General features: G+C 69.8%; 47 protein-coding genes (1 of these 47 only partly in view). 20 read left to right on the plus strand and 27 right to left on the minus strand.

Annotated elements, in window-relative coordinates; all coding sequences use genetic code 11:
* A protein-coding gene (gene ggh / locus OED52_RS20505) for a glucosylglycerate hydrolase (protein WP_264152651.1) crosses the window boundary here: on the minus strand, nucleotides 1-184 show its 5' portion. 1,154 nt of this gene lie to the left of the window's left edge; 184 of the gene's 1,338 nt are visible here — the first part of the coding sequence; it begins with the start codon at nucleotides 182-184; its stop codon lies beyond the left edge, outside the window.
* Nucleotides 185-282: 98 nt separating this feature from the next.
* Nucleotides 283-1,452, minus strand: a complete 1,170-nt coding sequence (locus OED52_RS20510; protein WP_264152652.1) for an LLM class flavin-dependent oxidoreductase — start codon at nucleotides 1,450-1,452, stop codon at nucleotides 283-285.
* A 164-nt stretch (nucleotides 1,453-1,616) separates the two neighbouring features.
* Between OED52_RS20510 and OED52_RS20515 the strand changes: the two genes are divergently transcribed.
* The 3 genes from OED52_RS20515 to OED52_RS20525 are packed head-to-tail and all read left to right on the plus strand — an operon-like array spanning nucleotide 1,617 to nucleotide 4,938.
* On the plus strand, nucleotides 1,617-2,942 hold the full coding sequence (locus tag OED52_RS20515) for an MFS transporter (protein WP_264152653.1): 1,326 nt from the start codon (nucleotides 1,617-1,619) through the stop codon (nucleotides 2,940-2,942).
* 35 nt (nucleotides 2,943-2,977) lie between these two features.
* The gene (locus tag OED52_RS20520; RefSeq protein ID WP_264152654.1) at nucleotides 2,978-3,904 is read left to right on the plus strand and encodes a spermidine synthase; all 927 of its coding nucleotides are present in this window, start codon (nucleotides 2,978-2,980) and stop codon (nucleotides 3,902-3,904) included.
* 11 nt (nucleotides 3,905-3,915) lie between these two features.
* Complete coding sequence (locus OED52_RS20525; protein ID WP_264152655.1) at nucleotides 3,916-4,938, plus strand: pirin family protein; 1,023 nt, start codon at nucleotides 3,916-3,918, stop codon at nucleotides 4,936-4,938.
* Between the two features lie 51 nt (nucleotides 4,939-4,989).
* Here the strand turns inward: OED52_RS20525 and OED52_RS20530 are convergent, their stop codons facing one another.
* From OED52_RS20530 to OED52_RS20540, 3 genes are all read right to left on the minus strand, one after another.
* Nucleotides 4,990-5,286 carry a putative quinol monooxygenase gene (locus tag OED52_RS20530; protein WP_264152656.1) on the minus strand — a complete coding sequence of 99 codons (297 nt, stop codon included), beginning with the start codon at nucleotides 5,284-5,286 and terminating at the stop codon, nucleotides 4,990-4,992.
* A 100-nt stretch (nucleotides 5,287-5,386) separates the two neighbouring features.
* Nucleotides 5,387-6,829, minus strand: coding sequence for a flavin-containing monooxygenase (locus OED52_RS20535; RefSeq protein ID WP_318841930.1), 1,443 nt, complete (start codon nucleotides 6,827-6,829; stop codon nucleotides 5,387-5,389).
* 3 nt (nucleotides 6,830-6,832) lie between these two features.
* Nucleotides 6,833-7,843, minus strand: coding sequence for a PHP domain-containing protein (locus OED52_RS20540; protein WP_413247692.1), 1,011 nt, complete (start codon nucleotides 7,841-7,843; stop codon nucleotides 6,833-6,835).
* Nucleotides 7,844-7,884: 41 nt separating this feature from the next.
* Here OED52_RS20540 and OED52_RS20545 point away from each other — a divergent pair, with 41 nt between their 5' ends.
* Nucleotides 7,885-8,565 carry a SanA/YdcF family protein gene (locus OED52_RS20545; protein WP_264152659.1) on the plus strand — a complete coding sequence of 227 codons (681 nt, stop codon included), beginning with the start codon at nucleotides 7,885-7,887 and terminating at the stop codon, nucleotides 8,563-8,565.
* Between the two features lie 10 nt (nucleotides 8,566-8,575).
* A complete protein-coding gene (locus tag OED52_RS20550) occupies nucleotides 8,576-9,247 on the plus strand; it encodes an SDR family oxidoreductase (protein WP_264152660.1) in 672 nt (223 codons plus the stop codon).
* A gap of 24 nt (nucleotides 9,248-9,271) precedes the next feature.
* Here OED52_RS20550 and OED52_RS20555 read toward each other — a convergent pair whose 3' ends face one another.
* The 3 genes from OED52_RS20555 to OED52_RS20565 are packed head-to-tail and all read right to left on the minus strand — an operon-like array spanning nucleotide 9,272 to nucleotide 11,700.
* Complete coding sequence (locus OED52_RS20555) at nucleotides 9,272-10,300, minus strand: DUF6777 domain-containing protein (RefSeq protein ID WP_264152661.1); 1,029 nt, start codon at nucleotides 10,298-10,300, stop codon at nucleotides 9,272-9,274.
* A gap of 30 nt (nucleotides 10,301-10,330) precedes the next feature.
* Entirely contained in the window at nucleotides 10,331-11,317 is a 987-nt protein-coding gene (locus OED52_RS20560) for an alpha/beta fold hydrolase (protein ID WP_264152662.1), read from the minus strand.
* On the minus strand, nucleotides 11,314-11,700 hold the full coding sequence (locus OED52_RS20565) for a nuclear transport factor 2 family protein (protein ID WP_264152663.1): 387 nt from the start codon (nucleotides 11,698-11,700) through the stop codon (nucleotides 11,314-11,316). Before OED52_RS20565 ends, OED52_RS20560 begins: the two co-directional genes overlap by 4 nt.
* 150 nt (nucleotides 11,701-11,850) lie before the next feature.
* On the opposite strand from OED52_RS20565, the gene OED52_RS20570 reads away from it, so the two are divergent.
* A complete protein-coding gene (locus OED52_RS20570; RefSeq protein ID WP_264152664.1) occupies nucleotides 11,851-12,792 on the plus strand; it encodes an alpha/beta hydrolase in 942 nt (313 codons plus the stop codon).
* A gap of 56 nt (nucleotides 12,793-12,848) precedes the next feature.
* On the plus strand, nucleotides 12,849-13,376 hold the full coding sequence (locus OED52_RS20575; protein ID WP_264152665.1) for an IF2 family translation initiation factor: 528 nt from the start codon (nucleotides 12,849-12,851) through the stop codon (nucleotides 13,374-13,376).
* Between the two features lie 71 nt (nucleotides 13,377-13,447).
* On the opposite strand, the gene leuS is transcribed toward OED52_RS20575, so the two are convergent.
* The gene (gene leuS, locus OED52_RS20580) at nucleotides 13,448-16,309 is read right to left on the minus strand and encodes a leucine--tRNA ligase (protein WP_413247693.1); all 2,862 of its coding nucleotides are present in this window, start codon (nucleotides 16,307-16,309) and stop codon (nucleotides 13,448-13,450) included.
* A 105-nt stretch (nucleotides 16,310-16,414) separates the two neighbouring features.
* Between leuS and OED52_RS20585 the strand changes: the two genes are divergently transcribed.
* Together OED52_RS20585 and OED52_RS20590 are read left to right on the plus strand one after the other, a co-directional pair.
* Nucleotides 16,415-16,825 carry an SdpI family protein gene (locus OED52_RS20585; RefSeq protein ID WP_264152667.1) on the plus strand — a complete coding sequence of 137 codons (411 nt, stop codon included), beginning with the start codon at nucleotides 16,415-16,417 and terminating at the stop codon, nucleotides 16,823-16,825.
* A 65-nt stretch (nucleotides 16,826-16,890) separates the two neighbouring features.
* Nucleotides 16,891-17,850 (plus strand): DUF1648 domain-containing protein, encoded by a 960-nt coding sequence (locus tag OED52_RS20590; protein ID WP_264152668.1) that lies wholly within the window; start codon nucleotides 16,891-16,893, stop codon nucleotides 17,848-17,850.
* Nucleotides 17,851-17,857: 7 nt separating this feature from the next.
* Here the strand turns inward: OED52_RS20590 and OED52_RS20595 are convergent, their stop codons facing one another.
* Together OED52_RS20595 and OED52_RS20600 are read right to left on the minus strand one after the other, a co-directional pair.
* A complete protein-coding gene (locus tag OED52_RS20595) occupies nucleotides 17,858-18,475 on the minus strand; it encodes a YqgE/AlgH family protein (RefSeq protein WP_264152669.1) in 618 nt (205 codons plus the stop codon).
* A gap of 4 nt (nucleotides 18,476-18,479) precedes the next feature.
* Complete coding sequence (locus tag OED52_RS20600; protein ID WP_264154786.1) at nucleotides 18,480-19,160, minus strand: TetR/AcrR family transcriptional regulator; 681 nt, start codon at nucleotides 19,158-19,160, stop codon at nucleotides 18,480-18,482.
* Between the two features lie 167 nt (nucleotides 19,161-19,327).
* Here OED52_RS20600 and OED52_RS20605 point away from each other — a divergent pair, with 167 nt between their 5' ends.
* On the plus strand, nucleotides 19,328-20,275 hold the full coding sequence (locus tag OED52_RS20605; protein WP_264152670.1) for an NAD-dependent epimerase/dehydratase family protein: 948 nt from the start codon (nucleotides 19,328-19,330) through the stop codon (nucleotides 20,273-20,275).
* A gap of 40 nt (nucleotides 20,276-20,315) precedes the next feature.
* Entirely contained in the window at nucleotides 20,316-21,596 is a 1,281-nt protein-coding gene (locus OED52_RS20610; protein WP_264152671.1) for an MFS transporter, read from the plus strand.
* Here the strand turns inward: OED52_RS20610 and OED52_RS20615 are convergent.
* From OED52_RS20615 to OED52_RS20640, 6 genes are all read right to left on the minus strand, one after another.
* Entirely contained in the window at nucleotides 21,513-22,652 is a 1,140-nt protein-coding gene (locus tag OED52_RS20615) for a sulfate/molybdate ABC transporter ATP-binding protein (protein WP_264152672.1), read from the minus strand. The genes OED52_RS20610 and OED52_RS20615 overlap by 84 nt on opposite strands.
* Nucleotides 22,649-23,434 carry an ABC transporter permease gene (locus OED52_RS20620; protein ID WP_264154787.1) on the minus strand — a complete coding sequence of 262 codons (786 nt, stop codon included), beginning with the start codon at nucleotides 23,432-23,434 and terminating at the stop codon, nucleotides 22,649-22,651. Before OED52_RS20620 ends, OED52_RS20615 begins: the two co-directional genes overlap by 4 nt.
* Nucleotides 23,435-23,454: 20 nt before the next feature.
* A complete protein-coding gene (gene modA, locus OED52_RS20625) occupies nucleotides 23,455-24,204 on the minus strand; it encodes a molybdate ABC transporter substrate-binding protein (RefSeq protein WP_413247777.1) in 750 nt (249 codons plus the stop codon).
* A gap of 2 nt (nucleotides 24,205-24,206) precedes the next feature.
* Nucleotides 24,207-24,611, minus strand: coding sequence for a TOBE domain-containing protein (locus OED52_RS20630; RefSeq protein ID WP_264152673.1), 405 nt, complete (start codon nucleotides 24,609-24,611; stop codon nucleotides 24,207-24,209).
* A 91-nt stretch (nucleotides 24,612-24,702) separates the two neighbouring features.
* Nucleotides 24,703-28,773 (minus strand): bifunctional nitrate reductase/sulfite reductase flavoprotein subunit alpha, encoded by a 4,071-nt coding sequence (locus OED52_RS20635; protein ID WP_264152674.1) that lies wholly within the window; start codon nucleotides 28,771-28,773, stop codon nucleotides 24,703-24,705.
* Between the two features lie 166 nt (nucleotides 28,774-28,939).
* The gene (locus OED52_RS20640; protein WP_264152675.1) at nucleotides 28,940-30,394 is read right to left on the minus strand and encodes a CCA tRNA nucleotidyltransferase; all 1,455 of its coding nucleotides are present in this window, start codon (nucleotides 30,392-30,394) and stop codon (nucleotides 28,940-28,942) included.
* 75 nt (nucleotides 30,395-30,469) lie between these two features.
* Between OED52_RS20640 and OED52_RS20645 the strand changes: the two genes are divergently transcribed.
* The 5 genes from OED52_RS20645 to OED52_RS20665 all read left to right on the plus strand — a co-directional run bounded on the left by OED52_RS20645 (nucleotide 30,470) and on the right by OED52_RS20665 (nucleotide 38,912).
* On the plus strand, nucleotides 30,470-31,084 hold the full coding sequence (locus OED52_RS20645; protein WP_264152676.1) for an NUDIX hydrolase: 615 nt from the start codon (nucleotides 30,470-30,472) through the stop codon (nucleotides 31,082-31,084).
* Nucleotides 31,081-33,552 (plus strand): DUF6049 family protein, encoded by a 2,472-nt coding sequence (locus tag OED52_RS20650; protein WP_264152677.1) that lies wholly within the window; start codon nucleotides 31,081-31,083, stop codon nucleotides 33,550-33,552. The genes OED52_RS20645 and OED52_RS20650 overlap by 4 nt, the downstream gene beginning before the upstream one ends.
* Entirely contained in the window at nucleotides 33,549-37,436 is a 3,888-nt protein-coding gene (murJ, locus tag OED52_RS20655; RefSeq protein WP_264152678.1) for a murein biosynthesis integral membrane protein MurJ, read from the plus strand. Before OED52_RS20650 ends, murJ begins: the two co-directional genes overlap by 4 nt.
* Before the next feature lie 79 nt (nucleotides 37,437-37,515).
* Nucleotides 37,516-38,097, plus strand: coding sequence for an RNA polymerase sigma factor SigM (sigM, locus tag OED52_RS20660; RefSeq protein WP_264152679.1), 582 nt, complete (start codon nucleotides 37,516-37,518; stop codon nucleotides 38,095-38,097).
* 53 nt (nucleotides 38,098-38,150) lie between these two features.
* Nucleotides 38,151-38,912: a hypothetical protein gene (locus OED52_RS20665; protein ID WP_264152680.1), complete on the plus strand. Its 762-nt coding sequence runs from the start codon at nucleotides 38,151-38,153 to the stop codon at nucleotides 38,910-38,912.
* On the opposite strand, the gene OED52_RS20670 is transcribed toward OED52_RS20665, so the two are convergent.
* On the minus strand, nucleotides 38,909-39,469 hold the full coding sequence (locus tag OED52_RS20670; protein ID WP_264152681.1) for a TetR family transcriptional regulator: 561 nt from the start codon (nucleotides 39,467-39,469) through the stop codon (nucleotides 38,909-38,911). The two genes, OED52_RS20665 and OED52_RS20670, sit on opposite strands and share 4 nt — an antisense overlap.
* A gap of 108 nt (nucleotides 39,470-39,577) precedes the next feature.
* On the opposite strand from OED52_RS20670, the gene OED52_RS20675 reads away from it, so the two are divergent.
* The 4 genes from OED52_RS20675 to OED52_RS20690 all read left to right on the plus strand — a co-directional run bounded on the left by OED52_RS20675 (nucleotide 39,578) and on the right by OED52_RS20690 (nucleotide 43,597).
* Nucleotides 39,578-40,777, plus strand: coding sequence for an NADH:flavin oxidoreductase (locus tag OED52_RS20675; protein WP_264152682.1), 1,200 nt, complete (start codon nucleotides 39,578-39,580; stop codon nucleotides 40,775-40,777).
* 176 nt (nucleotides 40,778-40,953) lie between these two features.
* Entirely contained in the window at nucleotides 40,954-41,922 is a 969-nt protein-coding gene (gene trxB / locus OED52_RS20680; protein ID WP_264152683.1) for a thioredoxin-disulfide reductase, read from the plus strand.
* Between the two features lie 40 nt (nucleotides 41,923-41,962).
* Nucleotides 41,963-42,286, plus strand: coding sequence for a thioredoxin (gene trxA / locus OED52_RS20685; RefSeq protein WP_264152684.1), 324 nt, complete (start codon nucleotides 41,963-41,965; stop codon nucleotides 42,284-42,286).
* Between the two features lie 132 nt (nucleotides 42,287-42,418).
* Entirely contained in the window at nucleotides 42,419-43,597 is a 1,179-nt protein-coding gene (locus tag OED52_RS20690; protein WP_264152685.1) for an N-acetylmuramoyl-L-alanine amidase, read from the plus strand.
* Nucleotides 43,598-43,659: 62 nt separating this feature from the next.
* Here OED52_RS20690 and OED52_RS20695 read toward each other — a convergent pair whose 3' ends face one another.
* From OED52_RS20695 to rpmH, 9 genes are all read right to left on the minus strand, one after another.
* Entirely contained in the window at nucleotides 43,660-44,355 is a 696-nt protein-coding gene (locus tag OED52_RS20695) for a GNAT family N-acetyltransferase (RefSeq protein WP_264152686.1), read from the minus strand.
* Nucleotides 44,356-44,413: 58 nt separating this feature from the next.
* Nucleotides 44,414-45,610, minus strand: coding sequence for a ParB/RepB/Spo0J family partition protein (locus OED52_RS20700; RefSeq protein ID WP_264152687.1), 1,197 nt, complete (start codon nucleotides 45,608-45,610; stop codon nucleotides 44,414-44,416).
* Entirely contained in the window at nucleotides 45,607-46,578 is a 972-nt protein-coding gene (locus tag OED52_RS20705) for a ParA family protein (RefSeq protein WP_318841894.1), read from the minus strand. The genes OED52_RS20700 and OED52_RS20705 overlap by 4 nt, the downstream gene beginning before the upstream one ends.
* 618 nt (nucleotides 46,579-47,196) lie before the next feature.
* Complete coding sequence (gene rsmG / locus OED52_RS20710) at nucleotides 47,197-47,877, minus strand: 16S rRNA (guanine(527)-N(7))-methyltransferase RsmG (protein ID WP_264152688.1); 681 nt, start codon at nucleotides 47,875-47,877, stop codon at nucleotides 47,197-47,199.
* A 115-nt stretch (nucleotides 47,878-47,992) separates the two neighbouring features.
* On the minus strand, nucleotides 47,993-48,535 hold the full coding sequence (locus OED52_RS20715) for a Jag family protein (protein ID WP_264152689.1): 543 nt from the start codon (nucleotides 48,533-48,535) through the stop codon (nucleotides 47,993-47,995).
* Between the two features lie 22 nt (nucleotides 48,536-48,557).
* Nucleotides 48,558-49,652, minus strand: coding sequence for a membrane protein insertase YidC (gene yidC, locus OED52_RS20720; protein ID WP_264152690.1), 1,095 nt, complete (start codon nucleotides 49,650-49,652; stop codon nucleotides 48,558-48,560).
* A 69-nt stretch (nucleotides 49,653-49,721) separates the two neighbouring features.
* A complete protein-coding gene (yidD, locus tag OED52_RS20725) occupies nucleotides 49,722-50,012 on the minus strand; it encodes a membrane protein insertion efficiency factor YidD (protein WP_264152691.1) in 291 nt (96 codons plus the stop codon).
* Nucleotides 50,009-50,404, minus strand: a complete 396-nt coding sequence (gene rnpA / locus OED52_RS20730) for a ribonuclease P protein component (RefSeq protein WP_264152692.1) — start codon at nucleotides 50,402-50,404, stop codon at nucleotides 50,009-50,011. The genes yidD and rnpA overlap by 4 nt, the downstream gene beginning before the upstream one ends.
* Before the next feature lie 20 nt (nucleotides 50,405-50,424).
* Entirely contained in the window at nucleotides 50,425-50,568 is a 144-nt protein-coding gene (gene rpmH, locus OED52_RS20735; protein ID WP_006550910.1) for a 50S ribosomal protein L34, read from the minus strand.
* Nucleotides 50,569-51,061 lie beyond the last annotated feature (493 nt).

Raw genomic sequence — 51,061 nt, forward strand, 5'->3', positions numbered from 1 at the left:
GCTCCACGACCGCCCGCTCGACGCTCAGCGGCGCGAGCCCGATCGCCACGAACGCCGCGTCCCAGCTCCACATGTGTGGATAGAGCTTGGGAGCAGCACTGGTCATGGTGCCCAGGTCGTTGCCACGCAACAGGTACGCCGCGCGCGCAGCGAGCTGGGTGGGGGTGAATCCTCGATCCGGCACCGTCCCATTCTCCGGCCTGGACGCGGATCCGCCCACCGGGGCGCGCAGCTGTTACAGCGCCGACACATTCGTGCCGGCACTGTATCGGGCCGCGATCGTCAGTGGGCGGCGGGCAGGAAGGCCGTCGAACCCGACAGATCACCCGGACGGTGCGAGACCGGTGCGACGAGGCCGCGGCGCTCGAGGATCGGGCGCACTCCCTCACCGAAGCGGTAGGCCTCCTCGAGGTGCGGGTAGCCGGACAGCACGAAATGGTCGAGCCCGAGTTCGGCGTACTCGGCGATGCGGTCGGCGACCTCCTCGTGGGAGCCGACCAGCGCGGTGCCGGCGCCACCGCGGACGAGGCCGACACCCGCCCACAGATTGGGGGAGACCTCGAGGCTGCGGGCGTCCTTGCTCTGCGCGTAGGCGCTGCCGCCGCCGTGCAGCTCGACCATGCGGCGCTGCCCCTCGGAACCGGAGCGGGCCAGGCTCTGCTGGGCCCTCTCGATGGTCGCGGGGTCGAGGGCGGACAGGAGACGGTCGGCCTCGGCCCACGCCTCCTCCGAGGTGTCGCGGCTGATGACGTGCAGTCGGATGCCGTAGTCGAGGGTGCGGCCCTGGATGTCGGCGAGACCGCGGATCCACGCGATCTTGTCGGCGACGGCGGCGGGCGGCTCACCCCAGGTGAGGTAGGTGTCGCAGTAGCGGGACGCGACGGTGCCGGCCGCGGGTGAGGAGCCACCGAAGAACAGCGGCGGGGCCGGGTCGGGGATGCGCTGCAGCTGCGCGTTCTCGACCCGGATGTACTCCCCCTGGAAGTTCACCGGGCCGTTGCCCGCCCACAGCTGCTTGATGACGTCGAGGTACTCGCCGCAGCGGGCGTACCGCTGGTTCTTGTCCAGGAAGTCGCCGAAGGTGCGCTGCTCGTGGTCCTCGCCGCCGGTGACGACGTTGAGGAGCAGACGGCCCTGCGACTGCCACTGGAAGGTCGCGGCCATCTGGGCGGCGAGGGTGGGGCTGATCAGCCCCGGACGCAGTGCCACGAGGAACTTGAGCGTCTCGGTGGTCTCGATGAGCATCGCGGTGGTGAGCCAGGCGTCCTCGCACCATGCGCCGGTGGGGGTGAGGACCGACTCGAATCCGCTGGACTCGGCGGCGGCGGCCAGCTGGTTGAGGTAACGCAGCGTGGCCGGACGGTCACCCGACATCGAGCTGCCGTGTCCACCCGCCATGAGGTTTCGCGAATCGCCGTAGGTGGGCAGGAACCAGTGCAGATGCAGAGACAAGACGAATCCCCCGAGTCGACGACAGGCAAGGTGTGACAGCCATCCGACCAGGGATTTCTCGCCGACACAAGGATTGCGATCACCCTGATCCGAACCCGTGCGCGAAGGCGCGGGACGTGGTTAGCGTCGCCGGGTTGCCACTGCCCGACGACCCGGATCGAGTCATGACCACGCTGACCCAGCCCACTCCCGCAGCCGGGAGCGAAACCGATCTCGAACGCCGCAAGCGTCTTCGCACTGTAGTCGCAGCGAGCCTGCTCGGCACCACCGTCGAGTGGTACGACTTCTTCCTCTACGCCACGGCCGCGAGCCTGGTGTTCAACCAGTTGTTCTTCCCCGACCAGTCCTCCTTCGTCGGGACGATGCTCGCCTTCGCGACGTTCGCCGTCGGGTTCGTGGTCCGCCCGATCGGCGGTGTCGTCTTCGGGCACATCGGCGACCGCATCGGCCGCAAGAAGACCCTCGCGCTGACGATGTTCATCATGGGCATCGCCACCGCCCTGATGGGTGTGCTGCCCACCCACGCGCAGGTGGGTGTGATCGCGCCGATCCTGCTGCTCCTGCTGCGCATCCTGCAGGGCTTCGCGCTCGGCGGGGAATGGGCCGGCGCGGTGCTGCTGTCCGTCGAGCACAGCCCGGCGCGGAAACGCGGTCTGTTCGGCAGCATCCCGCAGATAGGTCTGGCGCTGGGTCTGGCCCTGGGCACCGCGGTGTTCGCGGCCCTGCAGGTGGTCTTCGACGAAGAGCAGTTCCTGTCGTACGGGTGGCGAATCGCGTTCCTGCTCAGCCTGATCCTCGTCGTGGTCGGTTTCGTGGTGCGGCTGAAGGTGGACGAGACGCCGGCCTTCCGGGAGGTGCAGGAGCTGGCGAAGAAGTCGTCGGCGCCGCTGGTGGACGTGTTGCGTCCCGCCGTCCGCCGCAACACCGTGCTGGGTCTGCTCTCGCGCTGGGGTGAGGGTGCCGCCTTCAACACGTGGGGTGTCTTCGCCATCACCTACGCCACCCAGGAGCTGGACTTCGAGAAGGTGCCGGTGCTGCTGGTCGTCACCCTCGCCGCGCTCGTCATGGCGGCGCTGCTGCCGGCCTCGGGTCTGCTGGTGGACCGCTACGGCGCCAAGCGGATCTACACGCTCGGCATCGCGGCCTACGGCCTGTGCGTCTATCCTGCCTTCGCGTTGTTCGGCACGAACGACCTGTTCTGGTTCGGTGCGGGCCTGGTGCTGGTCTTCGGCATCGTCCATGCGCTGTTCTACGGGGCGCAGGGCACCCTCTACGCGAGCCTGTATCCCGCGGAGATCCGCTACACGGGCCTGTCGGTGGTGTACCAGTTCTCGGGCATCTACGCGTCGGGTATCACCCCGCTGATCCTCACCGCGCTCATCGCAGCGGCAGGCGGCAGCCCGTGGCTCGCCTGCGGCTACCTCGTCGCCACCTCGGTGATCAGCGTCATCGCGACCTCCCTGATGCGCGAGCGGGACCTCCACCTCTGACACGGAGCCCGAGCCCGGGGACTAGGCTCGTCCCCATGGGCAGGCAACGAGGTGGCCGGGCCGCGTCGTCGCCGCGCCGACAGAAGACGGGTGCGTCGAGCGGACCCGTCGCGGGGATCTACGACATCGACACGGGCACGTGCGAGCTTCTCGAGGACGACTACCTGCCCGACGGCTGGGTTCTCGAGATCAACGGTGTCCCGAGCTCCCACATCGACCTGAACGACCCCACACTTCTCGAGTTCGAGTACATGCGGTGGATCGCGATGCTCGTCGAGAGCAGGTTCGCGTCCGACTCCCGACTGCGCGCCCTCCATCTCGGGGGCGGGGCCTGCACGATGGCCCGTTACTTCGCCGCGACCTTCCCGGAGGCACGGCAGGTCGTGGTGGAGATCGACGGGCGTCTCGCCGAGCTGGTGCGGCACTGGTTCGACCTGCCGCGGGCGCCGCGGCTGCGGATCCGGGTGGGGGAGGCGAGGCAGGTGCTCACCTCGCTGTCCGACGGCACCCGCGACGTGATCGTGCGCGACGTGTTCGCCTACGACCGCACCCCGATCGCGCTGACGACGGTGCAGTTCACCCGGCACGCGCACCGGGTGCTCGCCCCGGGCGGGGTCTACGTCGTCAACTGCGGGGACTTCCGTGATCTGGCGACCGCACGCCGCGAAGCCACCACCATCGGTTCGGTCTTCGCGCACACCGCGCTGATCGCCGATCCGGCGATGATCAAGGGCCGGCGCTACGGCAACATCGTGCTCGCCGGCAGCGACGCCCCGCTCGGCGACTCGCCCGCCCTGGCCCGCGACCTGCTCGGCGGTGCGGTACCCGCGAAGATCCTCGTCGACGACGAGGTGCAGCGCTTCGCCGCCGGGGCGCCCGTGCTCGACGACAGCGAGGCCCCACCTCCGCCGACCCCGAAGGCACCGGCCCCGAAGGGTGGAACAAACACCGCGGAGGAGTAGTTGAAGGGGCCATGACCTCCGCAGCCACTCCGGTCCTGCAGGTGTTCCGGCTCGGCACACCCTGGCAGACGATCGATCCGTTCCTGTTCGTCGTCCACCACGTCGACGCGTATCCGGCGGGCAACGACGAACTCGGTCCCGCCGCTTCCCTCGAAGGCCGCCCGCTCGGCCAGGATTTCGGTAATCCCTCGGGCTGGAGCATGTATCACGGCACCACCGTCCCCGGTTTCCCCGGACACCCGCACCGCGGGTTCGAGACGGTGACGTTCGTGCGGCGCGGGTTCGTCGACCACTCCGACTCGGTGGGCGCGGCCGCACGGTTCGGTGAGGGCGACACGCAGTGGCTCACCGCCGGGAACGGCATCGTGCACAGCGAGATGTTCCCGCTGCTGAACCAGGACGCGGACAACCCCCTCGAACTGTTCCAGATCTGGCTGAACCTGCCCGCGGAGTCGAAGACCGCCGACCCGCACTTCTCCATGCTGTGGAACGAGGAGACGCCCACCGTCACGGTGGAGGAGGACGGGCGCACCGTCTCCGTCCGTGTCCTCGCCGGCCGGCTGGGTGATGCGACTCCGCCTCCGCCGCCGCCGAACTCGTGGGCGTCGCGTCCCGACACCGACGTCGCGATCTGGAACATCGACCTGTCGGCCGGCGCCGAGTGGACGGTCCCACCCGCCTCCGTCGACGGAACGCAGCGAGTGCTGTACGTGTACAACGGATCTCTGGTTCAGGTCGGTGATCGGCCGGTCGAGTCCGGTCACGGTGTCGTCGTCGACGCGTCGAGTCCGGTGCCACTGGTCGCCGGCGAGTCCGGTACGCAGATCCTGCTGCTGCAGGGCCGGCCCATCGGCGAACCCGTCGCGTCGTACGGTCCGTTCGTCCTCAACGACGAGGAGGGCATCCGGCAGGCCTTCGAGGACTACCGCCGCACCGGCTTCGGTGGGTGGCCGTGGGACAGCGACGGTCCCGTCCACGACCGCGAGGCGGGCCGGTTCGCGAAGCACCCCGACGGTCGCATCGAGAAGCGTTGATCGGATGAGCAGATCCTGTCGATCTCCCGCGAGATCCTCGACAGGATCTGCTCACTCACGTCCGCCGGGTCCCGGCACATCGGCGACGTGGTACTCGGCCACCGCCATCGAGCGGATCATGCCCGTCTGTTCCTCGTCGGGACCGCTGCCACGGAAGGACTCGAGGTCGGCCTGCGAGTCCCAGCGCTCGTAGACGTAGATGCGGTCGGGTTCGACCGGGTCGGCGGTCACGGCGAAGTCGAGGCAGCCCGGCGCGCGGCGGGCTGCCTTCACGACGTCCGCGCAGGTCGCCAGGTAGGCATCGCGGCGGTCGGGGTCGACGGTAAGATGTCCTGCGACGATGATCATGCGTCCCCCTTGTCGTGCACGAGAACATCGAGTGCGCACATGTTGTCGAGTTCTTCCGACATCCTCGACGACGAGTGCACGGTCGCTCACGACGGTACCGCTACCGCGCGAACTCCATCGACTCGTCGATCCGCCCGAACCGCATGGTGGGCAGGTCGAGGAAGTAGTTCTGCCGCATCAGCCACGGGCTGCGCGAACCCTGCTTGGGCAGGATGCCCTCCGCACGATGGATGTAGCCGGAGTCGAGTCCGAGCAGGGGGCGGGTGCGGCCGTCACCGGAGTAGACGGGCGTCGCAGAGCGGTAGCCGTGGCGGCTCATGTGCCGCAGCAGGCGGCACACGTACTGCGACGCCAGGTCGGCACGCAGCGTCCACGACGCGTTCGTGTAGCCGAGGCACAGCGCGACGTTGGGAAGGCCGGCGAGCATCGTGCCGCGGTAGATGAACCGCTGCGACAGGTCGACCTTCTCGCCGTCGACGGAGAACTCGATCCCACCGGCCGGAAGCAGTTTCAGTCCGGTTGCGGGAACGAGGATCTCGGCTTCGATCTCGCGCCCCGACCGGAGCCGGACGCTCTTCTCGGTGACGGTGTCGATGTGGTCGGTGACGATCTCGGCCCTGCCGACGCGCAACGCGCGGAACAGGTCGGAATCGGGGACCACGCACAGGCGCTGGTCCCACGGGTCGTAGCGCGGCGAGAAGTGCGGATCGACCGGCACGTGGCCACGCAGACGCCGCTCGGTGAGGGTGCGCAGCACGCGTCGCGCGGCCGCGGGGAAGCGCTGGCAGAACTGGTAGAAGCCGAGGTTCACCACGACGTTCTTCGCCCGTACCGCGCGGTGCGCCACCCCGTCGGGCAGGGCGCGCCGGATGCGGGTGGCGACGGGGTCGCGGGCGGGCAGCGACATCACGTAGGTGGGGGAGCGCTGCAGCATCGTCACGTGTTCGGCCTTCTCCGCGAGCGCCGGCACGAGGGTGACGGCGGTGGCGCCGCTGCCGATCACCACGATCTTCCTGCCCTCGTAGTCGAGGTCCTCGGGCCAGAACTGCGGGTGCACGACCGTCCCGGCGAAGTCCTGCAGGCCGGGGATCTCGGGAAGGTGACCGGATTCGTAGCTGTAGTAGCCGCTGCACAGGTACAGGAACGAGCAGGAGATCTCGACGGTGCCGTCCGTGGTGGTGGCACGCACCGTCCAGCGGGCGTCCACAGAGGACCAGGATGCGTCGATCACCTTGTGCCCGAACCTGATCCGATCGTCTATGCCGTACTCGGCGGCGGTGTCGCGGATGTACTGCAGGATGTCCGCGCCGTCGGCGATGGACTTCTCGCCCCGCCACGGGCGGAACGGGAACCCGAGGGTGTACATGTCGCTGTCGGAACGGATCCCGGGATAGCGGAACAGATCCCAGGTTCCACCGATCGCGTCGCGGCTCTCGAGGATGACGTAGTCGAGTTCGGGACACCGGGTCTGCAGACGGCATCCGGCGCCGATGCCGGACAGTCCGGCCCCGACGATCAGCACATCGACCCGTTCCATGCGCAGCTCCTACCTGTCGGTCCATGTCAGCAGGTCGTCGACCGGCCACGTGTTGATCACCCGGTCGGGGTCGACGCCCCGTTCGACGGCGCGTTCGCAACCGTACCCGAGCCAGTCGAGCTGACCCGGGGCGTGCGCGTCCGTGTCGATCGCGAACAGACACCCCGTCTCCAGCGCGAGATCGATGAGCCGGGACGGCGGATCGCGACGCTCCGGGCGGCAGTTGATCTCGACGGCGGTGTCGTGGTCACGGCACGCGGCGAACACCTTCTCGGCGTCGAACTTCGACTCGGGCCGGGTGCCGCGCCCACCGGCGACGAGCCGGCCCGTGCAGTGCCCGAGGACGTCGACGTGCGGGTCGGACACGGCGCGCACCATGCGTCGCGTCATCGCCGACCGGTCGGCGCGCAGGTTCGAGTGCACACTGGCGACGACGATGTCGAGGTCGGCGAGCAGCCCCTCGTCCTGGTCGAGGGTGCCGTCGTCGAGGATGTCGACCTCGATGCCGGTGAGGATCCGCGCGCCGTCGGTGCTGTCGTTGATCTCGGCGACGAGGGCGAGCTGGGTGCGCAGCCGTTCGGCGCTCAGTCCGTTCGCGACCGTCAGGCGAGGGGAGTGGTCGGTGAGCGCGAGGTAGTCGTGTCCGAGCATCGTCGAGGCGGTGTGCTGCATCTCCTCGACCGGGCTGCCGCCGTCGGACCAGTCGGAGTGGGTGTGCAGGTCGCCGCGCAGCGCGTCGAGCAACTCCTGTGCGCCGCGGCCGATGGGTTCGGCCTCCTCCCGCAGCTGTGCGAGGTAGGCGGGGACACTGTCGTAGGACTCGCGGATGACGGTCGCGGTCTTCTTCCCGATCCCGGGCAGGTCGGTCCACGCGTCGGTGCGGCGCAGGATCTCGCGTTTCGCGTCGTCGACTCCGGCGAGCACCTTCGCCGCGCGCCGGTAGGCCTGCACGCGAAAGGAGTCGGCGTGCTCGCGTTCGAGCCGGAACGCGACCTCGCGGAGGGCGTCGACCGGGTCCACGTCCTCCATTGTGACCGCCGGGTCTCCGTAACCTGGGACTCATGCGCAAATCCGTCTGTCTGCTGCCCACCCTCGGCGTGGTGGCCGCGTTCGTCTTCGTGTCGACGCGGGTGTCGGCGCGGGCGACCGGCCTGATGTACGAGGTGGACGACGCCCCGGCGGTGCCGGTGGTGATCGTGCCCGGCGCGCGGGTGCGCGACGGCCGTCCGATGCGCATGCTGCGACGCCGCCTGGAGGTGGCGGTCGCGCTGATGCGGGACGGGCGCGCGCAGGCCGTCCTCGTCTCGGGGGACGCGAACGGCACCTCCGGCGACGAGATCGCAGCCATGATCGGGTTCCTCGTCGAGCACGGGGTGAGCCGGGAGCGGATCGTCGCCGACCCCTACGGGCTCGACACCTACGACACCGCCCGCCGCGCCGTGGACACCTACGGGGTGCGGCGCGCGGCGATCGCGACGCAGGCGTTCCACCTGCCGCGCGCGGTGGCGTTGTGCCGGCGCGTCGGTATCGAGGTCGTGGGGATCCGGGCGGTGAACGACGTCCGGCTGCGCACGCGGCTGCGGAATCTCGCCCGCGAGTTCGTGCTGTCGCGGCCGAAGGCGTTCCTCGAACTGCACTTCCCGCGCGACCCGCAGGTGACGACCCCGCCCGACGACCGGCTGGCGGAGATCCTCGCGGGTCTCGAGCACGGTGCGGTGGCTGCCGGTCCGTCGGGTTCCTAGGCTCGTCACCATGCGTCCCACAGCTCTCGTCACCGGTGGCGGTCGCGGTCTCGGTGCCGCCATCGCCCGCGAACTCGCCCCCACCCACGATCTGCTCCTCGGCGGCCGCCGACGGGAATCGCTCGACGCGATCCTCGAGGAACTGCCCGACGCCACCCCGTGGCCGGTGGATCTGCTCGACCACGACGCGGTGGCGCGGGCCGTGGAGGGCATCGACCGGCTGGACGTGCTCGTCCACAACGCGGGGGTCGCCGAGCTGGGGACCGTCGCGGAGAGCGACCCGGCGCAGTGGCGCGACACCTTCGAGGCCAACGTCGTGTCGGTGGTGGCGTTGACGCGGCTGCTGCTCCCCGCGCTGCGCGCGGCGAACGGGCACGTGGTGCTCATCAATTCGGGTTCCGGTCTGAACGCCCGCGCCGGCTGGGGTTCCTATGCGGCGAGCAAGTTCGCGTTGCGGGCGTTCGGCGACGTGCTGCGGCAGGAGGAGCCCGCCCTGCGTGTCACCTCCGTCCATCCCGGACGTATCGACACCGACATGCAGCGCGCGATCGTCGCGGCCGAGGGACGCGAGTACGACGCGTCGCAGTTCCTGTCGCCCGGCACGGTGGCGCGGGCGGTCCGGCAGGCGGTGGAGACCCCCGCGGATGCGCACCCGACGGAGATCGTCCTCCGGCCCCGCTGACGCGTCTCGGAAGCCGACCGCGCCTCAGAAGGGGAGCGGGATCACCACCGGTGGTCCGCCCGGGATCTGGATCTGGATCTGCGGTGGGGGCGGAGCAGGCGCCGGTGCCGGGGCGGGCGCCGCAGGCGGCGGAACGGGTGCCGCCGGTACCGGTTCCGGGACCACGGGTTCCGGGGCCGGAGGCGGTGGCGGTGGTTCGGGTGCGGGCGGCGGCGGGGGAGCGGCGGCCGCCTCCGGTGCCGGGATGCTGCGCTGCTGCTGGGGTGCGGGCACGGCGGGTGCCTGCGTCTGCGGTGCGGGCGGCGGCGTGGTCGGGGCGGTCTCGGCGAGTGCCTCGCCGACGGGGACGGGGACCATGGCGCCGGTGGTGATGTCCACGACCCGCAGTTCGCGCACGGCTGCCGCGGCGGGCTGGACGACGAGTTGCCGCCCGGTGTCGAGGCCGGGCCACTTGGGGCCGTCGAATTCGTCGCGGGCGGTGAAGACCGGCGCGGTGAGCGGGTTGCCGCGGACGCAGCGCACGCGGGGGACACCGAGGTCGTCGACGAGGACGATGGTGCCGCGTTCGAGGAGGGACTGGACGGGCCGGGCCTCGCCGTCGCTGTATTCGTACATGGTCACGCGGGTGTCGCCGCGGAGCAGGACCGGGGCGAGGGTGTCGGTGTAGCCGCGGATGTCGGCCACCTTCAGCACGTCGCGCCAGGCCTCCGCCTTGGCGGGGTCCTCCTCGAGGTGGGTGACGAGTGCGCTTCGGTCGCACAGCGGCCGGTCGAGGCTGCCGCCGTAGAGCGCCTCGCGGTCACCGGTCACCGCGGGGGAGCCGGAATGCACCGGGTCGCCCGGCCCCTCGACGACCTCCGGTGGGGGCGGCGGGACGGCGACCGGTACCTGGGCGGGCACGAGGCGGGGTGTCCACGGGTCGTTCTGCGCGGTGGCGACCTGGAGGCGGACGACGGTCGGGGTGTCGACGGCGTCATCGGACGAGCAGGCACTCGCCACCAGTGCCGTCAGTGCGAGTGCCAGACCGAATCCACGAATCGTGTCGCTGGCCACGGGGTCATCGTAAGTGGATGTCCCGCACCGTTATGGCTGTTCCGCAGTTCTTTTCGTGGGCAGGACGTCGGCGGTGAAGGGCAGCAGGAGGCCGTTCAGCGCGGCGCTGCGTTCCATCTGCACGAAATGCCCCACCCCCTCGAGGAGGTGCACACCCCGCAGATCGGGGACGGTTTCGCGCATGCGGTCGAGCGCCGCCGACCCGGACATCGCGACCACCGGATCCCGGTCGCCCGCCACGAACATCGTGGGTACCTGCAGGTGCGAGCCCTCGTAGGGGAGCGTCGCCTCCCAGTTCGCGTCGTAGGCCCGGTACCAGGACAGGCCCCCGCCGAAGCCGGTGCGCGCGAACTCGGCGGTGTACCGGTCGAGTTCCTGCTCGGTCAGCCAGTTCCACGGCAGGTCCGGTGCCTCGGGCAGCACATCGAGGTAGCCACGTCCCTCGGACGGGTGCTGCCACACGTCGAGGTATCGGTAGCCGCCCGAGAGCGCGAAGAACAACCGCTGCAGGAATTCGCGGGGCCGGCCGTCCAGTTCCGCCTCCGCGATCCCCGGTTCCTGGAAGTAGTGCAGGTGCAGGAAGTGCCTGCGGGCGAGGGCGCGGAAGAGTTCGCTCGGCCGCGCCGGCATCCGGTCGGGGGAATAGGGCACCGCGAGCAGGACGACCCCGGCGACGCGGTCGGGATGCCGCAACCCGGTGGTCCACGCGACGGGCGCCCCGAAGTCGTGGCCGACGATCACGGCGCGGTCGACGCCGAGTGCGTCGAGCAGGCGGACGAGCCGGTCGGCGACCGCGACGCTCGTGTACTCCTCGATCGTTTCCGGCCGGTCGGTGCCGCCGTAGCCCGGCATGTCGGGGGCGATCGCCCGGTAGCCGGCGGCGACGAGCGGTGGGATCTGGTGCCGGTAGCTGTAGCCGAGGCCGGGGAAGCCGTGGCACATCACCACCGCGGGTCCGTCCCCGCGATCGTGAATGTTCCACGTGAAACCATCGACCTCGACGGCGCGGGTCGTCATCGCGAGACCGACACCGTGACCATGTCCTCCTGGCTCCAGTAGGCCTTCATGCTGGTGATGCGCGCGTCGTCGTCGAAGGTCATCACGTCGACCACCTCCATGAGCAGGTCCTGTTCGCCGAGGTGCGTGACCAGGCGGAACAGGAAGGCGGCGGAGTTCTCCGCGATCTTGAGGGTGAGCACCTCACCGGTCTGGGCGAGTGGTTCGACGGCGCCGTAGAACTCGCGCAGCTCGGCCTCGGTGGTACGGACCGGGGTGCCCACGGGGTCCTCGACCGTCGCGCCCGGGGCGTAGAGGGCGAGCACGTCGTCGACGGTGCCGGTCGCCACCGCCTTCACGTATCCCTCGACGGTGGCGCGGATCGCGTCCCTGCTCGGTGCCATGGCGGTACCCCTTCGCTCGACCATGATTGAAACACGTTCCATTTCGACGCTAGTGGACGATCCGCGCGGCCGCACCCGCGATTCCCGCTCCCGGACGACGCAGGAGGGGGGACGATGGCAGCGATCACCACGACAAGCAGGGGAGCATCGATGTCCGAACCTGTCGCCTTCACCCTCGACGGCCATGCCGGCGCCCTCGCCGCACGGAAGTGGGGCCGGGGCACGCCGCGTTACCTCGCCCTGCTGTGTCACGGCTACGGCGAACACTCCGGCCGGTACGAATACGTCGCCTCCCGCCTGGTCGCCGACGGCGCCGTCGTCTACGCGATGGACCACGTGGGGCACGGGCTCAGCGACGGTGAACGGGTCCTGATCGACGACTTCGAGAGGGTGGTCGAGGACTTCCGCCTCCTCGATCTGACCGCCCGCCGCGACGATCCCGCCACCCCCGTCGTCCTCGTCGGCCACTCGATGGGCGGGATGATCGCCGCCCGCTACGCCCAGCGCTACGGCTCCGAACTCACCGCGGTGGTGCTGTCCGGACCGGTGCTCGGCCGCTGGGCCGCCGTCGACGCTCTGCTCGCGGCGGAGGAGATCCCGGACACCCCGATCGACCCGTCGACGCTCTCCCGGGACCCGGAGGTGGGCCGGGCCTACGTCGAGGACGCCCTGGTCTGGCACGGCCCGTTCAAGCGGCCCACCGTGCAGGCGCTGAAGAAATGCCTGGAGACGATCACCGAGGCCGGGCCGATCGACTCGGTGCCGGTGCTGTGGCTGCACGGCGAGGACGACCGGTTGGTGCCGCTCGACGGGACGGCCTCCGGATGGGAGACGCTCGCGGGCCCGGACTCGTCGTCGAAGATCTACCCGCAGGCGCGGCACGAGATCTTCAACGAGATCGACCGGGACCGGGTCCTCGACGACGTCGTGGACTTCGTCGGCGCCCACCTTCCCCGCCTCGCGGCTCCCGAGGAGCAGGCTCCGCGCGGAGAGCGAGGAGCGGACCCCGCTCGGGATCGAGGAGCGGACCCCGCTCGGGATCGAGGAGCGGACCCCGCTCGGGATCGAGGAGCGGACCCCGCTCGGGATTGAAAACCGCCGCCCGCGGTTACCCCGCACAGAGCCTCACAGAATCGGGAGACACGCCCATGAACCTGACCACTCTGCCGAAGAGTGTCCTGCGGCTGCAGTACAAGATCGCTCGGTTTCCCCTCGGGTTCATCGAGCAGCAGCTGCGTTTCCTGCCTGCCGACGCGCCGCCGCGCCTGATGTACGAGCGGGGACTCGGCATGCTCGACGGCATCGTCGGCAGCGTCCTCGACGACCCCGCGATCGCGACCCGCGGCGCCCTGATCACCGAGCAGGCCGACGCCGTGCGGCGTGCCGAGAAGATCGGCGCACAGGCCACCGCGGAGCGGGAGGCGCGCCACGCCGAGGAGGAGAAGACCCCGCCCGCGAAGGTCGCGCCCGAGAGGATCGCGCCCGCGAAGGCCGCTCCCTCGAAGGTCGAGCCGAAGAAGCCGGCACCGCAGAAGTCCGAGCAGACCGAGGAGCCGGAGAAGATCTCGCTCAAGGACGCCGTCGCCAAACAGCTCGAGGCGAAGGAAGCGGAGGAGCGCGCTCACGACGCGGGCGACGTCGCCGAGTTCGAGAAGATCGAGCACAAGCATCCCTGACCCACGCGAGGCCGTGAGACGACGAGACCCCGGTGCCGGGATCGGCACCGGGGTCTCGTGCGTACGGGTCGCTACTTGACGATGTTGATCATCTTGCCGGGCACCACGATCACCTTGCGGGGTGCGGCACCGCCGAGCAGTTCGACGATCTTCTCGTCGGCGAGCGCGGCGGCCTCGATGGCGTCCGGGGCGGCGTCGGCCGGCACGGTGACGCGGCTGCGGACCTTGCCGTTGACCTGGATCGGGTACTCGACGCTGTCCTCGACGAGCCACTTCTCGTCGGCCACCGGGAACGGGCCGTGGGCGAGCGACTCGGTGTGGCCGAGACGCGACCACAGTTCCTCGGCGAGGTGCGGCGCCACCGGAGCGAGCATCAGCACGAGCGGCTCGACGGCGCTGCGCGGCGCACCCGACGAGTAGTTCTTCGTCAGGTGGTTGGTGTACTCGATGAGCTTCGCGATCGCCGTGTTGTCACGCAGGTGCGCGAAGTCGTCGGACACACCGGCGACCGTCCTGTTCAGCGTGCGCAGGGTGTCGTCGCTCGGGGTGTCCTCGGTGACGCGCAGGTCGCCGTTCTCCTCGTCGACCACGAGACGCCACACGCGCTGCAGGAAGCGCTGCGCACCGACGACGTCCTTGGTCGCCCACGGACGCGACTGGTCGAGCGGGCCCATCGACATCTCGTAGACGCGGAGGGTGTCGGCGCCGTAGTCGTCGCAGATCTGGTCCGGGCCGACGGAGTTCTTCAGGGACTTGCCCATCTTCCCGTACTCGCGGTTGACCTCCTGCTCACCGTCCGGGCCGGTCCAGAAGAACTTGCCGTCGCGCTCGACGACCTCGTCGGCGGGGACGTACACACCGCGTGCGTCGGTGTAGGCGTAGGCCTGGATGTAGCCCTGGTTGAACAGGCGGCGGTACGGCTCCGAGGAGGTGACGTAGCCGAGGTCGAAGAGCACCTTGTGCCAGAACCGCGCGTACAGCAGGTGCAGCACCGCGTGCTCGACACCGCCGACGTACAGGTCGACACCACCCGGATCGTTCGGGCCGTGCACATCCGGCCGCGGACCGGTCCAGTAGGCCTCGTTCTCCTTGTCGCAGAACGCATCCGAGTTGGTCGGGTCGATATAGCGCAACTGGTACCAGGAGCTGCCGGCCCACTGCGGCATGACGTTCGTGTCGCGCGTGTAGCGCTTGAGGCCGTCACCGAGATCGAGCTCGACGTTCACCCAATCGGTGGCCTTCGCCAACGGCGGCGACGGCTCGGAGTCGGAGTCGTCGGGGTCGAAGGAGACCGGCGCGTAGTCCTCGACCTCCGGAAGCTCCACGGGCAGAGCGGACTCCGGAAGGGCGTGGGCGTGCCCCTGCTCGTCGTAGACGATCGGGAAGGGCTCACCCCAGTAGCGCTGACGCGCGAACAGCCAGTCGCGCAGCTTGTACTGGATGGTGCCGCGGCCGGTGCCCTCCTCCTCGAGCTTCGCGACGATGGTCTTCTTCGCCGCCGCGACGTCGAGACCGTCGAGCAGGCCGGAGTTCACCAGCACACCGTCGCCGGTGTAGGCCTCCTCGGTGATGTCGCCGCCGGAGATGACCTCCTTGATCGGCAGGCCGAAGGCGGTCGCGAACTCCCAGTCGCGCTGGTCGTGGGCGGGCACGGCCATGATCGCACCGGTGCCGTAGCCGGTGAGGACGTAGTCGGCGATGAAGATCGGCAGCTGCTCACCGTTGACCGGGTTCACGGCGTAGGCGCCGAGGAACACACCGGTCTTCTCCTTCGACTCCTGCCGCTCGAGATCGGACTTGGCGGCGATCGACGCACGGTAGGCGGCGACGGCCTCCGCGGGGGTCGCGGCACCGCCGGTCCAGCGCTCGTCCACACCCTCCGGCCACGCCGCGCCGACGATCCGGTCGACGAGTTCGTGCTCGGGAGCGAGGGTGACGTAGGTGGCACCGAAGAGGGTGTCGGGGCGGGTGGTGAACACCTCGATGACGGACGAATCATCGTTCGCCACACCGAACTTCACCTGGGCGCCGTGCGACCGACCGATCCAGTTGCGCTGCATCGACTTGACCTTGTCGGGCCAGTCCAGGTACTCGAGATCGTCGATGAGACGGTCGGCGTAGGCGGTGATCCGCATCATCCACTGACGCAGGTTCTTCCGGAAGACCGGGAAGTTGCCGCGCTCCGAACGACCCTCGGCGGTGACCTCCTCGTTGGCGAGGACGGTGCCCAGTCCGGGGCACCAGTTCACCAGCGAATCCGACCGGTACACCAGGCGGTACGAGTCGACGACCGCGGCGCGCTCGGCGTCGGTCAGCGAAGCCCAGTCGCGGCCGTCCTCGAGGGTGCGGGTGCCGTCGGCGAACTCGGCCTCGAGTTCGGAGATGCGGCGGGCCCGGCCGGCCTCGCGGTCGTACCAGGCGTTGTAGATGGTCAGGAAGATCCACTGGGTCCAGCGGTAGAAGTCGACGTCGGTCGTCGCGACGGAACGGCGCTCGTCGTGGCCGAGGCCGAGGCGGCCCAGCTGCCGCTTCATGTTCGCGATGTTGGCCTCGGTGGTCGTGCGCGGGTGCGTACCCGTCTGCACGGCGTACTGCTCGGCCGGCAGACCGAAGGCGTCGTAGCCGAGGGTGTGCAGCACGTTTCGGCCCTGCATACGGTGGAACCGCGCGTACACGTCGGTGGCGATGTAGCCGAGGGGATGGCCGACGTGCAGACCCGAACCCGAGGGGTAGGGGAACATGTCCTGCACGAACAGCTTGTCGGCGGGGACGTCGCCGGCGAGGTCGCCCACCGGATTGGGGGCGTGGAAGGTGCCGTGGTCGTGCCAGAACTCCTGCCAGCGCTGCTCGATCTGCCCCGCGAGTTCGGCGGTGTACCGATGCTGAGGGGTGCTGCCGGGATCCTGCTGGGATGTCTGTACGGGACGGGTCACGGTGATCACTATCTACTCGGCCGGGCGTTTGAGTGCTCCCACCAGGGTAGAACGTGCCCTCACCCGCCCGGACCGGTGGCACCGTCCGGCGCGTATCCTGGTCGGGTGCTGATCGTCGCTGTCCTGCTCTTCGTGCTCGCTCTCGTCGTCGGCGCGGTGGGTGTCGCGGCACTGACCGGCAAACTTCCGCGCAACCGCTGGGCCGGTGTGCGCACCCCCGAGTCGTTGCACGACGACACCACGTTCTCGCTGGCCAACAAGGTCGCCGCCCCGAGCATGCTCGGCTCCGCGGTCCTCCTCGCGCTCGGTGGCGTCGCGTCGCTGACCCTGCCCACCCTCGCCGGGATCATCGCGATCGTCGTGACCGTGGTCGCGGCCCTGTTCACCGCCGGTGCCGGCGGGTCCGTGGGCGCGCGGGTCGCAACGGCCGCCAAGAAGAAGGCCGACGAGACGGCCGGTTGCGGCACCTCCTGCGGCTCGTGCAGCCTGCGCGGGGCCTGCGAACCGACCGCCTGAGTCCCCGCTCCCACACTCCCGTCGCCGTCCGGCGGCGCATCCGGTCCCGCCTCTACGCTGTCGCCATGCCGACGACGTCGCGTCAAATCGATCCCGCCGGGGTACTGCTCGGACTCATCGTCCCGGTGCTGTGCGCCGGGACCGTGCTCCTGCTCACCCGCTCGTGGCTGCCACGGTTGCCCGAGCAGGTCGCCACCCACTGGTCGGGCACGACCCCCGATTCCTTCGGTTCCCCGATGTCCTCGGCGTGGACGGCGGCGCTGATCGTCCTGCTCGTCGGCGGCGGGTGCTGTTCGATCGCCGCGCTCGCCCAGGCACAGCTGATGATGCGCCGCTACATGCTCGCGACGGGACTGGCGGTCACGGGGACGATCACCGTGCTGTTCCTCGCCGCGCTCGGCGCCCAGCTCGACACGACCGGTCCCGAGCAGGTCTCCCTGCCCGGCTGGACCGCGATGGCCGGCATGTGGGTGGGCGCGGCCGTGGGCTGGCTCGGAGGCCGGCTCCTCCGCGACGGCCGGGAACGCAAGCGGGCGAGCTCCGCCCCGGACCCGGCGTTGCCACGCGGCCGCGCCGAACTGCCGATCGTCGAGCAGGTCGGTGTCGGGACGGGCACCGTGGTGGTGCTGTCGCTGCTGATCGCCGTTCCGGCGCTGCTCGTGTGTGCGGGTACGAAGAGCTGGTGGCCGCTCGGGTTGTTCGTCCCCGTCGCCCTGCTCGTGCTCGGTCTGCTGCGCTTCACCGTGATCGTCGACGAGGCCGGCATCCGGGTGTCGAACCTGTCGGCGACCGCACTGGAGTACGGGCTCGAGGAGATCACCGGTGCGAAGGTGATCGAGACGCAGCCGTTCGGGGACTGGGGCGGCTGGGGTCTGCGGGCGAAGGGCCGCGGCCGCTACGGGGTGGTCACGCGCAGCGGGCCCGCCGTGGTCGTCACGATGGCGTCCGGCCAGGAACTGACCGTCACGACCACCCGGGCCGAGGAGATCGCGGGGGCGCTCAACACGCTCGCGGACCGGCGCTGACGGGACCTCAGTTGCGTTCGACCTCGATGGGGTGGGTCGCCAGCAGCGCCAGGGGCAGGGGCTGGCGGCGCAGCACCCGCGCCCACAGGTCGATGTGCGGGGGCGCGAGCACGTCGTACGGCAGCGCCGAGACCACCATCCAGTCGTCGTTGCGGAGTTCGCCGTCGAGCTGCCCGGCGCTCCACCCGGCGTAGCCCGCGAAGATGCGCACGCCCTCGACGTAGTGGGAGATGTGACCGGGATCGGCGTCGAGGTCGATCATCACCACACGCCCGTCGACGTGGCGGATGCCGGGCACCTCCGTGATGTCGGTGCCGATCCGGAGGGTACCGAGGCACAAGGCGGAGCTGCGGTGGACCGGGCCGCCCACGAACAGGGCTTTCGGGTCGGCGGCGAGCCACGACCACTGCGGGAGCATCGCGTCGACGGCGGTGTCGCTGATGCGGTTGAGCACGACCCCGAAGCTGCCCGCGTCGGTGTGCTCGATGATGTAGACGACGGTGCGCCGGAAGGTCGGTTCGGTCAGGTCGGGCGCGGAGACGAGCAGACTCCCGGACCGCACCCTGGGGGTCGTGGGAGCGGTGCGGTCCTCGGGTTCCTCCTGATGCTGCGCCACGTCAGTCATTCTGTCACCGCGACGGGTCCCGCGTATCGCGGAACCCGAGGGTGTGTGCAAGCAGTCCGAGATGGTGTTCGAAGACGATTGCGGGATCGGGGAAGGTGTCGGCGCCGTACTGCCCGAAGACCTCGAATCCGACGGCTCCGAAGAGGGCGGACCACGCCCAGATCCCGCGGGCGATCACGGAATCCGGCGCGGTGAGCTCGAACTCGGAGCGGATGCGCCCGAGGGGTTCGGTCAGCTGCTCGAGTTCGGGGAGGGGTGGCAGGTCGTCGTGCAGCGCGCCTGCGGAGTGGGCGTCGTCCAGGAGTCGGGCCAGGCGCAGGATCACGCGGGTGCCCGGTGGGGTGGTGCGTTCGGCGGGGGCTACGTAGCCGGGGACGGGGCTGCCGTAGAGCAGGCCGTAGCGCGCCGGTTCGGCCAGCGCCCAGGTGCGCACGGCGCGTCCGAGGGTGAGGAACCGGTCACGGTGGTCGGCGGGGTCCACCGCGTCGACGGCCCGGTCGACGGCGTCGCCGAGTTCGTCGTAGGCGTCGACGACGAGCAGGGTGAGCAGTTCGTCGCGGCTCGACACGTAGCGGTAGACGGCGGAGGAGACGACGCCGAGGTCGCGGGCGACTGCGCGCAGGGACAGCGCCGCGGCGCCGTGGGTGGCGAGGTGCTCGCGGCCGATCCGCAGGATGTCGGCCATGGTCCGGGCGCGGGCCCGCTCACGTGGTGTCGTCACGCCGGGTCATTCTGCTCATTTTCGTGAGCACCGTCAACAAAAGAGAGCACTGCTCTTGACAACAGCGTCGCCGGAGAGGATCGTCGGAACCGAAAGAGAGCAGTGCTCACATTTCCCGGAAGCGAGGAATCATGTCGGATCTCCAGGTCGTCGCCGGTGCCGGACCCGTCGGCTGGACCATCGCGGAACAACTTGCAGCACAAGGCCATCGGGTGCGGGTGCTCACTCGCTCCGGGAGCGGACCGGACCACCCGGCCGTCGAACGGCTGCGGGTGGACGTCAACGACGCCGACGCCCTGTCTGCCGCCCTCGTCGACGAGGACGGAACCGCCGCCACCGCCGTGTACATGTGCATCCACGGCTCCGCCTACCGCGCCGATGTGTGGGCACGCGAACTGCCGGCCGCCGAGCAGATCGTCCTCGACGCAGCCGCACGACTGTCCGAGAAGACGGTCGTCGTCTTCCCGGAGAGCCTCTACTCCTACAGCGAGCCGCACCGGGTCATGACCGAGGACTCCCCCCGCGAGGCCACCACCGGCAAGCGTGGTGTCCGGCGGCAGCTCCTCGCCGCCCGCGACGCCCACCGCGCACCGACGGTGAGCGTCGTGGCGTCGGATTTCTTCGGCCCGCGGGCACTGAACGCCATGGCCGGGGAACGCATGGTGCCCACCGTGCTCGCCGGGAAGAAGGTGCGGGTGCTCGGCTCGGCCGACCTCCCGCACTCGTTCACCTACGTCCCCGACCTGGCCGCGACGATGATCGCGGCGGCGGGGGAGCCGGCGGTGTGGAACTCCGTGCTCCACGCGCCCACCGGCCCGGCCGTGACGCAACGCGAGATCGCCGCCGCCTTCGCCCGCGCCGCGGGCCTGCCGGCCCCCGCGGTGGGCACGATCCCGTCCTGGCTGGTGCGGGCAGGTGCCGTGATGAACCGGGACATGGAGGAACTGGCCGAGATGCTCTACCAGTTCACGGCGCCGTTCGTCATGGACTCGGCGTACACCGAACGGACGCTCGGCCTCGCACCCACCCCGCTCGACGAGGCCGCGGTCGCGACCGTGGCGTGGTGGCGCGACCGCTGAAACCGGGCAGAGACCGCACGACCGGATAGTGTCGACAGTCGTGCGGAACTCTGGGCGACCGGCATGGCGATCGACAGGGGCGGCCCTGCGGCGGTCGCCGGGGCTCGTGCGCCTGACGACGGTGCGGTTCGCCGGTCAGTTCGGCGACGGCCTGTTCCAGGCGGCGCTCGGCGGCGCCATCCTGTTCAACCCCGAACGGCACACCGATCCGCTCGCGATCGCCGCGGGATTCGCGGTGCTGCTGCTGCCCTACTCGGTGATCGGCCCGTTCGCCGGGGCGCTGCTCGACCGCTGGGACCGCCGGCTGGTGCTGCTGTGGGCCAACCTGCTGCGCGGCACGTTCATCGCCGCCACCTCGGCGGTGCTGCTCACCGGCGGGCCGCAGACCCCGCTCATGCTGCTCGCTCTCGCCGCCGTCGGCGTCAGCAGATTCGTGCTCGCCGGGGTGTCGGCGTCACTGCCGCACGTGGTGTCGCAGTCGTGGCTCGTGCCGGTGAATTCCGTTCTGGCCACGGCGGGTTCGGGGGTCTCTGCTGCCGGGGCGGCGGTGGCGGTCGCGACCATCGGCTTCGTCGGAGCGGGCGACACCGGGTCGGGGGTGGCGGTCCTGCTCGGAGTGAGCGGATCGATCGTCGGTGCCGTCGCCGCCGCGGGATTCGCGCAGCGCGCCCTCGGTCCCGACGGGGCACGTCCCCGCGCCGTGGTCCGCACCGTCCTGGCGGGTCTGCGCACCGGCCTCGGGGCCGTCCTGGAAGCCCCCGGCGTCACCGTCGCCATGATCGGAATCGGCACGCACCGCATCGTGTTCGGGATCGACACCCTCGTCATGCTGCTCGTCCTGCGCACCAACGAGGACGACTCCGCGGTGATCGCGGGGTTCGCCGGTTTCGGTGTGGCGGTGGCGTGCACCGCCGCCGGGATGCTCCTCGCGGCCGTCCTCGCCCCGATCCTCATCCCGCGGCTGGGCCGGCCGGGCACCGTCACGGTAGGGGTGGCCACCGCGGCCGTCGTGCAACTGACCCTCGTCACGACGCTCTCGTCCGTCACCCTGCTCGTCGCGGCGTTCCTGCTCGGCCTGGCCGGGCAGACCATCAAGCTCACCGGCGACGCGGCGATGCAGATCGACATCGACGACGCGCGGCGCGGTCAGGTCTTCGCATTGCAGGACACCGTCTTCAACATCGCCTTCCTCACCGCGATCGCGGCGGCGGCGTTCGTCATCGCCCCCGACGGCCGGTCACCGCTCCTCGTCGTCGCCGGTGGGGTGATCTACCTGCTCGGTCTCACCGCCGTGCTCGTCGTGCGCCGTACGCGGCTGTGATCGGACTGCCGTGGAGTGGATGCCGACCTCGGTGGCCTTGACGACGAACCACACCGTGCTGCCCGGGTGGACGTCCAGTTCCGCCAGCGCGGCGGTGGTGATCTCGGCGGCGATGCCGGTGGTGGAACGGACGAGCACCGTCGCTCCCCGGGCCTCGAGTTCCGCGACCGTCACCCGCAGCGCGTTGCGGGGACTGCCGTGCGGCAGCTCCGGATAGACGGCGACGGCGGACGGGGTGAACACAGCGACGGCGGGCAGGCCCGGCGCGCAGTCGGGATCGAGACGACCGTGAACGAGACCGTCGGCGGTGTCCAGAGCGTCCTCGCGGAGGATGCCGGTGACGAGATTCGTCCCCGCGATCCGGGCACCGAAGGCGCTGCGCGGCCGTGTGAGCACCTGCCGGGCCGGACCGTCCTCGACGATGCGGCCGTTCTCGAGCACGACCGCCCGGTCGGCGAGGGCGAGGACGTCGAGCGGATCGTGGGTGACGAGCAGGGCTGTGCGGCCGGCCTCGCGCAGCACCCGCCGCAGCAGCGCCCGCAGCACCGGGGTGGCGGTGACGTCGAGAGCCGACATCGGTTCGTCGAGCAGCAGCAGGTGCGGGTCCGCGGCGAGCGCGCGGGCGAGCGCGACCCGCTGCGCCTGGCCACCCGACAGTTCGTGGGGGCGACGGTCTGCGAGGTCCGTCGCGTCGACCTCCCGCAGCCAGTGGGCGGCCCGAGCGCGGGCCTCCCGGCGGCCGAGTCCGGCGCTGCGCGGCGCGAACTCGACGTTCCCGGCGACCGTCAGGTGCGGGAACAGCAGTGCCTGCTGGGCGAGCAGCACCACCGACCGGTCGTGGGGCGGCACGGCGAGGCCGGTCGCGGTGTCGGTGAGGACGCGACCGTCGAGTTCCACGCACCCCTCGTCGGGGCGCAGCAGGCCGGACACCACACCCAGCAGGGTCGACTTGCCGGCACCGTTGGGGCCGAGCACCGCGACGATACTGCCCTCCGCCACCTCGAGGTCGACGTCCACATCGCGGGCGGCGACACGGGCCCGCACGCTCAGGCTCACCGCACCGGATCCTTCCGGCGCGAGTGGACCGTCGCGACGATCACCACCGCCACCGCGATCAGCACCAGCGACAACGCGACCGCAGCGTCCGGATCGGTCTCGCGCTGCAGGTAGATCTCGAGCGGCAGGGTCCGTGTCACGCCCTGGAGACTGCCCGCGAAGGTGAGTGTCGCGCCGAATTCACCCAGGGCACGGGCGAATGCGAGCACCGCACCCGAGACGAGACCGGGCAGCACGAGAGGCAGCGTGATGCGGCGGAAGACGGTGGTGGGCCGTGCTCCGAGGGTCGCGGCGATGTCCTCGTAGCGGGACCCGGCGGTGCGCAGGGCCCCTTCGAGACTCGTCACGAGGAACGGCAGCGCCACGAACGTCTGGGCGAGGACCACCGCGGTGGTGGTGAACGCGATCTGGATCCCGAGGGCGTCGAGATACTGCCCGAGCAGCCCCCGCCGGCCGAAGGTGTACAGCAGGGCGATGCCACCGACCACCGGAGGCAGGACCAGCGGCAGCAGCACGAACCCGCGGATCACCGACAGCCCGGGGAAGTTGCTGCGCGCCAGCATCACGGCCAGCGGAACACCGAACAGCACACACAGCGCCGTGCTCGCCGCGGAGGTGCGCAGGCTCAGCAGGAGAGCGTCGACGGAGGCGGGGGAGGTCACGAGGGCGGGAAAGTGCGCCCAGTCGACGGTGAGCACCATCGCGAGCAGGGGTACGACGACGAACAGCAGTGCCACCGCGGCGGGAACGAGGATCCACCGCGGCAGCCCGGTCGCCCGCAGTCCAGTCGCCGACGGCCCGCTCACGGTGCCCCGAAACCTGCCTCGTCGAGCACGGCACGTCCGTTCGCCCCGGTGACGAAACGCACGAAATCCCCGGCGCGACCGGAACTCTGCGAATTCTCCAGGGCGGCGACGAGATAGACGTTGACGATCTCCGCGGCCTGGGGGACGGCGACGGCCGTGACGGCGTCGCCGGCACCGACGGCATCGGTGACGTAGACGAGACCGGCGTCGGCCTGCCCCGAGGTGACCTTGCCGAGCACATCGGTCACGGCGGACTCCTCCGAGACGGGAACGATGTCCACCCCGGTGGCCTCCTCGAGGCGGGTGGTCGCCGCACCGCACGGCACCTGCGGAGCACACACGACCACCGAGATCCCCTCGGCGGTGAGATCGGCGAACATCCGGATGTTCTTCGGGTTCCCGGGTTCGGTGACGATCGTGAGGGTGTTGGTCGCGAAGGAGGCGGGTTCACCGGCGACGAGACCCGCCGCGACGGCGGCGTCCATCGTGCGGGTATCGGCGGTCGCGAGGACGTCGCCGGGTGCGCCCTGCTCGAGCTGGGCCACGAGGTCCGACGACCCCGTGAACGACAGTTCGACGGTCACACCGGGATTCGCGTCCTCGAATCGTTCGGCGAGCTCGGTGAACGGTGCCTTCAGCGAGGCGGCGGCGAAGACGGTCAGGGTGTCCGCGCCGTCGGCCCCCGACCCGCACGCGGCCAGCACCGGTACCGACGCCAGTACTGCGGCCGCTGCGACGGCACGAATCCTCACTCGGACCCTCCCGGGGTTTCGACGATGACGTTGGTGGCCTTGACGACGGCGACCCCGATACTGCCCGGTTCCAGACCGAGTTCCTGCACGGCCTCGGTGCTCATGAGGGAGACGACCCGGTGCGGACCGCACTGCATCTCGACCTGCGACATCACGGCATCGGAGACCACCCGGGTGACCAGACCGACGAAGCGATTGCGGGCCGAGCTTCCCACCCCGAGCGGGTCGGGGGCCGATTCGGCCTGCGCGCGGGCGAATTCGGCGAGCTCACGGCCGTCGACGACCTTGCGCCCGGCGGCGTCCTTACCGGCGTGCAGCAGACCCTGGTCGATCCAGCGACGCACCGTGTCGTCGCTGACACCCAGCAGTTCCGCGGCGTCGCGGATGCGGATCTCGCTCACCTTTTTCCCCGCAGATATGGCATGGAGGCGAGGTTAGCTCCGCATCTGCGGATCCACAAGGTTGTCCACAGCTGTCAGTGATCCACAGTTGTCAGTAGACGTCGCGCACGTACCGCTTCTCGGCGGCGAGCTGCTCGACGTAGGCGTCCGCGGCGTCCCGGTCGAGGCGACCGTGGGCCTGCACCACCTCGCGCAGCGCCACGTCGACGTCCTTGGCCATGCGACCCGCGTCGCCGCACACGTAGAAGTGGGCGCCGTCCTGCAACCACTTCCACAGCTGCGCGCCGTGCTCGCGCATGCGGTCCTGCACGTAGATCTTCTGCCGCTGGTCGCGGGAGAACGCCAGCCCCAGCTCGGTGAGGAAACCGTCGGCGTGCATGGACTCGATCTCGTCGCGGTAGAGATAGTCGGTCGATTCCCGCTGGTCGCCGAAGAACAACCAGTTGCGGCCCGTGTGCCCGGACTCGCGGCGGTCGTGGAGGAACGCGCGGAACGGGGCGATGCCGGTACCCGGACCGACCATGATCATGTCGGTCTCGGGGGCGGGCGGGCGGAAGTGTTCGTTGCGCTGCACGAAGATCGGGATGTCCACGCCCTTGCTGTGGTCGGCCAGGAAACTCGAGCACACGCCCGCGCGGGAGCGGCCCTCGAACTCGTAGCGCACCACCGACACCGTCAGCTGCACCTCGCGGGAATCGGTCTTCGGACTCGACGAGATCGAGTACAGGCGCGGACGCAGCCGGGTGAGCAGACCCTTCCAGTCCTCCCAGGGAGCCTTGAAGGGGTACTCGGAGATGACGTCCATCGCCTGCCGGCCCCACAGCCAGCGCTGCAGTTCCATCTTGTTGCCCGGTCGCAGCAGCTTCGCGAGTTCGTCGCTGCCGCTTTGCTTCTGGACGAAGCGCAGCAGTTCCGGCGTCACGCGGGTGATGTCGAGATGCCGGGTCGCGGCCTCGCGCAGCGGCACGGTGGGGAAGTCGCCGAGTTCGACGGCCGTCTCGGGGTCGAGCGCGGTGACCTGCAGCCACTCGTCGACGGCCTCCGGACCGTTGGTGGGCATGACGCCGAGAGCATCGCCGGCCTCGTACTCGAAGGCCGGGTCGAAGATCTCGAAACCGAACTGCCGCACGTCCTTCGCCGATCCCGGTCCGCTCAGTGCGGTGTTGCGGGTGATCCGGGTGACGAGCGGCGAGTTGCGGGTGTAGGTGGGGGAGGGGAGGGCCGCCGCCGGCGCAGCGGTGGTCGCCGAGCCGCCCAGGAGGGGCACGAGGGTGCCGAGCCACTCGTGCGCGACGGCGTCCTCCCCGGGTTCGCAGTCCACCCGCGCCGTGAGGCGGGTGGCACCGAGTTCGGCGAGACGCTCGTCGACCCGGCGCCCGAAGCCGCAGAAGTCGTCGTAACTCGAATCACCGAAAGCCAATACCGCATAGCGTGTTCCGGGAATCGACGGCGCACCGTCGGCAGCGAGTGCCCGCCAGAACGCACCGCCGTTGTCCGGCGGGTCACCGTCACCGAAGGTGCTCGTGACGACCACCAGTTCCTCGATCTCCGCGAGCGCGGCGACGTCGAGGTCGTTCAGGCCGATCAGCCGGACGGCACGACCGGAGTCACGGAGCCGCTGCACACACACCGCGGCGAAGGATTCGGCGTTGCCGGTCTGCGATGCCCAGGCCACCACGACGGCCGACCCGTCGCTTGTCTCCTCGGTCGTGATCGATTCTGCCGGAACCGGTTCGGGAACCACCGTGGTGTGCGCGTACATGCCCGCGAGCAGACCGTCGACCCAGGCCCGCTTCTCGGCGGGAAACGGAGCGGTGGACGGAAGAACCGGTGCCGCAACCACATCGGCGGCACGCAGACCGGCGAGCAGACCCGCCAGGTAACCGCGTTCGGTGTCGTCGAAGGTCGGCGCCGGCACGCCCTCGAGACCCAGCGCCGACTCGAGCCGGGAGAAAACCGAATAACCCTCGACAGCAACGGATCCGACGTCGACCTTCCGCAGCGACACGGCGCAGACCTTGAACTCCGGTTGCAGCGACGCCGCGTCGACGGCGTCGTTGGTCACCGCGTTGATCGTGAGATCGTCGCCGAACAGGTCGTTCCAGTGGAAGGGCGCGAAGCACAGGCCCGGCGCCACCCGGTCGGTCACGCGGGCGGGCAGCACCGCGCGACCGCGCCGGGAGGCGATCTCGACCCGATCGCCGTCGGAGATCGACAGGCGCTCCGCATCCGACGGATCGATCTCGACGAACGGACCGGGATCGAGCTTGTTGAGTTTGTCGACCTTGGCGGTCTTGGTGAGGGTGTGCCACTGGTGCTGCACGCGCCCTGTGTCGAGGACGAAGGGGTAGTCGTCGTCGGGCAGTTCCACGGCCGGCACGTGCGGGCGGGGGAAGAAGCGGGCCCGGCCGTCGGGGGTCGCGAACGCCAGCCGTGGCCGGCCGCCGGCCCCACGCACCACCGGGGTGCGGCTCGTCCCGTCGTTGACGTACCGGATCGGGTGCCGGCTCGCGGTGGACTGCGGCGGGCACGGCCACTGCACCGGCCCCTCCCGCAGCCGCTCGTAGGACACGCCCCGCAGGTCGTAACCGGTCTGCGGGTTCCAGAAACCGGTGATCTCGGCGAAGATCTCCTCGGCGCTCGAGTGGTCGAAGGCCTCCGCGAAGCCCATCTCCTGTGCGACCCGCGCGATGATCTGCCAGTCGGGCAGTGCCTCACCGACCGGTTCGACGGCCTGCTGCAGCAGGTTGAGGGTGCGGTCGGAGCCGACCGTCACGTACTCGGATTCGGCCCACAGCGCGGCCGGCAGCAGGATGTCGGCGTACGCGGCGGTCTCGGTCTCGAGGAAGACGTCCTGCACGATCACCAGTTCGGCCTTCTCGAGTGCCTCGAGAACGGTGCGGCGGTTCGCCACCGACGCCACCGGATTGGTGCAGATGATCCAGCACGCCTTGATCTCGCCCGCCGCCATCCGGGCGAACATGTCGACGGTGCCGCCACCACCCTCGGCGCGGAGGGTGCCGCGGGGCAGCGACCAGCGGTCCTCCACGAACGTGCGGTCGTCCTCGGACAGCACGCTGCGCTGCCCGGGCAGGCCGGGACCCATGTAGCCCATCTCGCGGCCGCCCATCGCGTTGGGCTGCCCGGTGAGGGAGAACGGGCCGCTGCCGGGACGGCAGATCGCGCCCGTCGCCAGGTGCAGATTGCACAGCGCATTGGTGTTCCAGGTGCCGTGCGTGCTCTGGTTCAGGCCCATCGTCCAGCAGCTCATCCAGTTACCGGCCTCACCGATCCACCGGGCGGCGGTGCGGATGTCCTCCTCCGGGATGCCGGTGATCTCGGCGACCACCTGCGGGGGATAGTCGGCGAGGAACTCCTCCATCGCCTCCCAGCCGTCGGTGAACTCCTCGACGAACGCGCGATCGACGTGCCCGTTCTCGACGATCAGGTGCAGCAGACCGTTGAGCAGCGCGAGGTCGGTGCCCGGCGCGATGCGCATGAACAGGTCGGCCTTGTCGGCGGTCGCGGTGCGGCGCGGGTCGACGACGATCAGCTTCGCGCCGGCCTTGACGCGGTCCATCATCCGCAGGAACAGGATGGGATGGCAGTCGGCCATGTTCGAACCCGTCACGAAGAACAGGTCGGTCTCGTCGAAGTCCTCGTAGGAGCCGGGCGGGCCGTCGGAACCGAGCGACTGCTTGTAGCCGGTCGCGGCACCGGCCATGCACAGTCTCGAGTTGGACTCCATGTGCGAGGTGCGCAGGAACCCCTTGGCGAGTTTCGTCGCGAGGTACTGGGCCTCGAGCGACATCTGTCCCGACACGTAGAGGGCGACCGCGTCCGGACCGTGCTCGGCGACGATCTCCTTCAGCCGCCGGGCGGTCTCGGCGATGGCGGCGTCGACCGGCGTGGGCACCGGCGTGCCGCCGCGCTCGCGACGGACGTGGGCGGTCTCGAGCCGGCCGCCTGCGACGAGCATCTCGGCGCTGGTCGCGCCCTTCGTGCACAGCCGGCCGCGGTTGGTGGGGTGGTCCTTGTCGCCGTACGCCTTGACCACCCGTCGCCGCCCGGTCGCCGGATCGACCGCGACGTCGAGGAGCATGCCGCATCCCACCCCGCAGTAGGAGCAGGTGGATTTCACCGTGGTGATCTCGTCCTGCATCCGCATCTCCTCGACACCGTCTCGACTACGCCGGTGTCCATGCTGGAGAAGAGGTGTTGCGGCGGCGTCACCCGCGGTGAGCACGCGGTGACATCTGGCTCACGGCGCCGTCACGGCGATGTGAGGTCGATCTTGCAGGCTCGATCCACCCGCCTGCGGTGCAGGCTCACTCCTTCGGCTGCTGCGCCCACCACTCGAGCAGGGCTGCCTCGGCCTCCTCGCGTTCGAGGGGGCCGCGGTCGAGCCGCAGTTCCTTGAGGAAGGTCCACGCTTTGCCGACCGTCGGACCTGCGGGGATCCCGAGGAGTTCCATGATCGCGTTGCCGTCGAGGTCGGGCCGCACCTTGGCGAGATCCTCCTCGGCCGCGATGCGCTCGATGCGCCGCTCGAGATCGTCGTAGGTGGCCTGCAGGGCCGCCGCGCGCCGCTTGTTGCGGGTCGTGCAGTCGGCGCGCACCAGCTTGTGCAGGCGAGGCAGCAGCGGCCCGGCGTCGTGCACGTAGCGGCGCACCGCCGAGTCCGTCCACTGGCCCTGGCCGTAGCCGTGGAAGCGCAGGTGCAGGAAGACCAGGCGGCTGACGTCCTCGACCATCTGCTTCGAGTACTTCAGCGCGCGCATGCGCTTGCGCACCAGCTTCGCGCCGACCACCTCGTGGTGGTGGAAGCTCACGCCGCCCTTGGGCTCGTTGCGCTTGGTGTCGGGCTTGCCTATGTCGTGCAGCAGCGCGGCCCAGCGCAGCACGAGGTCGGGGTCGCCGTCCTCGAGGTCGATGGCCTGCTTCAGCACGGTCAGCGAATGCCAGTAGACGTCCTTGTGCTGGTGGTGCTCGTCGATCTCGAGCTTCATGGCGGGGATCTCGGGGATCACCCGCTGCGCGAGACCGGTCTCGACCATCGTGTCGATGCCCTCGAGCGGGTAGTCGCCGAGGATCAGCTTGTCGAGCTCGGCCTGCACCCGTTCGGGGCTGATCCGCAGGATCTCGTCGGCCATCGCGACGATCGCCGCGTGCACGCGGTCGGTGAGGGAGAAACCGAGCTGGGAGACGAAGCGGGCCGCGCGGAGCATGCGCAGCGGGTCGTCGTGGAAGGAGTCCTCCGGCTTGGCCGGGGTGTCGAGCACACCCGCGAGCAGGGAGGTCATGCCGTCGAGCGGGTCGACGAACTCGCCGGCTCCGTCGGGGCCGATGCGCACGGCCATCGCGTTCACGGTGAAGTCGCGGCGCACGAGGTCGTCCTCGAGGCGGGTGCCGTAGGCGACGATCGGGTGGCGCGACACGCGGTCGTAGGCGTCGCTGCGGAAGGTGGTGATCTCGAGCTGCTCGGGTCCCTTCACCGCGCTGACGGTGCCGAAGTCGATGCCCGTGTCCCATTGGTGGTCGACGAAGCCACGCAGCAGCTCCTGCACCTTCTCGGGGCGCGCGTCGGTGGTGAAGTCGAGGTCGGTGCCGAGCCGTCCGAGCAGCGCGTCACGGACGCTGCCGCCGACGAGGTACAGCTCGTGTCCGGCCTCGGCGAACCGCGCACCGAGCGGTGCGAGGACGTCGGACAGATCGCGCAGAGTCGCCTCGGCTCCGGCGACGAGCCGGGTACGACGGTCGGTGTCCGCGGTGGGGGAGTTCACGTCTTTGCACCTTACCGAGCAGCGGGTTCGCGTGGTTGAGCCGGGACCGACGCCCGTCCATCTACTATCTATGAGGTGTCGCCCGCCGAACGTGCCAACCGTAACCGCCGCAGCTCGCGGCGGCGAGGCGCGGGCGCGAAGAAGACCTCGCACGGAGCCTCTCCCGGGGCGTCCGCCACACCCGGTCCGAGACTGCGGACCGTGCGCGAGACCTCGGCCGGTGGGCTGGTGGTCGACGGCCTCGGCGGGCCGCCCGAGAAGCTGTGCGCCGCGTTGATCGGCCGCACCGACCGGCGCGGCCGTCTGCTGTGGTCGCTGCCGAAGGGACACATCGAGCGCGGGGAGACCGCAGAGCAGACCGCGATGCGCGAGGTCCGCGAGGAGACCGGGGTGGACAGCACGGTGCTCGCCGAGCTCGGCAGCATCGACTACTGGTTCGTCACCGAGGGACGCCGCGTCCACAAGACCGTGCACCACTATCTGCTGCGTTATCTGGGCGGTGAGCTGTCCGACGCGGACGTCGAGGTCACGGAGGTCGCGTGGGTGCCGCTACGGGAGCTGCGGTCGCGGCTGGCCTATGCGGACGAACGCAAGCTTGCCGACATCGCCGACCGGCTCATCGCGGAGATGGACCCGGCGCGGATTCCCGGCCTCGACGAACCGGGCGAACCGGGGGCCCGGCTCGGATGACGGTGCTGGTGTCCCGGACGGGCGCCGCGGTTCTGACCGTGCTCGTGTTCGTCCTCACGACGATGGGTGCGGCGACCCTGTCGGTGCTGGGTGTGCCGGCCGCCGCCGATCCCGCGTCCGCCTCCGAACAGACCGGCACCACCGATCCCCGTTTCCTCGAGCTGCGCATCGACGAGGTCACCCCGAGCGTGGTGACGATGGTGAGCGAGCCCGTGGTCACCGTGCGCGGCACCGTCACGAACATCGGCGACCGGGACGTCACGGACGTGTGGGTGCGGCTGCAACGCGCCCCTGTGGTGTCGACCGCCGCCGAGCTGCGCACCTCCCTGTCCCTCGACCAGGCGGGATACGACACCGTCGGTGAGTTCGAGGAGGTCGCCGACCTGATCGAGCAGGGGGAGAGCACCGAGTTCACCCTGGAACTGCCGCTGCGGTCCGAGCTCGTCCCGTCCCTCGACATCGAGACCCCGGGTGTCTACCCGCTGCTCGTCAACGTCAACGGCGTCCCCGAGTACGGCGGTGCCGCCCGTCTCGACGACGCGCGGTTCCTGCTCCCGGTCCTCGCCGTGCCCGCGAGCGACGAGGTGACCGAGGACGCCGCGAGCACCGGGGCACGCACGTCGAACATCGACGGGGCGGTGATCGACGTGGGCGACGAGGCGTTCCCCGCCGTGCCGCCCGACGTGTCGCGACCTGCGGCGACGACCATGCTGTGGCCCCTGGCCGACCGGCCGCGGCTCGCCGCGGGCCTGCCCGGCTCGCACACCGAACCGGTGCGGCTCGTCGATGACGACCTGGCCTCCTCGCTCGCCGAGGGCGGCCGGCTCGACGGGTTGCTGCGCGCGGTGGAGGACACCGTCCGCACCGAACCGCGCGTGCTCGAGGGTCTGTGCCTCGCGGTCGACCCCGATCTCCTCGTCACCGTCGTGAACATGACCCGCGACTATCTCGTCGTGGACGACCCCGCCGACCCGACCGGCCCGGCACGGCCGGGGGCCGGCAGCGAGGCGGCCTCGGCCTGGCTCGAACGGCTGCGCACCCTCGCGGCCTCCACCTGCACGGTGGCGCTGCCGTTCGCGCAGGTGGACCTGACCGCCCTCGCCGATCTCGGCGACCCCTCGCTCACGGAGGCGGCGCTCGTCTCGCCCGCGCGCATCGTCGACTCGATCCTCGGTGTCACCTCGCTCCCCGGCGTGGTGTGGCCCGACTCCGGGGTGCTCACCGAGAAGACCGGCACGATGCTGGTCTCGGAGGGCCCCACCACCGCGCTGATCGCTGATTCCGCGGTCGAGGGCGGCAACTACCTGCTCGCCGACACGTCGGGCGCGTCCCGGGTGCCCGGTCGCAACGGCTTCCGCATCTCGGGGGTCTCCGGGCTCACCGCGGCACTGTTCGACTCCTCGGCGTCGGCTGCCCTCGCCGGGATGGGCTCGGATCCGCAGACCCCGTCCTTCGTCCCGTCGACGGCACGCTACGAGCTGTCGGGTGACTCGCCGACGGCCCGGCTCCAGGACGCGCTCGGCGCCCTGGCCTGGCCCGGTCTGCTGCCCACGGTGAACGAGGCGACGGGACGGGAACTGCCGCCGGCGGGCCGCTCGGTGCTGTTCGCGCCGCCGCAGACGTGGACGCCGTCGCCCGGCGAAGCGGGTGCCGTGATGTCCATGCTGTCCTCGCTGGTCCGCGCGGGGCTGACGACGCCACGTCCGCTGTCCGCCCTGGTCGACGCCGCGGCGAGCACCGCGGACGCCCCGTCGTCGGTGCTGCTCGTCTACCCGGAACAGGCCATCACCGACGGGGCCGCGGCGCCCGTGGTGACGGACGCGGGGGAGCAGGTGCGACGCCTCGACGCCCTGCAGACCGCACTGGTGGAGGACCCGCAGGCCCAGCTGACCCCGCAACAGTTCACGACACCGCTGCGCGAGGACCTGTTGCGCGCGATGAGCCTGGCGGGCCGTCGCGGCGACGATCCCGACGGCGCGGCCGCGGTCGCCGAGCAACGATCCGTGGAGGTGCGCGAGGCCGTCGAACGCATGTACGAGGCCGTGACGGTCATCTCAACCGGCGGTGTCTACACGCTGACCTCCGAGCAGAGTCCCCTACTGTTGACGGCGCGCAACGATCTGCCCGTGGGCATCACCGTGCGGTTGCACGTGGACGCGCCCGAGGCGATGAACATCACCGACATCGGGCCGACCCAGCTTCCGCCGCGCGGCAGCCGCACGCTGACGGTGCCCGCCCAGATCAGCGACTCGCGGAAACTCGAGCTGGAGTTCGCCCTCACCACCGAGTCCGGTCTGCCTCTCGGTAGTCCGACGACCGTGACGGTACGTTCCAATGCGTACGGCCAGATCCTCGCCGTCGTCACGGGGTGCGCGGGGGCCCTCCTGCTGTTCCTGGCGGGCAGACGGCTCCTGCACCGGTTCCGCGGTGAGCCGGATCCAGCCGACGAAGGGTACGAACGACCATGACCGGGAACTCCACCCGCGACGATCTGGAGGGGGAGCGGCTCGGGTCGCCCACGACCTCGCCGGACCCGACCGGAACCGGAACCGGATCCGCCGAGACCGAGACCGGGGCCGAGACCGGGCCGGCGCCCCGCCGGAAGAGCCAGAGCCTGCTCGCCGCGACCGGCTCGATCGCCGTCGCCACCCTGGTCAGCCGCATCACCGGCTTCCTCAAGCAGCTGCTCATCCTGACGCTGCTCGGGGCCGGGGTCGCGTCGTCGTTCACCGTCGCCCACCAGATCCCCAACATGATCTCCGAGCTGGTGCTCGGCGCGGTCCTCACCTCGATCGTCGTGCCCGTGCTGGTGCGCGCCGAGCGGGAGGACCCCGACGGCGGTGAGGCCTTCGTCCGCCGGTTGTTCACCGCCGCGCTGGTGCTGCTCGGCACCGCGACACTGCTGGCGGTGGCGGCTGCCCCGATCCTCACCACGCACGTCTTCCTGGACGAGTCCGGCAAGGTGTCGACGTCGCTGACCACGGCGCTGTCCTATCTGCTGCTGCCGGCGATCCTGTTCTACGGCCTGTCCGGCCTGTTCACCGGCATCCTCAACACCCGGCAGGTGTTCAAACCCGGCGCGTGGGCGCCGGTGTGCAACAACGTCGTGGTGCTCACCGTGCTGGTGATCTACTACCTGATGCCGGGGGAGATCACCCTCGACCCGGTGCGGATGAGCGACCCGAAGCTGCTGGTCCTCGGCATCGGTGTGCTGCTCGGCGTGGTGACCCAGGCGATGTGTCTGGTGCCCGCGCTGCGCCGCGAGGGCATCAACCTCAAACCGCTGTGGGGTCTCGACGACCGGCTGCGCCAGTTCGGTGGCATGGCCGCCGCGATCGTGCTGTACGTGCTGATCAGTCAGGTCGGCATGATCTTTGCGACGCGCGTGTCGTCGGGCGCCGACGAGGCCGGTCCCGCGATCTACAACAACGCGTGGCTGCTGCTGCAGCTGCCCTACGGGGTGCTCGGCGTGACGGTGCTGACGGCGATCATGCCGCGGCTGAGCCGCAACGCCGCCGCCGACGACACCCCCGCCGTGGTCGACGACCTCTCGGTCGCCACGCGGATGACGATGATCGCACTGATCCCGATCGTCACCTTCCTGACCGTCGCCGGCGCCCAGGTCGGAGCCGCACTGTACGGCTACGGCAACTTCGGGTCGGGCAACGCCGAACGTCTCGGCGAGGCGGTGAGCTGGTCGGCGTTCACCCTCATCCCGTACTCGCTCGTGCTCATCCACCTGCGCGTCTTCTACGCCCGCGAGCAGGCGTGGACCCCCACCTGGATCATCCTCGGCATCACCGCCGTGAAGATCGGGCTGTCGGCGCTCGCGCCGGTCGTAGCCACCTCCGACGACCAGGTGGTGCTGCTGCTCGGCGCGGCCACCGGCGTCGCCTTCATCGTCGGTGCGTTCATCGGCGGTTTCCTGCTGCACCGCACGCTCGGCGACCTGAAGATGGCGAACGTCGGACGCACCGTCTGGCAGGTCGTGGTCGCCTCCGCGGCCGCCGCGGTCGTCGTGCTGGTCGCCGACCGGTTGCTGCAGCTCGACGCGCTCGCCGACCGCTTCGGCGGCATCGGCTCGTTCGTGCGGGTCGGTATCAACGGCGTGCTGATGCTGCTGGTCGCCGGTGTCGGGATGTACCTGTTCAAGATCCCCGAGGTCCTGGCGATCGAAGCCGCGGTGCGGCGGAGGATCACGGCGCTGCGCGGTGGCGGCGCCGCGCCCGTCGAGGACGTCCCGGCCGAGGAGACCACCCCGGCCGACGAGGACGCGGCGCTGCCGCTCCCGACCGTCCCGCGCGAGCGGTACCGGCAGTCCGACGCGGAGAAGACCGTCGTCCTGCCGCGGATCGACTACGGCGAGTACGGCGTGGGCCCGTACGACGCCATCACGGAAGTCATGCCTGCCATCAGGGACGTGCCCGGTCGCATCGATGCGCACCGGCAACTCCCGTACCCTGATCGGCAGCAGGTTCGATCGGGGAGCCGCCGCCCACGGTTCTTCGCGGCCCCGAACGGCGACCCGCGTCTGCGCACCGGAAGTGGACGAGTCGACAACGAAGGAGTGAGGGTGAGCGACGACCACGCTGCCGGCAAGTCCACGATCGATGCCGCCACGCGGGAGACCCCCGCGCAGGCCGGGAAGGCGCAGCCGGCGAAGCCCCGGCCCGCAGGTGCTCCGGGGCAGGCCCCGAAGCCCGCGACGCCGCGCGACCCCCACGTCGACACCGGGGTCCTGCCCGTCGGTTCCCCGCAGCTGCCGCCGGTCCGCGTGGCCGGTCCCGCCCCGCGCCGCACGATGCGCGGCCCGGATCTGGTCGCCGGTGCGTCGGTGGCCGGTGGCCGCTACCGCCTGCTCGCCCCGCACGGTGGTGCCCGCGGGCTGCGGTTCTGGCAGGCCCTCGACGTCAAGCTCGACCGTGAGGTCGCCCTGACCTTCGTCGACGCCGAGCAGCGCTCCACCGACGGCACCGGCCCGGACTCGCCGCAGGCAGTGCTGTCGCGCACGCTGCGTCTCGGCCGCATCAACTCCCCGGGTCTCGCCCGCGTCCTCGACGTGGTGCGCGGCAGCTCCGGCGGCATCGTCGTCTCCGAGTGGACGCCCGGCAGGTCGCTGCGCGAGATGTCCACGACGGAGCCCTCACCGATCGGTGCGGCCCGCGCCATCCGCGCGCTCGCATCCGCGGCGGAGGCCGCGCACCGGGCCGGCAGCGCGCTGTCGATCGATCATCCCGACCGGATCCGCATCAGTGTCGCCGGCGACGCCGTGCTGGCCTTCCCGGCGACCTTCTCCGACGCCGACGCGATCTCCGACGTGCACGGTCTCGGTGCGAGCCTGTACGGCCTGATCACCGGCCGGTGGCCGCTCGGCGAGCCGTCGGCCCCGGGGCAGCCGCCCGCACAACACCACAGCGGCGCCACCATCGGCGGGATGCCGCAGGCCGAGAAGGGCGACAACGGTCTCCCTGTCGAGCCGCGGGTGCTGCGGCCGGAGGTGCCGTTCGAGATCTCCGCGGTCGCCGTGCGGGCGCTGTCGGAGGACGGCGGTATCCGCACCGCGGCCACCGTGCAGCACATCCTCGACCAGGCGTCGGTCGTCGACCAGAAGACCGACATGATCCCGGCGCTGCGCATCGGCCAGCGCGCCACCGCGGCGGAGCCCCACGCCCTCGCCGACCCGGAGGCACTCGAGCAGAAGAAGAAGCACTCGCAGCGGATGATCGCGGCGCTCGGCGCGCTCGGTGTCGCGACGGTGCTGCTGCTCGCGCTCATCGGCTGGTGGATCGCGAACCTCCTCGCGGGCGACGCGAACGACGCGCCGCTGACGAGCCAGGAGTTCGGTCTCACGCCGACCAACGAGGCACCCGCCGATCCGGGGTCCGAGGCCGCGCCGGCACGTCCGGCGGCGACGGTTCCGGTGTCGGCGACGGCGGTGTCGGTGTTCTCGCCGCAGGGCACCCCCGATTCGCCGGCCACCGCGTCCCAGGCCATCGACGGTGATCCCGACACCGCGTGGAGCACCGACGCCTACTTCGATCCCTTCCCGTCGCTGAAGAACGGTGTGGGACTGATGATCACGCTGGAGAAGGCGGAGGAGCTCGCGTCGGTGAAGGTCACCACCGACGCGCCGGGCACCGTGGTGGAGATCCGCAGCGCCCCGTCGGAGTCGACCTCGCTCGACCAGACGCAGGTGATCGGTTCGGCCACACTGGCTTCCGGTGAGACCACCATTCCGGTCGACGCGGACGGCCCGACCTCGCACGTGCTGGTGTGGATCACCGATCTGAGCACCAGTGGTGGCAGCAACAAGAGCTCGATCTCCGAAGTGGAGTTCGAGGCCGCACGCTGATCGCGTAGACCCCGGTGGGCACGCGCGGATCGGCTACCATCCGCGCGTGCGAATTTTTGGGGGGATCGCAGGTGTCGCCGTGCCCGGCGACGACCAGGGTGGGGACGGGTTCGTCTCGGACGCCGAACTGCTCGCCGCGCACGTCGCCGGCGACCGGTACGCGTTCGAGACCCTGCTGAACCGGCACCGGGACCATCTGTGGCAGGTCGCGCGGCGCACCAGTTATTCGGCCGAGGACGCCGCCGACGCGCTGCAGGACGCCCTGTTGTCGGCGCACCGGCGCGCCTCGGGGTTCCGTGAGGACGCCGCGGTGCGCAGCTGGTTGCACAGCATCGTCGTCAACGCCTGTCTCGATCGGATCCGCCGCAACCGGGTGCGGGCGACCGTGCCTCTGTTCGAGGACGATTCGGACGACCTGCGCACCACCCGGGATCCGATCCACGACACCGAGATGTCGCTGGACGTCGAGTCGGCGCTGTTCGCCCTGCCGCCGGATCAGCGGGCCGCGATCGTCGCGGTGGATGTGGAGGGATATTCGGTGCGGGAGGCGGCGCGGCGGCTGGGGATCCCGGAAGGCACGGTGAAGAGCCGCTGCGCGCGGGCCCGCAGTCGCCTCGCGGTTCTTCTTGTCGATCTTCGGAACGAGGGGAACCGAATCTGATCGGAGGGCGTCTTACCCTGGTGAGGCACCCGAGTCGCGGAGGAGAGTCGCGCATGACCATGGACGAGGAACGACGTCCGCGAGACTCTGCCGAGGAACGACGTCCGCGAGACTCCGCCGAGGAACGACGTCCGCGAGACTCCGCCGAGGAACGACGTCCCCCCTTCTCCCACGACCTGCTGGCCGACCTGCACGCCGGGGTGCTCGACGACGATCTCGCCGCCCGCCTGTGGCCGCTCGTGCGGGCCGACCCCGAGGCCTCCGACTTCCTCGCCCGGCTCGACGCGACGCGGGGGCGGCTCGCTGCCCTGCGGGACGCGCCGCCGAGCGAGGAGATGCCCGCGGAGGTCGCCGGACGGATCGGGGCGGCGCTCGCGGCGGAACGTTCGGCGCCGGCCCGCGGTGCCGCGTACCGCCGCTGGTTCACGGCGGCGGGTGTCGGTCTCGCCGCCGCGGTGGCTGTGATTCTCGTGATCGTGGTGCGTGGAACGGCTTTCGGGTCCGACGGGTCCGTGCCTCCGCTCGCGTCGGCCGAGGAGGCCGCGGTGCTCGAGCCCTCCGCACTGCGCGCGATGATCGGGCACACCGGACTGGGGCCTCTCGCAGAGGAGGGACGTCTCCGGGAGTGCCTGTCGGCCAACGGTTTCGACGACGGTCGTGTGCCCTTGGGATCGCGGGAGGTCCGGTACCGCGAGCACGACGCCGTGCTCCTGCTGTTGAGCGGGCCGGAGTCTCCGAGCCTGACCGCACTGGTGGTCGGAACCGAGTGCAGTGCAACGGATCCGGCGACACTGGCGCGCGAGGAGATCGGTTAGTCCTCGTCGGCGACGGTCGAGAGCAGTTCGAGGATCCGCGCGCGGAGGGCGGGGGTGTCGTCCTCCGCGGCGATGAGCCCGGCGAACAACGCCGATCCCGCGGCCATCACAAGTACGGCGCGGGCGTCGAGTTCGGCGTCGCCGTCCGCTCCTTCGGTGAACAGGGCGGTGCTGGGGCCGCTGAACGTGCGCCACAGGGTGCTGCGGAGGTCCTCGTGGTCGCGCAGGGCGGCGAGCAGTCCGGGCAGGGCCGCGCGCACCTCGGGGCGCGCGAACAGTTCGATGCTGCCCGAGACCACCCATTCGATCCAGCCCTTGCGGTCGATGCCGTCGTAGGGGGTGAGGTCGGGGGCCGAGCCGAGGAGGGCGTCGAGCACCAGGTGGGCCTTGGTGGGCCAGCGGCGGGTGAGGGCGGCGCGGCCGACTCCGGCGCGGGCGGCGACGCCGCGCAGGCTCAGTCCGTCCCAGCCGTGCTCCCGGAGCATCTCGCGTGCGGCGGCGAGGACGTCGGCGTCGATACGGGGGTCGCGGGGGCGTCCGGCGGTGGTGGGCGGCATGTCTTCCGTGTCGGTGGGATGTACGAGTGGGATTCGGGGTGGCAGCGACTGTGACGAGCGTTATAGTCGAAGCACAATTACGGTACCACTGGCATCGAAAGTAGGGGCATGTCTTCGCCGCGACCCACCGTGTTCGAACCGGCCCGTCTCGGACCGCTCACCCTCCGCAACCGCATCGTCAAAGCAGCGACCTTCGAGGGTGTGATGCCCCGTGGCGCCGTGAGCGACGAACTCGTCGAATTCCACGCCGAGGTCGCGCGGGGAGGTACCGCGCTCACCACCGTCGCATACTGCTCGGTGTCCCCGTCGGGACGCGTCCACCGCGACACGCTCGTCCTCGACGCCCACTCCGTACCCGGCCTGACCAGGCTCACCGACGCCGTCCACGCAGCCGGGGGCCTGGCCTCCGCGCAGATCGGCCATGCCGGGCTCGTCGCCAACCAGATCTCCAACCGCATGAAGACTCTGGCGCCGTCCACCCGCTTCAGCGCGCCCGCGATGGGCATCGTCCAGGGGGCGAGTCTCGAGCAGCTCGACCGCGTCGTCGAGGACTACACCCGGGCCGCCCGGTTCGCCGTCGAGGCCGGCTTCGACGCCGTGGAGGTCCACCTCGGCCACAACTACCTGCTCAGCTCCTTCCTGAGCCCCAACCTCAACAAGCGCACCGACATGTACGGCGGCACCCTCGCCAAGCGCACTGCCTTCCCGCGCCGCGTCCTCGAGGCCGTGCGCACCGCGGTGGGGGAGCAGGTGGCGGTGATCGCCAAGTACAACATGACCGACGGCGTCCCCAAGGGCCTGTGGCTCGACGAATCACTGCCCATGGCCAAGCTCATCGAGGCCGACGGCACCATCGACGCGATGGAACTCACCGGCGGCAGCTCGCTGCTCAACGGCATGTACTTCTTCCGCGGCGACGTCCCCATGAAGGAGTTCGTCGCTTCGCAGCCTAAGGTCGTCGGCTGGGGCCTGAAGGTCTACGGCCCGAAGATCTTCCCGAAGCTGCCCTTCGAGGAGGCCTTCTTCCTGCCCATGGCCCGGCAGTTCCGGGAGGAGCTGAAGATCCCGCTGATCCTGCTCGGCGGCATCAACCGCATCGACACCATCGAGACCGCCCTGGATGAGGGCTTCGAGTTCGTCGCGATGGGCCGGGCCCTGCTGCGCGATCCCTATCTCGTCCGCAAGTTCGAGGAGAAGGTCGCGCACGAGGGGCTGTGCATCCACTGCAACAAGTGCATGCCCACGATCTACACCGGAACCCACTGCGTCATCCGCGAGACGCTGCGCGACGTTCCCGGCGCCGTCTAGGGGCACCCGGGTCGGCCGGTGCCCGTTCGTACCGCGTGACTGTGGTGGGACGCACGGCACGGAGGGAACAACACCGTTTACCCTGGTGTTGACAGATTCTGTAGGCTGCCGTCCGGCTTCGGCCGGGCAGCCGCCGTCCCTGTGCCCTCGACAGACCACCCGGAAGGCTCCGCCGTATGACGACCTCGCCCACGATTCACGACCTCATCATCGTCGGTTCGGGACCGGCCGGCTACACCGCGGCGATCTACGCCGCCCGCGCCGAACTCTCGCCGCTCGTGTTCGAGGGCACCCAGTTCGGTGGCGAGCTCATGACCACCACCGAGGTCGAGAACTTCCCCGGGTTCAAGGACGGCATCATGGGCCCCGAGCTCATGGACCAGATGCGCGAGCAGGCGCTGCGCTTCGGCGCGAATCTGCGCACCGAGGACGTCGAGGAGATCGACCTGACGGGTGAGGTCAAGACCGTCGTCGCCAACGGCGAGACCTACAGCGCCCGCGCCGTCATCCTCGCGATGGGGGCCGAGCCGCGCTATCTCGGCGTGCCGGGGGAGGAGCGGCTCCTCGGCCGCGGTGTCTCCGCCTGCGCCACCTGCGACGGCTTCTTCTTCCGCGACCAGGACATCGCCGTCATCGGCGGTGGCGACTCCGCGATGGAGGAGGCCACCTTCCTGACCCGCTTCGCGCGCAGCGTCACCCTCATCCACCGCCGCGAGGAGTTCCGCGCCTCGAAGATCATGCTCGAGCGTGCCCGTGCCAACGAGAAGATCCGCTTCGTCACCAACGCGAAGGTCGTCGAGGTGCAGGGCGAGAACAGCGTCACCAACCTCGTCCTCGAGGACACCGTCACCGGCGAGCACAGCGACCTCGCGGTCACCGGCATGTTCGTCGCCGTCGGCCACGACCCGCGCAGCGCGCTGGTCAAGGGCCAGGTCGAGCTCGACGACGAGGGTTACGTGAAGGTCGCCTCGCCGTCCACCGCCACCTCCGTGCCCGGCGTGTTCGCCGCCGGCGACCTCGTCGACCGCAGCTACCGTCAGGCCATCACCGCCGCCGGCACCGGCTGCTCGGCCTCCATCGACGCCGAGCGCTGGCTCGTCGCGAACCGTGAGGTGCCCGCACCGACGCTGTCGTCCCAGGCCTGATCCACCCCCGCATCCAACCCTCGAGACCCAGGAGAATTCCGTGGCCAACACCGTCACCATCACCGACAAGACGTTCGTCGAGGACGTACTGCAGTCGGACAAGCCCGTCCTCGTCGACTTCTGGGCCACCTGGTGCGGTCCGTGCAAGATGGTCGCGCCGGTTCTCGAGGAGATCGCGGCGGAGCACAGCGAGAAGCTGACCGTCGCCAAGCTCGACATCGACGAGAACCCCTCGTCGGCGCGCGACTACCAGGTCATGTCGATCCCGACCATGATCCTGTTCTCGGGCGGCAAGCCCGTGAAGACGATCGTGGGCGCGAAGGGCAAGGCGGCGTTGCTTCGGGATCTCGCGGACGTCCTGTAGTACCGTCCCAGGATCAGTTCTCGGACGGACCCGCGGGTCCCGCACTGCGCGGGTCCGTCCACGAAACTTCCCCGCTCGATGCTGCCCGCCCCAGCCGGGCACACATCCGGTCAGCACGGAAAGGCCCGATACATGCGCCCTCTTCGTCACGGCGACCACGGTCCGGCGATCGCCGAGATCCGGAACACCCTGGCCGGTTTGGGTTTCCTGCACCAGCGTCCCGAGGACTCGTCCGACTGGATGGAATCGGACGCCGTGTTCGACCACGAGCTCGACAGCGCCGTCCGTGCCTTCCAGCAGCAGCGCGGTCTGCTCGTCGACGGGATCGTCGGTCCCGCCACCTACCGCTCGCTGAAGGAGGCGTCCTATCGCCTCGGTGCGCGCACCCTCATGTACCAGCTGTCGGCTCCGCTCTACGGAGACGACGTCGCCGCCCTGCAGACCCGCCTGCAGGATCTCGGCTTCTACGTCGACCGCGTGGACGGCTACTTCGGCCCCAAGACCCACGAGGCCCTGTGTTCCTTCCAGCGGGAGATCGGTCTCGCCTCCGACGGCATCTGCGGCGCCGAGACCTTGCGGTCCCTCGAACTGCTCGGCACCCGGGTGTCCGGGGGATCGCCGCACGCGATCAGTGAGGAGGAGATCGTCCGCCGGTCCGGGCCGCAGCTCAGCGGTAAGCGGATCGTCATCGATCCGGGTCTCGGCGGCGACACCCACGGCATCATCGTGCCGAGCCCGCACGGCCCGATCTCCGAGGCCGATATCCTCTGGGATCTCGCGCGCCGCCTCGAGGGTCGCATGGCCGCGACCGGCATGGAGACCTTCCTGTCGCGCCCGTACCACGTGAATCCCACCGACATCGAGCGCGCCGGCACCTCCAACGCGTTCGGCGCCGACCTGATGATCTCGCTGCGCTGCGACGCCAGCCACAACCCGCTCGCGAGCGGCATCGCCAGCTTCCACTACGGCAACGCGCACGGCTCCGAGTCGATGATCGGCCAGGTGCTGTCGGGCTACATCCAGCGCGAGATCGTCGCCCGCACGACCCTCCAGGACTGCCGCAGCCACGGCCGCACCTGGGACCTGCTGCGCCTGACGAACATGCCGACGGTGCAGATCGATCTGGGCTACCTCACCAACGAGCACGACGCCCGGCTGCTCGCCGATCCGCGCAGCCGCGACATCATCGCCGAGGCGATCCTCATCGCCGTCAAGCGCCTGTACCTGCTCGGGCAGGACGATCAGCCCACCGGCACCTACACCTTCGCCGAGCTGCTCGCCGAGGAGCTGTCCATCTCCGACAGCCGCTGACCGAGAGCGCATACGCCGAGGGCCCCGACCGCAGTGCGGTCGGGGCCCTCGCAATATCCGGGCTAGTGGGCTCCGGCCCCTACCGTGCTGCCCGCCGTCAGTCCCGCCATCGTCAGCGACGCCTCCTCGAGCAACCGGTCGAGCGCGGCTTCCACGGCGACCTTCCACTCGTGATCGCGGTCCAGTTCGAGCCGCAGCCGGGGGTAGCGGTGGTGCGGCGCGACCACCTCGAAACCCATCTGCTCGAGGAAACCCGCGTCGATCATGCACTCGCGGTCGGAGCACTCCAGCGACGCGGTCGCGGTGGGCAGGTCGTCGCTCGGCTCCTCGTCGCCGTGCCGGTACCCGAACGCCTCGATCGCACGCACGTTGCGGCGGACCATGTCGGAGATGACGGCGCGCACCAGGTCGACTCCGACGTCGAGATCGGCCGCGTGCGGTTCGATGCGCAGCGACGTCAGCAGGATGGCGTCGGGGCTGACGGGAGAGGTGGGGAAGTCCTTCGCCCGGGGCACCATGCCCGGGGGAGCGTAGAAGGCGCAGCCGGCGACCTTGTCGCCGAGCGTCGCGATCTGACCGCACGATCCCCATTCGAGGAGGACCATGGACAGCCAGGCCTCCTTCTCGAATTCGGGATCGCACAGGCCCCGCAGTTCGGAGGACGAAGCAGGGTCCGTCTCCCAGAACACGCACCGCCGCGCATGAGCAGGCAACTGCTCGATACCACCCAGCGTGAGCGGTGACACTAGAGTCGACACGGGATTACTTCGCCTCCACGTCTTTGTCTACAGACTGTTGTCCTGCTCCGACGGGGAGTCAAGAATTGCGGGTCTGCGACTCCATCATCTTCACGATCCGTTCGAGATCGTCGACCGATCCGAACTCCACCACGATCTTGCCCTTGCGCTTGCCGAGGCTCACGGTCACCCGCGTGTCGAACGAGTTCGACAGCCGCTCGGCGACATCCTGCAGACCCGGCATCTGGATCGGCTTCCGGCGCTTCGGCTGCGGGGTGTCGACGGCACCGTTGCGGTTGGCGAGCACGACGGCTTCCTCCGTCGCCCGCACCGACAGCCCCTCCGCGACGATGCGGGCGGCGAGTGCCTCCTGCGCGTCGGGGCCGGCCTCGAGCGCCAGCAGTGCCCGGGCGTGACCGGCGGAGAGGACTCCCGCCGCGACGCGGCGCTGCACCGCGACCGGCAGCTTGAGCAACCGGATCATGTTGGTGATGACGGGACGCGACCGGCCGAGGCGGGCGGCGAGTTCCTCGTGGGTGACCTCGAACTCCTCGAGCAGCTGCTGGTAGGCCGCCGCCTCCTCCAGGGGGTTGAGCTGCACCCGGTGGATGTTCTCGAGCAGCGCGTCGCGGAGGAGATCCTGGTCCTCGGTGTCGCGCACGATCGCCGGGATCGTGTCGAGCCCGGCCTCCTGGGCGGCACGCCAGCGGCGCTCGCCCATGATGAGCTGGAAGCGGTCGCCGTCCTCGAGACGACGGACCACGATGGGCTGCATGAGCCCGAACTCGCGGATCGAGTGGATCAGCTCCGAGAGCGCTTCCTCGTCGAACACCTGACGGGGCTGTTTCGGGTTCGGCTCGATCCGTTCGATCGGGATCTCGAGGTACACCGCCCCGGCGGGGGAGGGGAGGGGTTCGGTCCCGGCCCCGACCGCGTCCGACTTCTGCTCCGTCTTCGTCGTCTCGGGTTCGCTCGGGGCGGGCTTGCCGTCGCCGATGATCACGTCGGCGGCAGCGGACCCCAGCCCGGAGGACGGGAGGTTGATGGCGGGCGACGCCTGCCGGCGCTGACCCGAGGACTTGGACGACTTCGGCGGCGTCTTCGCGGGGGCGGACGTCGTCGCAGCGGGGGTCGTCGCGGCAGGGGTGGTCGCGGCAGGGGTGGTCGCGGCGGGAGTCTTGGGGGTCGCGGGCTGCTTCAACGCCTCCACCGGCGGGCCCGTCGGGATGAGAGCCGCCAGACCTCGACCGAGCCCGCCTTTACGTGTCGCGCTCATTCGTTCCCCTGTTTCTCTTCCAACCCGCGTGCCGCCAATTCGCGCCCAGCGTCGAGATAGCTCATCGCGCCGCGCGAACCTGGATCGTAGTCGAGAACCGTCATCCCGTACCCGGGAGCTTCGGAAACCTTCACGCTGCGGGGGATGATCGACCGTAGGACGATGTCGCCGAAGTGGGAGCGGACCTCGGACGCCACCTGGTCGGCGAGCTTGGTACGACCGTCGTACATCGTGAGGAGCACGGTCGACACGTGCAGTTCGGGGTTGAGGTGCGACTGCACGAGCTCGATGTTGCGCAGCAGCTGCCCGACGCCTTCCAACGCGTAGTACTCGCACTGGATCGGGATGAGCACTTCCTTGGCGGCGACGAGCGCGTTGACGGTGAGCAGACCGAGCGAGGGCGGGCAGTCGATGATGATGTAGTCGTAGTCGCGGTCGCCGAGCGCTTCCTTGGTGAGCGCGTTCCGCAACCGGTTCTCGCGCGCGACCATCGAGACGAGTTCGATCTCCGCGCCGGCGAGGTCGATGGTGGCGGGGATGCAGAACAGCCGTTCGTTGTGCGGGCTCTGCTGCACGGCCTCCGCGGCGCCGATCTCCCCGAGGAGAATCTCGTAGCTGGAGGGCACGCCGGAGTAGTGGGGGACGCCCAGGGCGGTGCTGGCATTGCCCTGGGGGTCGAGGTCGACGACGAGGACGGTGAGCCCCTGCACCGCGAGGGCCGCGGCGATGTTCACGGCGGTGGTGGTCTTGCCGACGCCGCCCTTCTGGTTGGCGATGGTGAAGACGCGGCGCTCGCGCGGCTTCGGGAGGGCGTTCGCCTCGGTGGGGTGGAGGACCTGGGTGGCCCGCTGCGCGGCGGCACCGATGGGGGTGTCCATGGCGGAGAGGCCGTCGAACGGCACGGGGGAGAAGTCGTCCTCGACGCCTCCGGTTTCACGTGAAACAGCGGATTCAGATCCACCCGTCATAGAACACTCCTTACACGTAGATCCGCTCGGTTCGCACGCTACATCTCGCCGGTCCGGCTCGCGCGACATGCGAATCGGGTCGGACCGGGAACGAAGGACCGAAGTGTGGACGTGGGCCGTGAGTCCTTTTCGCCGGGGCGTCCCTGCCGCGCGCTCGCATCCTCGGTTCGCTTCAGTATTCCATCCGCATTCTAGGTGGCGACGCAGACATGCCCGGTTCCGGTTTCACGTGAAACACGAGCGCCGTGTTCCACAGGAATCACGGGGAGGGGAGTGGTTGTTTCACGTGAAACATCTCTCGTCGATCCGAACGGCCGCGCTCGGGGACGAAACCCGAATATCTTGGATTCCAACATATTTCATCGACAGGTTGTGTAAATGCTTGTGGATCAACATCTTTCGTAATCGCCGAATCCCCTCGGTAACAGTGACGACCCAAACATCACAGTGACGAAACGAGGGAAGGTATAGACATGGGTAGATCACGCGGCCGAATGAACCTATTTTCGTCGTAGATGTCTCGAGAAGATTCCTCGAGACATCTACGCACTGTCTCGGAAACGCAAAACCCCTCCCGACTCCGCGGGGGAGGGGAGGGGTTTCACGTGAATCAAACGATTATTTCCTCTTCCGCCGGCGGGCCGGACGCGGCATCCGTTCGGCCTTCACCACGATGGTGGGCGTCGGAAGCAGTTCGCCGCCGCACTCGAGCACCTCGAGATTGCCGGCACCGAGCCGATCGAGTTCGGCGTGATCACGCTCGATCTCCTCTCGAGCCGACGACCCCTTGAGCGCGAGCATGCGGCCGCCCTCGTGCACGAGGGGCAGCGACCACTTGGCGAGCTTGGCCAGGGGAGCGACCGCGCGGGAGGTGACGACATCGGCGCCACCCGCCTCCTGGAGCACGCTCGGCTGCTCGGCGCGTCCCCGCACGACCAGCACGTTCTCGATGCCGTTGCTCTCGATGAACTCGGCCAGGTAGACCGTGCGACGCAGCAGCGGTTCGACGAGCGTCACCTGCAGGTCGGGCCGGGCCAGCGCGAGAGGGATGCCGGGCAGTCCTGCGCCGCTGCCGACGTCGACGACGGTCTCGCTCTCCTGGACGAGTTCACCCAGCACCGCACAGTTGAGGATGTGCCGTTCCCACAAGCGGGGGACCTCGCGGGGCCCGATGAGCCCGCGTTCCACCCCGTCCGTCGACAACGACCGGTGATACCGCTGTGCGAGTTCGTACCGGTCGCCGAAGATCTGTTGTGCGACCGCCGACAGATCGGCCTCGTCCTGTTCCACGTGAAACATCCTTTCCTGTCGGCTCACTCGAAGACAATATCGAGGGCGGCGGAGCGTCCGTCGTGCATCCCGAAACGGAAAGAGGGACCCCGCCGAGCAGGGCCCCTCCGGTCGGCGAACCGACTCAATCCTTGACGATCACCACGCGGCGGTTCGGCTCCGCGCCTTCGCTCTCGCTGCTCACACCGTCGATCTTGGCGACGGCGTCGTGAACGATCTTGCGCTCGAACGGTGTCATCGGCTCGAGTTCCTCGCGTTGCCCGGTCTCGAGTACGCGCTTGGCGGCCGCGGTACCGAGGGCGGAGAGTTCCGCACGCTTGCCGGCGCGCCAGCCCGCGATGTCGAGCATGAGCTTGCTGCGCTCACCGGTCACCTGCTGCACGGCGAGGCGGGTGAGTTCCTGGAGAGCGTCGAGGACCTCTCCGTTGCGGCCGACGAGCTTGCCGAGATCCTTGCCACCGTCGATGCTCACGACCGCACGATCACCCTCGACGTCGAGATCGATGTCGCCGTCGAAGTCGAGCACGTCGAGCAACTGTTCGAGGTAGTCACCGGCGATCTCGCCCTCTTCGATGAGGTAGTCGTCGTCGAAATCGGCGTCCGCTTCGGGATCGCGCGCTTCGGTCACCGCGAGGTCCTCCTCCACCTTGTCCAGCTCACTGGCCATCTTCAGCTCTCTTCTACTCAGGTCAGCGCCGCTTGCGCTTGGAGTTCTTGGGGCGGCTTCCCGGCTTCGGGGCCGACGCACCGGACTTCGACGTCGAGGAGTCCTCTCCCTCGGCGGAAGCCTTCTGCAGCGACACGTCGCCACTGTCGACCGACGACTCGTCGGCGACGGCGTCGGTGGTCACCGCAGTGTTCTGGCCCTTCTTCTTCGCCTTGGTGGGGCGAGCGCCGGGCTTGGGAGCATTCTCGTTGCGACGGGCCAGCGCAGCGGCCTTCTTCTCCTCTTCCTCCTTGTCGATGCGGCGGAAGACGAGGTGCTGCTGACCGTACGTCCAGATGTTGTTGCTCACCCAGTAGATGATGATCGCGATCGGCAGGAACGGGCCGCCGACGAGCACACCGAGCGGGAAGACGTAGAGCGCCAGCTTGTTCATGATGGCGGCCTGCGGGTTCGCGGCGGCCTGAGCGCTCTGGCGGGCGACGGACGCGCGGGCGTTGAAGTGCGTGGCGACACCGGCGACGATCATCAGCGGCACGGCGACGGCCGCGATCTGCCAGCGGGTGGGGATGTCACCGAACGGGGCGAACGCCTCCAGGGAGGCCATCGGCTGCGTGATCCACGCCGAGATGGGGGCACCGAACAGGCGGGCGCTGAGGAACGACTGGACGTCCTCGGGGCTGAACGCGTAGTTGCCGAGCTGGGCATTCTGCTCCGGCGTCAGACCGAGCTGGCCGATGCCGGTACCGGTGCGGTTGAACGACCGCAGCACGTGGAACAGGCCGATGAAGACGGGCACCTGCAGCAGGACGGGCAGACAGCCCATCAGGGGGTTGAAGCCGTGCTCCTTCTGGAGCTTCTGCATCTCCAGTGCCATGCGCTGCCGATCCTTGGCGTACTTCTTCTGGAGCGCCTTGATCTGCGGCTGCAGTTCCTGCATCTGGCGGGTGGTACGGACCTGCTTGACGAACGGCTTGTAGAGGATCGCTCGCAGGGTGAACACCAGGAACACCACCGACAGCGCCCACGTCCAGCCGCTGTCGGGGGCCAGCACGAACGAGAACAGTTTGTGCCAGACCCACAGGATCCAGGACACGGGATAGTAGATGAAGTCGAGCACGGCTCTATGTACTCCTCTGGTCGTCCATGATCGCCACGGAGAGGCGTCGGTCTCGGGTCTCGGCTCCGGTCAGGTACCCACTGGGGACGACCGATGATTCCGTTCGGGTACCGGATCCCATCCACCAGGGTGCCAGGGAGCGCACTTGAGCAGGCGCACGACGGTCAGCACCGACCCGACGACGACACCCCGCGTACGCAGGGCCTCGACCGCGTATTCGCTACAGGTCGGCACGAAGCGACACGTGGGCATGCGGGTGGGCGACACATAGGTCCGGTAGAGCTCGATGCAGAAGATGAGGACGCGGGCCGGAGCAGACCGCAGCGTCCTCCACACGGATCCGTTCTGCTCGGTACTCACGCGTGGGTTCTCCTGTCGCCAGGAGCACCGGGGGACTCGAGGATCCCCAGGCGGGCGAGGCCGGAACGCACCTGCTTGTCGAGATCGCGGGACTCCGCCGTCGCCGCGCCCGGCAGGGCACGGACCACGATGTCGGTGTTCGAGGGGAGGGCGTCGACGAGACCGACACAGATATGACGAAGCCGGCGGGCGACTCGATGTCGAATCACCGCCGGCCCGACAGCCTTGCTCACGACGAATCCGAAACGCGGACCGTCGACACTCACCAAGAACTCGGACTGATCCCGTTCGAGAACGTGAACGACCAGGTCCCGCCGCCCCTGACGACGCCCCCGGCGGACGGTGTCCGAGAAGTCCGAGCGGCGCCGCAGTCGATACGGCTCAGGTAGCACCCCGAGCTCCCGTTAGGGAATCAGGCGGTGAGCGAAGCGCGGCCCTTACGGCGACGCGCCGAAACGATTGCGCGACCCGCACGGGTACGCATCCGGAGACGGAAGCCGTGAACGCGCGCGCGGCGTCGGTTGTTCGGCTGGAACGTCCGCTTGCCCTTGGCCACGGTCGACACTCCTCGATTGATCAGCGACGGCGGTAGTGGTCACCGTCGGCCCAACGTTTACGTAATTTCGCAGGAACCACCCGCTCCAGGAGAGCAGCGCAGATCCATCACCTCTGTATGAGTGACTGTTCGAGGCTACTCGGTCGCGGGCGCGAAATCAAACCGCGACCGGTCCGGGCGCGCAATGCGACACGCCGGATGCGACACGCCGGTGACCGGAAAGACGTCCGCCCCGAAGGGATGTGATCCGCACCACCGCTCCGGTACGCTTTCGGGCATGTCCACGACGGCGTACCGCGACTACCTCCGCAGTCCCGCGTCACGCACCGTCCGCCGACGATGTGCTCCCCACCGGTTGCTCGCCTGACGGGTGCCCGTCGGTTGCTCGCCTGCCGGCGACGGGTCTCCCACACCCCGGTGCGAGGCGCCCCGATTCCTGTGCCACACTGATCCCCGCCCTTCGCGGCCCCGCGAGATCCGATCGCGCACCGAT

It is taken from the genome of Rhodococcus sp. Z13 (assembly GCF_025837095.1).
GTDB lineage: Bacteria > Actinomycetota > Actinomycetes > Mycobacteriales > Mycobacteriaceae > Rhodococcus > Rhodococcus sacchari.

Bases quoted from the DNA above. Each gene is read 5' to 3' on its own strand.
- OED52_RS20515 (WP_264152653.1), top strand. From the start codon at position 1,617: ATGACCACGCTGACCCAGCCCACTCCCGCAGCCGGGAGCGAAACCGAT.
- OED52_RS20520 (WP_264152654.1), top strand. From the start codon at position 2,978: ATGGGCAGGCAACGAGGTGGCCGGGCCGCGTCGTCGCCGCGCCGACAG.
- OED52_RS20525 (WP_264152655.1), top strand. From the start codon at position 3,916: ATGACCTCCGCAGCCACTCCGGTCCTGCAGGTGTTCCGGCTCGGCACA.
- OED52_RS20530 (WP_264152656.1), bottom strand. From the start codon at position 5,286: ATGATCATCGTCGCAGGACATCTTACCGTCGACCCCGACCGCCGCGAT.
- OED52_RS20545 (WP_264152659.1), top strand. From the start codon at position 7,885: ATGCGCAAATCCGTCTGTCTGCTGCCCACCCTCGGCGTGGTGGCCGCG.
- OED52_RS20550 (WP_264152660.1), top strand. From the start codon at position 8,576: ATGCGTCCCACAGCTCTCGTCACCGGTGGCGGTCGCGGTCTCGGTGCC.
- OED52_RS20560 (WP_264152662.1), bottom strand. From the start codon at position 11,317: ATGACGACCCGCGCCGTCGAGGTCGATGGTTTCACGTGGAACATTCAC.
- OED52_RS20565 (WP_264152663.1), bottom strand. From the start codon at position 11,700: ATGGCACCGAGCAGGGACGCGATCCGCGCCACCGTCGAGGGATACGTG.
- OED52_RS20570 (WP_264152664.1), top strand. From the start codon at position 11,851: ATGTCCGAACCTGTCGCCTTCACCCTCGACGGCCATGCCGGCGCCCTC.
- OED52_RS20575 (WP_264152665.1), top strand. From the start codon at position 12,849: ATGAACCTGACCACTCTGCCGAAGAGTGTCCTGCGGCTGCAGTACAAG.
- OED52_RS20590 (WP_264152668.1), top strand. From the start codon at position 16,891: ATGCCGACGACGTCGCGTCAAATCGATCCCGCCGGGGTACTGCTCGGA.
- OED52_RS20595 (WP_264152669.1), bottom strand. From the start codon at position 18,475: ATGACTGACGTGGCGCAGCATCAGGAGGAACCCGAGGACCGCACCGCT.
- OED52_RS20600 (WP_264154786.1), bottom strand. From the start codon at position 19,160: ATGGCCGACATCCTGCGGATCGGCCGCGAGCACCTCGCCACCCACGGC.
- OED52_RS20605 (WP_264152670.1), top strand. From the start codon at position 19,328: ATGTCGGATCTCCAGGTCGTCGCCGGTGCCGGACCCGTCGGCTGGACC.
- OED52_RS20635 (WP_264152674.1), bottom strand. From the start codon at position 28,773: ATGCAGGACGAGATCACCACGGTGAAATCCACCTGCTCCTACTGCGGG.
- OED52_RS20650 (WP_264152677.1), top strand. From the start codon at position 31,081: ATGACGGTGCTGGTGTCCCGGACGGGCGCCGCGGTTCTGACCGTGCTC.
- murJ (WP_264152678.1), top strand. From the start codon at position 33,549: ATGACCGGGAACTCCACCCGCGACGATCTGGAGGGGGAGCGGCTCGGG.
- OED52_RS20665 (WP_264152680.1), top strand. From the start codon at position 38,151: ATGACCATGGACGAGGAACGACGTCCGCGAGACTCTGCCGAGGAACGA.
- OED52_RS20670 (WP_264152681.1), bottom strand. From the start codon at position 39,469: ATGCCGCCCACCACCGCCGGACGCCCCCGCGACCCCCGTATCGACGCC.
- OED52_RS20675 (WP_264152682.1), top strand. From the start codon at position 39,578: ATGTCTTCGCCGCGACCCACCGTGTTCGAACCGGCCCGTCTCGGACCG.
- trxB (WP_264152683.1), top strand. From the start codon at position 40,954: ATGACGACCTCGCCCACGATTCACGACCTCATCATCGTCGGTTCGGGA.
- OED52_RS20690 (WP_264152685.1), top strand. From the start codon at position 42,419: ATGCGCCCTCTTCGTCACGGCGACCACGGTCCGGCGATCGCCGAGATC.
- OED52_RS20700 (WP_264152687.1), bottom strand. From the start codon at position 45,610: ATGAGCGCGACACGTAAAGGCGGGCTCGGTCGAGGTCTGGCGGCTCTC.
- OED52_RS20705 (WP_318841894.1), bottom strand. From the start codon at position 46,578: ATGACGGGTGGATCTGAATCCGCTGTTTCACGTGAAACCGGAGGCGTC.
- rsmG (WP_264152688.1), bottom strand. From the start codon at position 47,877: ATGTTTCACGTGGAACAGGACGAGGCCGATCTGTCGGCGGTCGCACAA.
- OED52_RS20715 (WP_264152689.1), bottom strand. From the start codon at position 48,535: ATGGCCAGTGAGCTGGACAAGGTGGAGGAGGACCTCGCGGTGACCGAA.